This is a genomic window from Nostoc cycadae WK-1 (assembly GCF_002897135.1).
GTDB lineage: Bacteria > Cyanobacteriota > Cyanobacteriia > Cyanobacteriales > Nostocaceae > Nostoc_B.
The window spans coordinates 1-54,857 of record NZ_DF978447.1 but is presented as its reverse complement, the minus strand read 5'-3'; the positions used below and the strand labels follow the sequence as shown (position 1 = coordinate 54,857).

General features: G+C 41.2%; 53 protein-coding genes, 1 tRNA gene and 3 pseudogenes. 37 read left to right on the top strand and 20 right to left on the bottom strand.

Annotated elements, in window-relative coordinates; translation table 11 throughout:
- Positions 1 to 25 precede the first annotated feature (25 nt).
- The 4 genes and pseudogenes from NCWK1_RS26945 to NCWK1_RS26930 form a co-directional block, all read right to left on the bottom strand.
- Positions 26 to 592 (bottom strand): annotated as a pseudogene (locus NCWK1_RS26945) (MFS transporter); the annotation flags it as partial.
- A 149-nt stretch (positions 593 to 741) separates the two neighbouring features.
- On the bottom strand, positions 742 to 1,311 hold the full coding sequence (locus NCWK1_RS26940) for a Uma2 family endonuclease (RefSeq protein WP_103126816.1): 570 nt from the start codon (positions 1,309 to 1,311) through the stop codon (positions 742 to 744).
- A 55-nt stretch (positions 1,312 to 1,366) separates the two neighbouring features.
- Entirely contained in the window at positions 1,367 to 2,386 is a 1,020-nt protein-coding gene (locus NCWK1_RS26935) for a glycosyltransferase family 2 protein (protein WP_096579264.1), read from the bottom strand.
- 14 nt (positions 2,387 to 2,400) lie between these two features.
- Positions 2,401 to 3,105: a C40 family peptidase gene (locus tag NCWK1_RS26930; RefSeq protein WP_103126815.1), complete on the bottom strand. Its 705-nt coding sequence runs from the start codon at positions 3,103 to 3,105 to the stop codon at positions 2,401 to 2,403.
- 6 nt (positions 3,106 to 3,111) lie between these two features.
- Between NCWK1_RS26930 and NCWK1_RS26925 the strand changes: the two genes are divergently transcribed.
- Positions 3,112 to 4,050: a serine hydrolase gene (locus tag NCWK1_RS26925; protein ID WP_096579268.1), complete on the top strand. Its 939-nt coding sequence runs from the start codon at positions 3,112 to 3,114 to the stop codon at positions 4,048 to 4,050.
- A 156-nt stretch (positions 4,051 to 4,206) separates the two neighbouring features.
- On the opposite strand, the gene NCWK1_RS26920 is transcribed toward NCWK1_RS26925, so the two are convergent.
- From NCWK1_RS26920 to pds, 4 genes are all read right to left on the bottom strand, one after another.
- Complete coding sequence (locus tag NCWK1_RS26920; protein ID WP_103126814.1) at positions 4,207 to 5,520, bottom strand: ABC transporter substrate-binding protein; 1,314 nt, start codon at positions 5,518 to 5,520, stop codon at positions 4,207 to 4,209.
- Positions 5,521 to 5,715: 195 nt separating this feature from the next.
- A tRNA-Ser gene (locus tag NCWK1_RS26915) sits at positions 5,716 to 5,807 on the bottom strand.
- Positions 5,808 to 5,918: 111 nt separating this feature from the next.
- A complete protein-coding gene (crtB, locus tag NCWK1_RS26910) occupies positions 5,919 to 6,851 on the bottom strand; it encodes a 15-cis-phytoene synthase CrtB (RefSeq protein ID WP_096579272.1) in 933 nt (310 codons plus the stop codon).
- Complete coding sequence (gene pds, locus NCWK1_RS26905; RefSeq protein WP_103126813.1) at positions 6,835 to 8,274, bottom strand: 15-cis-phytoene desaturase; 1,440 nt, start codon at positions 8,272 to 8,274, stop codon at positions 6,835 to 6,837. Before pds ends, crtB begins: the two co-directional genes overlap by 17 nt.
- 272 nt (positions 8,275 to 8,546) lie before the next feature.
- On the opposite strand from pds, the gene NCWK1_RS26900 reads away from it, so the two are divergent.
- The 7 genes from NCWK1_RS26900 to NCWK1_RS26870 all read left to right on the top strand — a co-directional run bounded on the left by NCWK1_RS26900 (position 8,547) and on the right by NCWK1_RS26870 (position 13,906).
- Positions 8,547 to 9,635 (top strand): glycoside hydrolase family 3 N-terminal domain-containing protein, encoded by a 1,089-nt coding sequence (locus NCWK1_RS26900; RefSeq protein ID WP_103126812.1) that lies wholly within the window; start codon positions 8,547 to 8,549, stop codon positions 9,633 to 9,635.
- A 234-nt stretch (positions 9,636 to 9,869) separates the two neighbouring features.
- On the top strand, positions 9,870 to 11,516 hold the full coding sequence (locus NCWK1_RS26895; protein WP_103126811.1) for a B12-binding domain-containing radical SAM protein: 1,647 nt from the start codon (positions 9,870 to 9,872) through the stop codon (positions 11,514 to 11,516).
- Positions 11,517 to 11,527: 11 nt separating this feature from the next.
- On the top strand, positions 11,528 to 11,719 hold the full coding sequence (locus NCWK1_RS26890) for a CPXCG motif-containing cysteine-rich protein (protein ID WP_015114897.1): 192 nt from the start codon (positions 11,528 to 11,530) through the stop codon (positions 11,717 to 11,719).
- 102 nt (positions 11,720 to 11,821) lie between these two features.
- The gene (locus NCWK1_RS26885) at positions 11,822 to 12,286 is read left to right on the top strand and encodes an SRPBCC family protein (protein WP_096579280.1); all 465 of its coding nucleotides are present in this window, start codon (positions 11,822 to 11,824) and stop codon (positions 12,284 to 12,286) included.
- A gap of 168 nt (positions 12,287 to 12,454) precedes the next feature.
- On the top strand, positions 12,455 to 12,862 hold the full coding sequence (locus NCWK1_RS26880; RefSeq protein WP_096579282.1) for a phage holin family protein: 408 nt from the start codon (positions 12,455 to 12,457) through the stop codon (positions 12,860 to 12,862).
- 120 nt (positions 12,863 to 12,982) lie between these two features.
- A complete protein-coding gene (locus NCWK1_RS26875; RefSeq protein WP_096579284.1) occupies positions 12,983 to 13,168 on the top strand; it encodes a YqaE/Pmp3 family membrane protein in 186 nt (61 codons plus the stop codon).
- 201 nt (positions 13,169 to 13,369) lie between these two features.
- A complete protein-coding gene (locus tag NCWK1_RS26870; RefSeq protein WP_103126810.1) occupies positions 13,370 to 13,906 on the top strand; it encodes a Uma2 family endonuclease in 537 nt (178 codons plus the stop codon).
- An 87-nt stretch (positions 13,907 to 13,993) separates the two neighbouring features.
- Here the strand turns inward: NCWK1_RS26870 and NCWK1_RS26865 are convergent, their stop codons facing one another.
- Positions 13,994 to 14,776: a coiled-coil domain-containing protein gene (locus NCWK1_RS26865; protein WP_096579288.1), complete on the bottom strand. Its 783-nt coding sequence runs from the start codon at positions 14,774 to 14,776 to the stop codon at positions 13,994 to 13,996.
- 274 nt (positions 14,777 to 15,050) lie between these two features.
- Between NCWK1_RS26865 and petJ the strand changes: the two genes are divergently transcribed.
- The gene (petJ, locus tag NCWK1_RS26860) at positions 15,051 to 15,386 is read left to right on the top strand and encodes a cytochrome c6 PetJ (RefSeq protein ID WP_103126828.1); all 336 of its coding nucleotides are present in this window, start codon (positions 15,051 to 15,053) and stop codon (positions 15,384 to 15,386) included.
- Between the two features lie 24 nt (positions 15,387 to 15,410).
- Positions 15,411 to 16,430, top strand: coding sequence for an aldo/keto reductase (locus tag NCWK1_RS26855; RefSeq protein ID WP_103126809.1), 1,020 nt, complete (start codon positions 15,411 to 15,413; stop codon positions 16,428 to 16,430).
- A 14-nt stretch (positions 16,431 to 16,444) separates the two neighbouring features.
- Here NCWK1_RS26855 and NCWK1_RS26850 read toward each other — a convergent pair whose 3' ends face one another.
- Positions 16,445 to 16,918 (bottom strand): DUF4385 domain-containing protein, encoded by a 474-nt coding sequence (locus NCWK1_RS26850; protein WP_096579292.1) that lies wholly within the window; start codon positions 16,916 to 16,918, stop codon positions 16,445 to 16,447.
- A gap of 83 nt (positions 16,919 to 17,001) precedes the next feature.
- On the opposite strand from NCWK1_RS26850, the gene NCWK1_RS26845 reads away from it, so the two are divergent.
- Positions 17,002 to 17,505 (top strand): VOC family protein, encoded by a 504-nt coding sequence (locus NCWK1_RS26845; protein WP_096579294.1) that lies wholly within the window; start codon positions 17,002 to 17,004, stop codon positions 17,503 to 17,505.
- A gap of 2 nt (positions 17,506 to 17,507) precedes the next feature.
- Entirely contained in the window at positions 17,508 to 17,786 is a 279-nt protein-coding gene (locus tag NCWK1_RS26840) for a hypothetical protein (protein ID WP_096579296.1), read from the top strand.
- Positions 17,787 to 17,814: 28 nt separating this feature from the next.
- Here the strand turns inward: NCWK1_RS26840 and NCWK1_RS26835 are convergent, their stop codons facing one another.
- Positions 17,815 to 19,077, bottom strand: a complete 1,263-nt coding sequence (locus NCWK1_RS26835; protein WP_103126808.1) for a tRNA nucleotidyltransferase/poly(A) polymerase-related protein — start codon at positions 19,075 to 19,077, stop codon at positions 17,815 to 17,817.
- A gap of 86 nt (positions 19,078 to 19,163) precedes the next feature.
- On the opposite strand from NCWK1_RS26835, the gene NCWK1_RS26830 reads away from it, so the two are divergent.
- The 3 genes from NCWK1_RS26830 to NCWK1_RS26820 all read left to right on the top strand — a co-directional run bounded on the left by NCWK1_RS26830 (position 19,164) and on the right by NCWK1_RS26820 (position 21,236).
- On the top strand, positions 19,164 to 19,412 hold the full coding sequence (locus NCWK1_RS26830) for a Ycf34 family protein (protein ID WP_015114906.1): 249 nt from the start codon (positions 19,164 to 19,166) through the stop codon (positions 19,410 to 19,412).
- A gap of 122 nt (positions 19,413 to 19,534) precedes the next feature.
- Positions 19,535 to 20,185, top strand: coding sequence for a tRNA (adenosine(37)-N6)-threonylcarbamoyltransferase complex dimerization subunit type 1 TsaB (tsaB, locus tag NCWK1_RS26825; protein WP_103126807.1), 651 nt, complete (start codon positions 19,535 to 19,537; stop codon positions 20,183 to 20,185).
- Positions 20,186 to 20,309: 124 nt separating this feature from the next.
- Entirely contained in the window at positions 20,310 to 21,236 is a 927-nt protein-coding gene (locus NCWK1_RS26820) for a polysaccharide deacetylase family protein (protein ID WP_103126806.1), read from the top strand.
- 103 nt (positions 21,237 to 21,339) lie between these two features.
- On the opposite strand, the gene NCWK1_RS26815 is transcribed toward NCWK1_RS26820, so the two are convergent.
- Complete coding sequence (locus NCWK1_RS26815; RefSeq protein ID WP_103126805.1) at positions 21,340 to 22,524, bottom strand: class I SAM-dependent methyltransferase; 1,185 nt, start codon at positions 22,522 to 22,524, stop codon at positions 21,340 to 21,342.
- A gap of 134 nt (positions 22,525 to 22,658) precedes the next feature.
- Positions 22,659 to 23,045, bottom strand: coding sequence for a DUF6335 family protein (locus NCWK1_RS26810; protein ID WP_103126804.1), 387 nt, complete (start codon positions 23,043 to 23,045; stop codon positions 22,659 to 22,661).
- A gap of 338 nt (positions 23,046 to 23,383) precedes the next feature.
- Between NCWK1_RS26810 and NCWK1_RS26805 the strand changes: the two genes are divergently transcribed.
- The 7 genes from NCWK1_RS26805 (at position 23,384) to NCWK1_RS26775 (ending at position 29,266) form a co-directional block, all read left to right on the top strand.
- On the top strand, positions 23,384 to 23,785 hold the full coding sequence (locus NCWK1_RS26805; RefSeq protein WP_103126803.1) for a DUF2267 domain-containing protein: 402 nt from the start codon (positions 23,384 to 23,386) through the stop codon (positions 23,783 to 23,785).
- A 54-nt stretch (positions 23,786 to 23,839) separates the two neighbouring features.
- Positions 23,840 to 24,937: a DJ-1/PfpI/YhbO family deglycase/protease gene (locus tag NCWK1_RS26800; RefSeq protein WP_103126802.1), complete on the top strand. Its 1,098-nt coding sequence runs from the start codon at positions 23,840 to 23,842 to the stop codon at positions 24,935 to 24,937.
- A 276-nt stretch (positions 24,938 to 25,213) separates the two neighbouring features.
- Positions 25,214 to 25,909: an SRPBCC family protein gene (locus NCWK1_RS26795; protein WP_103126801.1), complete on the top strand. Its 696-nt coding sequence runs from the start codon at positions 25,214 to 25,216 to the stop codon at positions 25,907 to 25,909.
- 67 nt (positions 25,910 to 25,976) lie between these two features.
- Entirely contained in the window at positions 25,977 to 27,146 is a 1,170-nt protein-coding gene (locus NCWK1_RS26790) for a zinc-dependent alcohol dehydrogenase (protein ID WP_103126800.1), read from the top strand.
- 57 nt (positions 27,147 to 27,203) lie between these two features.
- Positions 27,204 to 27,581: a hypothetical protein gene (locus NCWK1_RS26785; RefSeq protein WP_103126799.1), complete on the top strand. Its 378-nt coding sequence runs from the start codon at positions 27,204 to 27,206 to the stop codon at positions 27,579 to 27,581.
- A gap of 158 nt (positions 27,582 to 27,739) precedes the next feature.
- Positions 27,740 to 28,909 carry a zinc-dependent alcohol dehydrogenase gene (locus NCWK1_RS26780; protein WP_103126798.1) on the top strand — a complete coding sequence of 390 codons (1,170 nt, stop codon included), beginning with the start codon at positions 27,740 to 27,742 and terminating at the stop codon, positions 28,907 to 28,909.
- Positions 28,910 to 28,924: 15 nt separating this feature from the next.
- The gene (locus NCWK1_RS26775) at positions 28,925 to 29,266 is read left to right on the top strand and encodes a cupin domain-containing protein (protein ID WP_103126797.1); all 342 of its coding nucleotides are present in this window, start codon (positions 28,925 to 28,927) and stop codon (positions 29,264 to 29,266) included.
- A 209-nt stretch (positions 29,267 to 29,475) separates the two neighbouring features.
- On the opposite strand, the gene NCWK1_RS26770 is transcribed toward NCWK1_RS26775, so the two are convergent.
- The gene (locus tag NCWK1_RS26770) at positions 29,476 to 31,845 is read right to left on the bottom strand and encodes a CHAT domain-containing protein (RefSeq protein WP_245895000.1); all 2,370 of its coding nucleotides are present in this window, start codon (positions 31,843 to 31,845) and stop codon (positions 29,476 to 29,478) included.
- Between the two features lie 41 nt (positions 31,846 to 31,886).
- On the opposite strand from NCWK1_RS26770, the pseudogene NCWK1_RS26760 reads away from it, so the two are divergent.
- Positions 31,887 to 33,271: pseudogene (locus NCWK1_RS26760) on the top strand (IS4 family transposase).
- 9 nt (positions 33,272 to 33,280) lie between these two features.
- On the opposite strand, the gene NCWK1_RS26755 reads toward NCWK1_RS26760, so the two are convergent.
- Positions 33,281 to 34,525: a tetratricopeptide repeat protein gene (locus tag NCWK1_RS26755; protein WP_103126795.1), complete on the bottom strand. Its 1,245-nt coding sequence runs from the start codon at positions 34,523 to 34,525 to the stop codon at positions 33,281 to 33,283.
- Between the two features lie 645 nt (positions 34,526 to 35,170).
- Between NCWK1_RS26755 and NCWK1_RS26750 the strand changes: the two are divergent.
- Positions 35,171 to 35,593: pseudogene (locus tag NCWK1_RS26750) on the top strand (manganese catalase family protein); the annotation flags it as partial.
- Positions 35,594 to 35,642: 49 nt separating this feature from the next.
- Here NCWK1_RS26750 and glmM read toward each other — a convergent pair.
- Positions 35,643 to 37,115, bottom strand: a complete 1,473-nt coding sequence (gene glmM, locus NCWK1_RS26745; RefSeq protein WP_103126794.1) for a phosphoglucosamine mutase — start codon at positions 37,113 to 37,115, stop codon at positions 35,643 to 35,645.
- A gap of 440 nt (positions 37,116 to 37,555) precedes the next feature.
- Between glmM and NCWK1_RS26740 the strand changes: the two genes are divergently transcribed.
- From NCWK1_RS26740 to NCWK1_RS26730, 3 genes are all read left to right on the top strand, one after another.
- Positions 37,556 to 38,272: a biliverdin-producing heme oxygenase gene (locus NCWK1_RS26740; RefSeq protein ID WP_103126793.1), complete on the top strand. Its 717-nt coding sequence runs from the start codon at positions 37,556 to 37,558 to the stop codon at positions 38,270 to 38,272.
- 237 nt (positions 38,273 to 38,509) lie between these two features.
- Entirely contained in the window at positions 38,510 to 39,550 is a 1,041-nt protein-coding gene (gene cobW / locus NCWK1_RS26735; RefSeq protein ID WP_096579326.1) for a cobalamin biosynthesis protein CobW, read from the top strand.
- Between the two features lie 112 nt (positions 39,551 to 39,662).
- On the top strand, positions 39,663 to 40,136 hold the full coding sequence (locus tag NCWK1_RS26730; RefSeq protein ID WP_103126792.1) for an ABA4-like family protein: 474 nt from the start codon (positions 39,663 to 39,665) through the stop codon (positions 40,134 to 40,136).
- 215 nt (positions 40,137 to 40,351) lie between these two features.
- Here NCWK1_RS26730 and NCWK1_RS26725 read toward each other — a convergent pair whose 3' ends face one another.
- Positions 40,352 to 41,263 (bottom strand): class I SAM-dependent methyltransferase, encoded by a 912-nt coding sequence (locus NCWK1_RS26725; RefSeq protein ID WP_245894999.1) that lies wholly within the window; start codon positions 41,261 to 41,263, stop codon positions 40,352 to 40,354.
- Between the two features lie 344 nt (positions 41,264 to 41,607).
- Between NCWK1_RS26725 and NCWK1_RS26720 the strand changes: the two genes are divergently transcribed.
- The 4 genes from NCWK1_RS26720 to NCWK1_RS26705 all read left to right on the top strand — a co-directional run bounded on the left by NCWK1_RS26720 (position 41,608) and on the right by NCWK1_RS26705 (position 45,134).
- Positions 41,608 to 42,165: a single-stranded DNA-binding protein gene (locus tag NCWK1_RS26720; protein ID WP_103126790.1), complete on the top strand. Its 558-nt coding sequence runs from the start codon at positions 41,608 to 41,610 to the stop codon at positions 42,163 to 42,165.
- A gap of 246 nt (positions 42,166 to 42,411) precedes the next feature.
- Complete coding sequence (locus tag NCWK1_RS26715; RefSeq protein WP_103126789.1) at positions 42,412 to 44,298, top strand: ABC transporter ATP-binding protein; 1,887 nt, start codon at positions 42,412 to 42,414, stop codon at positions 44,296 to 44,298.
- Between the two features lie 110 nt (positions 44,299 to 44,408).
- A complete protein-coding gene (locus NCWK1_RS26710; RefSeq protein WP_096579336.1) occupies positions 44,409 to 44,786 on the top strand; it encodes a type II toxin-antitoxin system RelE/ParE family toxin in 378 nt (125 codons plus the stop codon).
- Positions 44,787 to 44,789: 3 nt separating this feature from the next.
- Complete coding sequence (locus tag NCWK1_RS26705) at positions 44,790 to 45,134, top strand: helix-turn-helix domain-containing protein (RefSeq protein WP_103126788.1); 345 nt, start codon at positions 44,790 to 44,792, stop codon at positions 45,132 to 45,134.
- A gap of 278 nt (positions 45,135 to 45,412) precedes the next feature.
- Here the strand turns inward: NCWK1_RS26705 and NCWK1_RS26700 are convergent, their stop codons facing one another.
- Positions 45,413 to 45,943, bottom strand: a complete 531-nt coding sequence (locus tag NCWK1_RS26700; protein WP_103126787.1) for a DUF411 domain-containing protein — start codon at positions 45,941 to 45,943, stop codon at positions 45,413 to 45,415.
- 455 nt (positions 45,944 to 46,398) lie between these two features.
- Between NCWK1_RS26700 and NCWK1_RS26695 the strand changes: the two genes are divergently transcribed.
- Positions 46,399 to 47,601: an AAA family ATPase gene (locus tag NCWK1_RS26695; protein ID WP_103126786.1), complete on the top strand. Its 1,203-nt coding sequence runs from the start codon at positions 46,399 to 46,401 to the stop codon at positions 47,599 to 47,601.
- A 2-nt stretch (positions 47,602 to 47,603) separates the two neighbouring features.
- On the opposite strand, the gene NCWK1_RS26690 is transcribed toward NCWK1_RS26695, so the two are convergent.
- On the bottom strand, positions 47,604 to 47,942 hold the full coding sequence (locus NCWK1_RS26690) for a hypothetical protein (protein ID WP_146034048.1): 339 nt from the start codon (positions 47,940 to 47,942) through the stop codon (positions 47,604 to 47,606).
- A gap of 205 nt (positions 47,943 to 48,147) precedes the next feature.
- Here NCWK1_RS26690 and NCWK1_RS26685 point away from each other — a divergent pair, with 205 nt between their 5' ends.
- The 5 genes from NCWK1_RS26685 to NCWK1_RS26665 all read left to right on the top strand — a co-directional run bounded on the left by NCWK1_RS26685 (position 48,148) and on the right by NCWK1_RS26665 (position 53,997).
- Complete coding sequence (locus tag NCWK1_RS26685) at positions 48,148 to 49,122, top strand: threo-3-hydroxy-L-aspartate ammonia-lyase (protein WP_103126785.1); 975 nt, start codon at positions 48,148 to 48,150, stop codon at positions 49,120 to 49,122.
- A gap of 77 nt (positions 49,123 to 49,199) precedes the next feature.
- Positions 49,200 to 50,690, top strand: coding sequence for a DUF1800 domain-containing protein (locus NCWK1_RS26680; protein ID WP_103126784.1), 1,491 nt, complete (start codon positions 49,200 to 49,202; stop codon positions 50,688 to 50,690).
- A gap of 111 nt (positions 50,691 to 50,801) precedes the next feature.
- On the top strand, positions 50,802 to 52,028 hold the full coding sequence (locus NCWK1_RS26675) for a DUF1501 domain-containing protein (protein ID WP_103126783.1): 1,227 nt from the start codon (positions 50,802 to 50,804) through the stop codon (positions 52,026 to 52,028).
- A gap of 137 nt (positions 52,029 to 52,165) precedes the next feature.
- A complete protein-coding gene (locus tag NCWK1_RS26670; protein ID WP_187308258.1) occupies positions 52,166 to 53,455 on the top strand; it encodes an amino acid permease in 1,290 nt (429 codons plus the stop codon).
- The gene (locus NCWK1_RS26665; RefSeq protein ID WP_103126782.1) at positions 53,452 to 53,997 is read left to right on the top strand and encodes an RNA 2'-phosphotransferase; all 546 of its coding nucleotides are present in this window, start codon (positions 53,452 to 53,454) and stop codon (positions 53,995 to 53,997) included. Before NCWK1_RS26670 ends, NCWK1_RS26665 begins: the two co-directional genes overlap by 4 nt.
- A 2-nt stretch (positions 53,998 to 53,999) precedes the next feature.
- Here the strand turns inward: NCWK1_RS26665 and NCWK1_RS26660 are convergent, their stop codons facing one another.
- Positions 54,000 to 54,428: a hypothetical protein gene (locus NCWK1_RS26660; protein ID WP_096579354.1), complete on the bottom strand. Its 429-nt coding sequence runs from the start codon at positions 54,426 to 54,428 to the stop codon at positions 54,000 to 54,002.
- Positions 54,429 to 54,857 lie beyond the last annotated feature (429 nt).

The following is a 54,857-nucleotide window of genomic DNA, read 5'->3' as shown; positions in this document are numbered from 1 at the left end:
CTCTTCACTTACCTGCGGAATGTCGGTTAATAACTTGTGATGCACACAATAGTCCAATGAAAGCGATTGTGGCGGTAAACAAAAATAAACGTGAGTAGCCAGAAGTTTCTTGTAAATATCCACCAATTGCTGGCCCCACAGCTAAACCAATGGGAGCCGTTAAACTCATATAACTAATAATTTCTCCACGAATGGACACAGGCGCTAAATCAGCTACCAAAGCAGTGTAACCAGTAGTAAAAGCTGCAATGCTAATTCCGTGAAAAATCCGCAGCCAGAATAATAAGGGGATGGATGTAAAGACTAAATAGCCAAAAGGTGCGATCGCAGCTACTGCTGTCCCAATTAATAAAACAAGTTTACGTCCCCGTTTATCTGCTAGTTTGCCCAGCATCGGACGAAATAGCAATAACCCAATGGCAAAGCCACCCATAACTATGCCAATTTCTTGCTTACTACCACCCACATCTTGAATGTATAGCGGTAGCGTCGGTAAAAAAGCAGCCGTGCTTGACCAGAATAACAAACCTGCCGCAAATAAAATCAGCAGGTTTCGCCGCAGGTCAGTATCAAATGTATTAAAAGCTTTCAAGGGAGATGCAAAGAACACTAACTATAATTGCTCTAATATTTTTACGTTAGTTAATATTTTTTGCCACTACTACCCGTATCCAACCAGTTATTAAAGCAAATTGAAGCAAGTATGAGAGGATAAAAGCAGAGGTACAGCATTAATTTTACTTAGCGATATTCAAATACTACATCTTCGTAAAGTTCTGCCATTTTCGCCTCAAAATTAATACTATTGAGTCGAAAAGTTTTGTCTTGGGATGTGTATGTTTGTAGAACCCAAAAACCATCATCATTAAGCCGAAAACATTCAATTCGCTGGCGTTTTGTATTAATTAAAACGTATTCTTTTAAAGTTTCTATTGCTTGATAATCCGCGAATTTATCCCCTCGGTCGAAAGCTTCAGTAGAGTCAGATAAAACTTCAACAATTAAACAGGGAAATCTTTTATATACAGGTGTTTCTTGGTCTCTTGAATCGCAAGTTACCATCACATCAGGATAGTAGTATCGATTCAAAGATTCAATTCGAGCTTTCATATCAGCTATGTAAACCCGGCAACCAGAACCGCGCACATGATTTCGCAAAAGTACGGCAAGATTGAGAGCAACGGTAACATGAGGGTCACTTGCTCCAGCCATTGCGTAAATGTAGCCGTCGATATATTCATGTTTAATGGAGCTTGTTTCCTCCATTTGCAGATATTCTTCGGGTGAGATGTAGTTGGGGGAGGCTAACATAATAAGTCAAAAGGCAAAAAGAAAAACCTACTACTAATGTTAATTACGAATTACATCAAGTTGGGTTATTTTTATTTTCAACTACTTCCCGCACTCGATAGATAGGTCGTCCTTGAGATTCATGGTAAGTACGCATCAACAACTCTGCCAACAAACCAAAGCAAAATAGTTGTACACCAGTTACTAATAATAAAACTGCCAAAATTAGCAACGGACGATTACCAATCATTTCACCCAATGCAAACTTGACGAAAGTCAAATAAATTCCTATCCCCACACCCAAAGCCATCGAAATCAAGCCCAACAACCCAAAAACGTGCATCGGGCGGGTGAGGAACTTTTTCATAAACAAAATAGTTAATAAATCCATTAACACCCGAAAAGTCCGCGAGATGCCGTATTTACTCCGACCAAATCGCCTCGCGTGGTGACGTACAGGCATTTCTGTAATTCTTGCGCCTTCAATATAAGCCAGGGCTGGCAAAAAGCGGTGCAATTCCCCATAGAGGTGCATATCTGCCACTAATTCTGAGCGATAGGCTTTGAGGGAACAGCCGTAGTCATGAATATAAACGCTAGTAGTGCGCCGAATCAGCCAGTTAGCGATTTTAGAAGGAAGTAAGCGATTCACCGCCCCATCTTGGCGTTTTTGCCGCCAACCGCTAACCAAATCGTAACCTTCATCCAACTTTGCCAATAGCATCGGGATATCAGCCGGATCATTTTGCAAGTCAGCATCTAAAGTGACAACGGCTTTACCCACCGCATAGTTAAACCCAGCAGACATAGCTGCGGTTTGTCCGTAATTGCGTCGCAGAATTACCGCCTTTAAATCACTGCGACTTTGCGCTTGTGCTTTGAGAAATTCCGCCGAACCATCTGTGGAACCATCATCCACACAGATAATTTCATAACTAATTTGACTATTAGATAAAGTAGATGCGATCGCCTCTAATAAATGTGGTAAACTTTCCACTTCGTCACGCACCGGCACTACTACCGATACTGCTGGTACATTTGCGGAAATCGCCTGATTTTCCTCACTCATTCTCTCTGGAATCAATCCACTCCTCATAACTCTCCGCGTCCTCAAATCCTCTTTGGTTCGTAACTTTTCACAACTCTGCCAGCACCGCGTAGTTGCTGATAATATGACCGACTCACCGCATCTCCCTGTTCCGAGAGAACATCAATCCCAATTCCATTCCGTCCTTGTGCCTTTCCTGAACTATGAATATAAGCACCATCACCCAAATAAAGCCCGACATGAGTCGCTTTTTCTGGTGTGCCGAAAAATACTAAATCTCCTAGTACTAATTCTGACAACTGGATTGGTTGAACAAAGGCTTCTTGTTGATAAGCATCTCTTGGTAGCCAAATCCCCACCGAGACAAACGCCGCCTGCATCAAGCCAGAACAGTCATAATTTGGCCCCACTGTCCCACCCCAAAGATACTCATTAGGTTGTTCCATAGCTTTTTGAGCAAAAGCAATCACTTTGGGAAGTAGTTTTTTAATTTCAGTTTCCGCCAATGTTGCAGCTTGATAATATACAGTAGCAGGTTGTAATAAACCTAAATCAGCAAAAGACACCCAGCCTGGATAATCATCCTCACATAAATACACCTCAACCGCTGTATCCTGATGATTTGATGTTACCTGTAAATGTCGCCCAGCAGCAGCTTGAGTTGCCAAGCCCGTACATTCTGGAGAATCGTATAAGTTGAGGTTTGCGAGACACTGGTATTCAGATGCGGTCAAATTGAAGATTTGGGATTCTGAATTAGAGAGCATTATTCGATGGTTTTCTTTAGAAAAGACGAACAACTGGAAAATTTGGGTAATGGCATTTTAGAGGCAACTTGGGCAACATTTCCGACATTAGCCCAAAATCAAATTGCTTTGACTTGGGTTGTCTACGATCCGCCAGTACTCGTAAATACTGGTGGCGCTTTAACTCCTGATGCCTTTTGGCATCACCCAGTCCGTGGTTTTACTTATCGCGGTGTGGAACGGATTTACCCCGCGAGTGTGGTTAAGTTATTTTACTTGGTTGCAGTAAATGAATGGCTAGAAAAAGGCATGATCCAAACCTCGAAGGAATTGGAGAGAGCCTTGGGCGATATGATAATTGATTCTAGTAATGATGCGACCAGTTTAGTTGTAGATATTTTGACTGGGACTACTTCAGGGCCAGAGTTATCACCAGGGCCTTTTGAAACTTGGAAGCAACAACGTCATATTATTAACCGCTACTACCAATCCTTGGGTTGGGAGGAAATGGAGACAATTAATGTTTGCCAAAAAACTTGGGGTGATGGCCCTTATGGACGGGAAAGGGCATTTTATGGGGAGATGTTTGAGAATCGCAATATGTTGACGACAAATGCGATCGCTCGTGTGGTACATAGTATCGTGGGTGGGGTCGCAGTTTCGAGTGGGCGATCGCAAGCTATGATGAATCTACTCAAGCGCAGTACCAACCCCGAAGATTTACCTAAAGATGTTGAAGAAGACCAAATTACAGGTTTTATCGGTGGTGGTTTACCGCAAAACGCGCAAATTTGGTCAAAAGCAGGTTGGACAAGTCAAGTACGTCACGATGCAGCGTATATTGAAATACCTGATAAGCCTCCTTATTTGCTAGTAGTTTTTACTGAAGGTAAAGCCAATGCTACCAACCGCGATATTCTACCTTTGGTCTCAAAACTAGTTGCAGAAGCCATTAGCAATCTGTAAAGTTTTCCCCACTCCCTCAAAATTAATTTAACGCCGTGTGCAACTTTATCTCAAACCTAACCCCCAGCCCCTTCCCTACAAGGGAAGGAGCAAGAATCAAAGCCTCTCTTCGTTGCGCAAAAGGCAAAAGAAAAAATTCTTTTGCCTTTTTCATCACTATTTAGGTGTAACTTTATCTATCACGCTAATTTTGCCGTCATCTCCTACAGTCCAAACGTCATAAACACCAAGGACATCACCGTTAGCATCAACATCTACGTTGCCACTAGCACCTTGGTAGTTAATCGTTTTACCTTCTTTGAGTAGCTTTAAGCCTTCACAAACATCAGTAACTTCTGTACCTGAGCCAGCCGCAACTTCCCGAATTTTACTGGAAATACCCACACCTGTGTTGTCTTTAGCGGCTTGTGCTGCTAAGACTAACAATGCAGCTGCATCCCAGGCTTGGGGTGCGTATTCTCCCGGTGAACCACCTTTTTTCTCTTTCCACAATTTGTTAAAAGCTTCTAAGGCTTTGCCATCGGAACCTGGTACTGTACCTAGCGCTCCAGTTAAGATAAATTTGCCATCGCTCCCTTTACCTACTTGTTCTGGGAAGGTAGGTGATTTCACGCCATCTGTCAGCAGAACTTGGACTCCCTTGGTCAAACCTTGTTGATAGGCTGCTTTTAAGAGTAGACTACCTGTCTCTGCATAAAGTACAGCGACTACTGCATCTGGCTTACCAGCAAACGCCGCCGCCGCTTCGGTGTCAAAGGTTTGGGCTTTGGGGTCGTAACGCACTGGGTTATTTTTATTAACCACTGTGCCACCTAATTTTTCAAAAGTTTCGACAAATGCCTTTTCAAAACCCACACCGTAATCGTTATTAATTACGACTGTGGAAACGCGTTTAAAACCTTTTTTGTTAGCTAATTGCGCTAATGCCAGCGCTTGGTAAGTATCCGGGGGTGCAGTCCGCGCCCAAAATCCTTTAAAGTCGCCTTTTTTCGCTTTATCTGTAAATACAGGACTGGTACTACCAGGAGACACTATCATGACTTTATTTGGTACAGCAACAGAAACCGCTGCTGTGGAAACACTACTAGCAAAGGAACCGACTACACCTGCAACTTTATCTAGAGTTGCCAGTTTTGTCATTCCAGCTGCACCGGCTTTGGGGTCGGTTTGGTCGTCTACTTGTACGAGTGTGACGTTTTTGCCATTGACTCCTCCACAAGCATTGACGGTATCCACTAGTAAAGGCACAGAACCTACCATCTGCTGACCAATGGAAGCTAAATCACCTGTTGTTGGTAGTAGCGTCCCAATTTTTAACCCATCAGTACTGCTGGTTGTACTGGTTGAGTTAGCGCTTGGGGAAGTAGTACTGGTGGTATTGCTGGTATTGGCATTATCGCAAGCTGCCATCAAAAAGCCTGTGGCTATGGTAGCTACACTCAAGGCTAGGGCAGTAGTAATTCTTGGCATAATTTACTTTCACTCCTCTGATATGCAGGAGTCTGAAAGCAAGTTTCAAACTATGTTTCAGGTTAGCTTGATCTTAACAGACTCCAAATGTTAAATAATAACATCTACCATCAGGAGTATCTGTGTTAATGCTGACATTAATATTAATATTTGTTTAATACTATGCAGTACTGAGTGCTACATACTGCCGAAAAACGGAGAGGGAGGGATTCGAACCCTCGGTACGGAGTTGCCTGCCGTACAACAGATTAGCAATCTGCCGCTTTCGACCACTCAGCCACCTCTCCAGGGTCACGAATATTAATGATAGCAGTTTTTTAGAGAAAGTCAAACAATTTTTAGTCAATGGTCAATAGTCAATAGTTATTAGATTTTGACTATGGACTATTGACTGTGGACTAAAGTACTTGCGATCGCATCCATGCCACGGGTAAAGTAGATAACTTTCGCCACTGGGGGACGTAGGCTCGCTGATTGAACACGTCATAATCGTTGCGTTCAATGACATTTAAAATGCCACTGTAGTGCATTAATGCTGCCCAAACGGGTAAACGCGCATCAGGAGATAGATAAGCAATACCTCTTTCTGCCTTGCGATAAAATTGTTCTGCCCGTGCAATTTGAAAGCGCATGAGAGAACGCCAGCGGTCATCTATGACACCTTTCAACAGGTCTTGCTCGGTGTAATTAAATCTTGCCAAGTCTTCTAACGGAAGATAAATTCGCCCCCGCCTTGCATCTTCTCCCACATCTCTTAAGATGTTGGTCAGTTGTTTAGCAATTCCTAGAGCAATTTCTTCTTGAGTGGGAATATAAGAGGGTTGTTCGCGGTTCCACGGTGCTGTAGTGCTGGTGTTATCCAACCCCATGATTGCAGTTGACATCAAGCCGACAGTACCAGCCACCCGGTAACAGTAAAGGTATAGCTCCTCAAAAGTTTCGTAGCGACTGCGGTACAAGTCCATTCTCTGTCCAGCAATCATGTCCCGAAAGGGCTGAATATCCATTGGAAAGCGTTGCACTGTATCAACCAAAGCTACATCATAATTTTCGACTGGGTGTCCAGCAAAAATTGATTCTAGCTGCTGCTCCCATTGATCTAGGGTTTCTGGTGTGGTAAGAGCAGATGCAGGGCCATCCACTAGTTCATCTGTACGGCGACACCAAGCATAAATAGCCCAAACAGCAGGGCGTTTTTCTTTACTCAAAAGCAAAGTACTCAGGTAGAAAGTTGCGGAGTACTTGGCGATAAGTTGCCGACAAAGTTTGTATGACTCGTCTACAGAGACCAGCGTTTTCATGCGCGGGGGGGAATCAGGCAGTTGCAGCATTCGTTGCAGGCGTTCGGGTTAGCGTTTGTAGGTTTGAGGCACTGGCCTCTGGCAGCGATTCACAAATCGCCTGCGCTGTTAGCTTACCAGAAAGTACGGCCCCTTCCATACTGCCTAAATAGCGTTGCATGGTGTAACTCCCGCTAAGAAAGAAATTGGCTATGGGAGTTTTTTGGGGAGGACGGTACTGTTGGCGACCAGGAGTCGCTTTGTAAACTGAACGCGGCGTTTTCACTACATGAGATTTCAACAGTTTGGCTGGATTATCTTTCCCAAAGTGTTCGGGTAAGAGTTTTTCCAACTCAGTCATAGTTGCAGCAACAATTTCCTCGTCAGATTTGCTAATCCAATCTTTAGCAGGAGCCAGAACTAATTCCAGCATTGAGCGATCTGGGTTAGCATATTCCCGACAAGTGTTGCTCATATCAGCATAAACGCTGAGGAGGGGCGATCGCGAAAAAAGTAGTTGATCAATATCTGTTAATTTTCGATCAAACCAGAGATGGAGGTTAATTACCGGCACACCTTCTAAGCCTTCTAGCTTTTGGAAGCACTCTATTTGCTGCCAAGGTTCTGGCAACATAACTTTTAAAGCATCAACTGACATGGCTGATACGTAAAAGTCTGCCGTCACAACTTCATCTGGTTCGCCATTTAACCCGCGCAACAAAAATTCTTTGACTGTCCCATCGGTGTTGAGGACAATTTGTTTGAGGGGTGCATTTAGTCGGACTTGGCCACCACCTGCGGTAATGTAATCAACGATTGGTTGACACAATCTTTCGGTGGGTGAACCATCCAAAAAGGCGATTTTGGAGCCATATCGCTCTTGTAAAAAGCGATTTAGGGCTGTTAATAAAATTGTGGATGATACTTCATCGGGGTTAATAAAGGTGAGCGCTTTAGAAGCAGCAATAAATACGTCACTGGCTACTCTTTCCCCAATACCTTGTCTTTTCAACCACTCGGCAAAGCTGTACTTGTCCATCTCTTCGACATATTTTTGACCACGCACGATGGCTGGAAGCAGGCCGATAGCGAACCTAATTTTCTGCTCCCAAGTCAACATATCGTTGTTGCGAAGAATTGAGGCAATAATGTTAAACGGAGAGGGAATATCGGGAACATCAAACCGTGAGAGTGTTCCGGGTTTTTCTGGTTGATTAAAAATTAGTGTATGCTCTTTCCACTGGAGGCGGTCTTCAATGCCTAACTCCTTGAGCAATTGCAGCATATTGGGGTATGCCCCAAAGAAGGCGTGTAACCCGGTTTCGTACCAGTCGCCGTCAGAGTCTTTCCATGCCGCTACAAGGCCACCCAATACGTCCCGACGCTCTAAGACAATGGGAGTGTGACCTGCGTCTATAAGATATTTCGCGCAGGAAAGTCCTGCTAGACCAGCGCCAGCGATCGCTACTCGCATTTACACCTACTGTTGTTCAATATTTCTTAATGGTTTTGCCGTTCTCATTATACGTTGCAAACCGTTACATTTGGCAGTGATTGTGCGATCGCTTACCTAAAAACTTCTGCGAAGAGGGATTTAGGGGCTAGAGGCTAAAGGCTAAAAACAAAAAATGTACTATTTTTTACTCATGATTTCATTAATCAACATTTTTTCTAGCTCATCATGAGAAAATCAAAACGTTTCTTCTCTAGCCTCAAAATTTAAACAACAATTATAGGTAATAAATTATGCCAGGATCACGGGAGCTAGAACTATTCGGAAATCATCTGATTCTCGGTATTTCCGGCACAAAATTGAGTGATGATGATAAACGGGCGCTCAGTGAATTAAAACCAGTCGGGGTGATATTTTTTGGAAAAAACTTTATAGATGGCGTTCCTTATCAGGTTTGGTTAGCCAGCTTTCAAGAACTTATAGACCAAATTCGTGAATATGCAGAACGCGATTCGATGTTCATGACTTTAGATCATGAAGGTGGGCGTGTAGTCCGTACACCTTTACCAATTACGAGATTTCCTTATGCGGCTTTGTTGCGATCGCAAGCTAAGGAAGTAGCAAAAGCCACAGCTAAAGAGTTGAAATCACTGGGGATTAACGTATCCTGGTCGCCTGCTGCTGATATTTACTCTAATCCGCATAACCCGGTAATTGGGCCGCGTGCATTTGGTAACACACCAGAAACCTCTGCACAAGGAGCGTTGGCATATTATTTAGGGCTGCAAGAGTCTGGTATTTTAGGCTGCGCCAAGCATTTTCCGGGACATGGAGACACTAGTACAGATTCTCATTTTGAGTTACCAGTGCTGAATTTAACTGTACAAGATTTGCGCGATCGCGAACTAATACCTTTTAAAGCTTTGATTGATGCTCAAATTCCCTTAATTATGACAACTCACATTTTATTTCCCCAAATTGACCCAGATGTCCCGGCGACTATTTCGCAACGGATTTTGAAGAATATCCTTCGAGAAGAACTAGGGTTTGAGGGTGTAGTTGTCTCCGATGACTTAGATATGAAAGCAATCTCCGATAGGTTTACCCAAAGCGGAACTGTCGCCCGCGCCTTTAACGCTGGTTGTGACTTGTTTATCCTCTCGCGCAATATCAATTCATCGTCTTTAGAACGTACTTATTACATGGCGGGAGATTTTGCTGATGCTCTCAGTAACGGTAACTTAAAGAAAGAGGTAGTTACAGCTGCTAGGCAAAGAATTGAAAATTTATTAGCACAAACACCGCAATATATTGTTCATGCTTTAGATAAAGCTACATTACTACAACATGCAGAGTTAGCGATCGCTTGTTCTTTCTCATAAAACTTTACTTAATTAGCAGGGGAAATTTCATTCAAATCTCCAACGCCTGATTCTCTATAGAGGAGATGAATTATATTTTGTTAAGTTATACTAAGAAATGGTTGAAAGTTGGTTTTTCAACGCAGAGGCTGGCGGAGGTATACCAAAGTTACGCAGAGTCTTTGTGTAATTTTTTCGCTAACTCTGAAATATAGTTTCAAAAATTACGAATTACGAATTAAAAATTATTTTCACATGACATCATCTGTATTTGCTGCTGAACGTCTTTTATTTACTCAAACTACTCCTGATACTGATGCAATACCTCTAATTTTTGCCTTTCCGAATGAATATAGTGTGGGTATTACTAGCCTCGGCTATCAGGTAGTTTGGGCAACTTTAGCAACGCGCGATGATGTGCAGGTGAGTCGTCTATTTACTGATATACATGAACAACTTCCTAGACAGCCAGAAATTGTGGGATTTTCGATTTCTTGGGAATTAGATTATGTGAATATTTTAAATTTACTTGAATCTTTAGATATTCCGATTCTGGCAAATTTGCGTAATGATTCGCACCCTATCATTTTTGGTGGTGGCCCAGTTTTGACGGCTAATCCTGAGCCTTTTGCTGATTTTTTTGATATTATATTGTTAGGAGATGGGGAAAACCTGCTGGGAGATTTTGTTGAAGCTTACAAAGAAGTTAGACATGCTCCTAGACAAATTCAGTTAAAAAGATTGGCACAAGTACCGGGGATTTATATTCCAAGTTTGTATGAGGTGGAATATCAAACACCTGATGGTGCAGTAAAATCAATTAAGCCGATTGATTCAGATATTCCGGCAGTTGTACAGAAGCAAACTTATCGCGGTAATATTCTCTCAGCTTCAACGGTAGTAACTGAAAAAGCTGCTTGGGAAAATATTTACATGGTGGAAGTGGTGCGGAGTTGTCCAGAAATGTGCCGCTTTTGTTTGGCAAGTTATCTAACACTACCATTTAGAACAGCCAGCCTCGAAGATTCATTAATGCCAGCGATTGAACGCGGGTTAAAAGTAACAAACCGCTTGGGATTATTGGGTGCTTCTGTCACACAACATCCAGAGTTTGAGGAGTTATTAAATTATATTAGTCAGCCAAAATTTGATGATGTGCGGCTGAGTATTGCGTCAGTCAGAACTAATACAGTAACGGTGCAGTTGGCTCAAACTTTAGCAAAACGAGACACGCGATCGCTTACCATTGCTGTAGAAAGTGGTTCAGATCAACTGCGGCAAATCATCAACAAAAAGCTGCAAAATGATGAAATTATCCAAGCGGCGATAAATGCCAAAGCTGGCGGACTCTCCAGCTTGAAACTCTACGGGATGGTTGGTATTCCTGGGGAAGAGGCGGAAGATTTAGACGCAACTGTAGCGATGATGCGGAGTATTAAAAAAGCTGCGCCAGGACTGCGGTTAAGCTTTGGTTGTAGCACCTTTGTACCGAAATCCCATACACCATTTCAATGGTTTGGGGTAAACCGTCAAGCAGAAAAACGGTTGCAGCTTTTACAAAAACAACTTAAACCCCAGGGGATAGATTTTCGTCCCGAAAGTTATAACTGGTCTATCATACAGGCTTTGTTATCCAGAGGCGATCGCCGCTTATCTCAACTTCTCGAACTCACCCGCGACTTTGGCGACTCCTTGGGTAGTTACAAACGCGCCTTCAAGCAACTTAAAGGACAAATCCCCGATTTAGATTTCTACGTTCATAATAATTGGTCAACAACTCAAGTCTTGCCTTGGAGCCACTTGCAAGGGCCGCTACCGCAGTCTACACTACTAAAGCACTTGGATGAGGCTACCAGTCATTTCCGTTCAGCCCCCAAAGAATTGCAACCCTTAAATTCATAGTCAAAAATTGAATGCAAACAACTGCTGAGTATTACTGTGCCTTTTGTGGCGAACCAAACTTAACCTTTATAGACTTGAGTGCTGGGGGACAACAATCTTATGTTGAAGACTGTCAAGTTTGCTGTAACCCCAATATTTTGTATGTGCGGATTGATGAAGATACTCTAGATATTGAAATAGATACCGAATACGACGAAGGCTGATACAGTTTTAGATTTAGAATCGCTTTGTGTCTCTTGGGTGTATCAATACCATCTGTCGCCATCATTTTTTTCAATTGGTATGAGTTTTAGGTTTTGCTGTTCATGCTGCACTTCAACCATTCATCTGTGATTAATGCCCCAATAGAAGTAGTTTGGCAATTTCATGAAAGGCCAGATATCCTACAAATGCTAACTCCACCTTGGCAACCAGTCAAAGTAGTTCGGCGCGAAGGAGGACTGCAAGTAGGTGCTATCACAGAGTTTCGTTTGTTTCTAGGGTTAGTACCTTTAACTTGGTTAGCCCGTCACACAGAATGTGAACAATATCGCCTATTTGTAGATGAACAGATATCCGGCCCCTTTGAAACCTGGATACATCGGCACGAATTTCAGCTAGAAGATGGCAAAACTAGATTAACCGATGCAATTTCTTTCTCCATGCCTGGAGGAGATGCCTTTGAATTTGTCAGTGGTTGGCTGATACAAACTCAACTAGAAGCAATGTTTCGCTACCGCCATTATGTAACAAAGCAACAATGTGAGGGCAGAGGCGGTAACTGGTGGTAAAAATAGAGATTAGCGCGAATTTCCTGCTAATAGGTTGCAGTTTCTCCCAAAATCAACCAATTGGTAGAAGCTGAATCTATCTTGCAAGAGAGGGTAAATCTTCCCGCATTGTTCATGATAGTAGAAAGACATTCAAACAAACTATCACTGAAATTTTAGGTAAAAAAAATGTTGGGAACATTTCTAATAACTCTAGCTACAGCACTAAGCTTACTAATTGTGGATTTAGTTGTGCCTGGTGTTAATATTGCTAATTTTCCCTCTGCTTTAATTGCTGCTGTCGCAATTGGCTTAATTAATAGTTCTGTGAAGCCAGTTCTCTCAACCCTATCTTTACCTTTAAACCTTGTAACTTTCGGCGCATTTTCTCTCGTTGTTAACGGTATCTGTTTTGCATTAGCAGCATTTTTAGTACCTGGGTTTAGCGCTCATGGCATTATCGCTTTTATTCTCGGCCCAGTGGTTCTATCTTTAGCTAACACCTTCATTGGTAACTATTTTGCTGAAAGAAACGTGGCTTTAACTGGCAATACTTCAACTCCAGGTGAATTACCTCAAGGCAATCCTCAGCAATAGTACAAGTATTATCTTTGGGAAAAGTCATACAGAATTAACATAATGCCTGCGACAGAGTTGTTAATTAAGTTAATTCTGGACAATGTGAATTAAACAAGTTGAAAAAGTAACAACAAACCTATGAAATTATTTCGTTTTCTTCTAGCCCTTGTCGTGCCTCCTTTAGGCGTTTTTCTCACAGTTGGTGTTGGCCCTACTTTGGTAATTAATATTCTGCTTACCCTGCTTGGTTGGCTTCCTGGTAGCATTCATGCACTTTGGGTAGTCGCTAAGAGAGAAGAAGCATTTAATAGCGGAACTTACTAAAAGAAGTTGCTACTTACACCAGAAACTTGGCAATAATTTGGCACAAACCTCTCTCAATAAGGACAATTAAGGAAGGGTAGATTAACATGGTCTGCCCTTTTTATTACGTATTTGATTAATGTTTATATAACCGTAGTTAATTATATTGATTGCATATAAAATATAATCAGAGTCTGTGCATAATAAAGTTTGTCAAAAGATATGCCCCAGTCAGTTGCGAGGATGTCACTGGCAGAGTTTTTGGCTCAACCTAAGATTGAGGCTTCACCTGCATGGGAATTAATTGATGGGCGAGTTGTTCAAAAAACAATGCCAACTCTGTTTCATTCCCGACTGCAACGTAATTTAGTCAATTATATTAATGATCGCACTGATAAATTTGAAGCGGTGCAGGAGCTACGTTGCATTGTACCACCTTACTCATCAGTGCCAGATATTGCTATCATTGCTGGCCATCGCCTTGGCGATGAGGATGGGCCATTTAATGGAGCGCCAGATTGGTTAATTGAAATTCGCTCACCCGACCAAAGCACTTTAGACTTACAAAACAAGATTCTCCATTGTCTCAGTAATGGAACGCAACTAGCTTGGTTAATCGATATTACTCGTCAGCAAATATGGGTTTGGCAAGGAGATAGCCTACCAATAGTTTTTGCTGGAGTAGACTTGCTACCAAGTTTAGATATTCTCCCGGAAATTACAGTTGACGCTGTTATGAAAATGACTAGCCGAAAATAGCTGTTGTATGAGTACGTTGTTAACTAAATCGCACTTACTAAGAACCCTGACTTCTTGAAGAAGTCGGGGTTCTTATGATGTTGGTATCTAGTTTTTATCTGCGGGTTCTTTGTCTTTAAACAAATCAGCGGTTGCGAGGAGTAACTCGCGTAAAGTTTGTTTGAGTTGGAGTTCTTTGCGAGCTATCGCTGTACCCGCTTCTCCTAGTTTATCTTCTAACTGCGATCGCTTTTGTGATACCTGTGTCGCTAAAACTTCCGCTTGCGGACGAGCTTGGTTATACCAAGTTTTGGCATCGTTGAGATAATTTTGAATTTCTTCTGAACGTCCGCCATAGCGCGCAGCTAAATTAGCTCGAACAATTGCTAATTGTGCTTGCAATTGTGCATAACGTTTTCTTAACAAAGACACTTCATCACTATCTTTAATAGCGCTAACAGCCGAGTCAATAATGGTTTGAGTATCAGCAGTGTTTTGCTTACCTGTTTCCTCAATCTCTGCTAATATCACATCTACATCTTGCTGAAGTTTTTCTTCTTCACTATCTAATTGAGTTTGCAACCTTTGGAGTTCTGACTGAGTTTGAATGATATTTGCATGTCTTTTATGATTAACTCCTTCTAAAGCGCCTTCAATGGAAGCTGTGACTTCTTCTTTAATTTCGCCACCCCTTTCTTGTAGGGTTTCAATAACAGCAGAAACCGCATCTCTTACAAGTCCCCGCAGTTCAATTGAACCTTCTTTAAACTCAGAAGCCACTTGAGTAACGGCTGATTTGACAATTTCCCGCACTCTTTCTGTCCGTAACTGACCAGTTTCTTTAACTTGCTTCAGGTCTGTTTGAATTTGCTCTTTGATATTTCTAACCATTTTCAACTCTGGGTATTTAGCTAATTTGGATAAATTAATTTAGTTTAAGTATGGTGTCACATCTAAATTTTGAACTATTCCATTGAGAATAGGCACTTCCTTTAGATAGAAAATGTGAAATTATCGGCATTTGTGTGCGAACATCGGCAGTTTTATTTACAGAGAAAATATCATGTATCACTATGTACATACTTATGAGAAGATGATTCTGATTTCTAGTTAAGATAAAAAAATGATTAACGCCAAAGCACAAATCAAGCTCATGAGAATTAACTTGCTAAAAATCCTGGCATTAGTATGTTTAATTCTCCTGCTATCTACCACTACATTTACCTTGCCTGCTAGTGCAAGCGACACAGCTAATGGTGCAGAAATATTTAGCGTGCATTGCGCCGGCTGTCATATCAACGGTAGTAACATTATCCGACGAGGCAAGAACTTAAAAAAGCCAGCACTGAAGAAATATAATATGGATTCTATCGAGGCAATTACAGCCATTGTCACTAATGGTAAAAGTAATATGTCTGCCTACAAAGACCGCCTCACAGAACAACAAATTCAAGATGTTGCGGCTTACGTTCTAGAACAAGCTGCAAAAGACTGGCGTTAAATCAATAATTCACAATTCAACTATATGGTGCTACCCGCAGACAGTCGTCTTCAACTTACTCCTGATTTAAACATTTGCCGGATATTAAATGGAATGTGGCAAGTGTCTGGCGCACATGGACAGATTAATCCCAAAGCGGCAATTCAAGCGATGTTCCCGTATATAGATGCAGGTTTTACCACCTGGGATTTAGCTGACCATTATGGCCCGGCTGAAGATTTTATTGGGGAATTTCGTCGTCAACTACTTGCTATTAGAGGTCAAGAAGCTTTAGCTAACTTACAAACTTTTACAAAATGGGTTCCTCGTCCTCGCAAAATGACAAAAAAAGTTGTTGAGGACAACATTAATATTGCTTTGCGGCGAATGAATGTTGCATCTTTAGACTTAATGCAATTCCATTGGTGGGAATATAGTGATAAAAATTATCTAGATGCCCTGAAGTTTATGGCAGAATTGCAAACTGAGGGCAAAATTAAGCATTTAGCTTTGACTAACTTTGACACAAAACACTTACAAATTATTATTAATGCCGGGATTAAAATTGTTTCTAACCAAGTGCAATTTTCGCTAGTTGACCGTCGTCCAGAAGTGGCAATGGTGCAATTTTGCCAGCAGCATGATATTAAACTATTTACTTACGGCACACTTTGCGGTGGTTTCTTAGCAGAAAAATATTTGGGTCAGCCGGAACCAAGAAACTTTGATTTAGCCACAGCCAGCTTACGCAAATATAAAAATATGATTGATGCTTGGGGTGGTTGGCAACTATTTCAGGAATTACTTTTGACACTCAAAGAGATTGCTGATAAATATAATGTGACTATTTCCAATGTGGCAGTGCGTTACATTTTAGATAAGCCAGCAGTGGGAGGTGTGATTGTTGGTGCCAGGCTGGGTGTATCGGAACATATTGAAAATAACGCCAAGGTATTTAGTTTTAGGTTAGCTCAAGAAGATAGCGATCGCATTGAGCAAATATCTCAAAAATCCCGCAATTTATATCAGATAATTGGTGACTGTGGCGATGAATACCGCAGATAATTTATAATTTTTATCTAGCAAGTTTCATACTTTTGTTTATGCTCGGCTAAAAGCTGGAGATATTTGGCATTTGTCTTGGCTTCAACCCATTTTGCTTTAAAAATAGCGGCTGATTCTGCTTTTACAGGGTCTACATCGAATGGTAATATTTCTTTTTGAGAACTTCCTATTTTGGAAGTTTTTTTATATTTTCTGCCGTTTTTATGATTGGCGTAACGGCGAGAACGAGTATAACCCATTTGGATAAACTTTCGCGCCATATCTGCTCCGACAAAATCTTCTTGTTCGAGATACTCTAGAAAAATTGCATAGATTTTTTCACTAGACTCTCTAGCAATCTCAGGTGTTTTGAAACGCCAATAAGGGAGAATCTCTGATTTATATGGTTCTACTAAAAGTACCCCTTGTTCGCCTTTACCAATGCGATATAATTCAGGGTGCTGGCGAAAATCAATGTTTGGGAAGTCTAAAGAATAATCAAAAGCCATAATAATTTACAGTAAACTCTGTTTAAGAGTTCAACTTCTATCCTAGTAAGGAAATTTATTCTGCCCTCTTATCTAACTGCTGTATGAAAAGTATCCTTGCTCCTGGACATTTGCGAAAAGTGCATCACATTGCTCTCAACGTTAAAGATATGCAGGCTTCGCGTCACTTTTACGGTAGTGTTTTAGGCCTGCATGAATTGACAGGTAAGCAAGTACCAGCAACTTTAGTGGAACTTGTCGCTGAGGGGAAAGTTGCCAACTTTGTGACTCCCGACGGCGTAATTTTAGACTTATTTTGGACACCTGATCTCAATCCACCCCATCCAGACCCAGAACAGAGTTTTACAAGAGCCTATCATCTAGCTTTTGATATAGATCCGCGATTTTTTGAGACAGCGCTGGCTGTTTTGGCAGAGAATAAAGTAGCGATCGCTCATGGCCCTGTTACTCGTCCTACAGGTAAAGGTGTGTACTTTTATGACCCCGATGGATTTATGATTGAAATCCGTTGCGATCCTCAACCTGAAAATAAAGTGCTGAGTAGTTCTCTAAACCTAATTTCTCCTTTCCCTTTCTTTTCTCTATAGCAATGCAGATATTTGAAGTTATCGAAGCCGCACTTACTAAACCACCCATTCCCCACGAACCATACAAACAATCACTCAAAGCTTGGGCTATGTATTGCTTGCGTGACCGAGGTTTCAAAGTTGTTTATGCTCAAAATGCTGATTTTGCCATTGAACCCAAAGGAGCAGAAAAAATCTATTTTAAAGTTACCAATAATGCAGGTGATGTGGATAGTTCCTGCGCCTGGATAGTTTGGGATAGTGTCACCAAAATTACCAGTTTGATTCCACCATCATCTTGATAATTTGATACATCTGATTCCGCAAGGTCTAATTTTCTAATATCTGCCGTGCAAACTCAATAGCAGCTTCGGCTGTAGCAATTTTACCCTCAGCTTGAGCGATCGCAATCTCTGTCAGTAGCTCACCGACAACTGGCGACGCTGGAATCTTTAATGTTACCATGAGATCCTTACCACTTACTAGTTGAGTGGGATGAGCGACCAGATCATCAGGGTTAAGGTAGCGGCTGACCAAAGGTGAGTAAACCAACAAAGATTTGTCGCCGGAAATCGCCTCTACCAAAGTATCTTGTGCTACAGCTAATAAGACAATAGTAGGAAATACATTACCTGCTTCTAGGAACAAAAGATATTGTTCTCGGATGGATTTGTTACTAGATTTTAACTGCGGGAATAATTTCAGCGCAGTCATAACGGCGCGAATTTCCGCCCGGCTATAGGTGAGTTCTTGTAGTTCTATTTCTGCAACTTCGGGATGAGGATGTACAAGACAAGCGAGTTTAGCAATACCTAACCAAGTTGTTTTGACAGTATCGCGCACATATTGTTGTAGTTCTGTACCAAATTGCGGTGCAAGGATGGCTGCGGCTGTATCAACGGCGGCGAGTTTTTCAAAGCTTTCGCCTGTCGCATTTTTAAATAAATCTGTCAGTAAACCATCTTTTCCGGCGTTGGCTAACCAAGGTGTACCTTGGGGACTAGCTAGAAGATAGCCAATTTCTGTCCGGACTCGTTCTGCGGCGACTGTGGTAATGCTGGATGCTAAAGCGCAAATTGTCGCTTGAGTAGTTGGTTCAATCTTAAAACTCAGTTGGGCAGCTTGGCGATAGGCTCGCATTAACCGCAAAGGGTCATCTTTGAGGTTGGCTGGTGATATCATACGCAACAGACCTTGCTGTAAGTCAGCACAACCTTGTAATGGGTCGATGATTTCTTGGGTATGGGGATTATAGGCGATCGCATTAATTGTAAAATCCCGTCTATGCAAGTCAGTCTCTATACTATTGCCTTCTTGTTGGGCAAAGTCAGCCGTAGCTTGAGGAAATACCACACGGGCAATTTTGCGTTCTGCGTCCAGTAAGACAAAACCAGCTTGATAATGTTTAGCGATCGCTCTTGCTACCTTCACCGCATCCGATGGTATCACAAAGTCAAGATCCCAATATTCACGAGTTCTGCCCAAGATAGCATCACGCACCGCACCACCCACCATATAAGCTGGTTGTGGCAACCATTCCAAGCTAAAAGGCCAATTTGACGGCGCGAGAATAGCAGAAACAGAATTGTGCATTGTAATAAAAATCAACCCCGCAACTAGTGAACAAAACCTTTGCTTACGTTAGATTAGCAATAAAGCTTCCTGGAGGTGGTTATATTATGTGTATTTGCGTAAACTGCCACTACGTAGACCGTTGTGTAACCTATCATGCCGTAGAAACCCAACACCAACAGCCTCATTTAACAGAGAACCCAACTTTTGACCCCAATGAACCTTCTATCAATGTCAACATCCGCACCAAAGAAGATTTCATTGAAATGGAATGGGACGTTGTTGGTTGTCTTAGCTTTAAGCAAGAAACAGGAAAATGGTCGAAATTGCGTCCAGGTGAACTAGTACCGACGTGATGGCTATGATAGGTAAATTTCCAGCGGCTACTGCTATCTATTGCAGTAGTCGTATATTTTTATGATTTTATGCTTGAATAAATATCACGCCAACTCTAGAAAAATTTATATAATTACTCACTTTGACAACGGAATTAACAACTCTACCCGCCCAAAAATATGCTTTATCACTGCACACCACTACGCCAGAATTAGGCTTGGCTATTAGTAACTTTGCTGATGAAACGCGCGCAAATGTTTGGAATTTAGGGCGTGATTTATCCAGTTATGTGCATCAATATTTAATTGATTTTCTCCAACCCCAAACTTGGTCAGATTTGGCATTTATTTCCGTTGCAAAAGGTCCAGGTGGTTTTACAGGAACTCGTATTGGTGTAGTCCTCGCCCGCACTTTAGGACAACAATTAAATATCCCTGTGTTTGCTATTTCTACTTTAGCGGCAGTAGCTTGGTCACACAAAAATGATTACGAAAAATTAATTGCTACAGAAATGCCAGCACAAAGAGGTAAAGTGTTTGGTGCTATTTATCAAGTTAATGCAGCTACTTCTGAAATCACAGCTTTATTTCCTGATACATTGCTCACACCAGAAGCTTGGCAAGAAACTTTAGCTAATTGTCATACTGAGTATCAGCTAATTCAAGCACAATCTGGGTTAGCCGCAACTGTAACCAGTATTTTGGAACTTTCTTCTCTAGAATGGCGACAAGGAAAACGACCCGATTGGTCAGAAGCTGTACCTTATTATGGACAACATCCAGTAGAAATGTAAAACTTAGCAGCATTTCTCCACATTATAGTTATACTGCTGTCATCACCATGCAAAATTTGTAAGATATAACTAAAACATTATAAATAGAAATGCACTTAATCAATATTAATTGAGGAGTATTAATGTGTTTAGCAAGAAAGCATTCCAATTTTTAACAGCAGCAACAATTACACTAGTTGCTACTGCTGGTAGCTTAAGTTTGGCAGGATTTCTGAACAAGGACTATCTTAACAATCCTTTATTATTTTCACAATTAATAGGTAAGAAATCATCCAATGGCTTGAATGGGTCAACATCAGTAAAAGCCCAAGATATTGCTTTAAATACAAAGAAAGAAGCTATACCAAAAGAATTTCAAGGACAAACTATTTATGAAGCAAAACTACCAATAAAAGATAAAGTTATTGCGCTGACATTCGATGACGGCCCCGGCCCAAAAAATACAACACAAGTACTAGAAATTTTAAAGAAAAATCATATCAAAGCTACGTTTTTCCTAGTGGGGGAAATGGTTAGCTTTCATCCGCAAATTGTCAAACAAATTGCAGATGAAGGTCATGTGTTGGGAAACCACACATGGCATCATTGGTATCGGCGGATGGATGTAGCTACAGCTGCTAGTGAAATTAATCGTACAGCAGATATCATCTATAAACTTACAGGGGTAAAAACTACACTATTTCGTCCCCCCGGAGGCTTTTTACACAATGGTTTAGTTGATTACGCCAAAAGTCAAAAGTATGCGATCATGATGTGGTCAGATGAATCAGGAGATTCCCAACGTCGGGGAGTGGCTACAACCCTAATTAAAAATGTCGAAAAAAGTGTCAAACCTGGTGGAATTGTATTGATGCACGATGGCGGCGGTAATCGTTCTCGAACTGTTAAAGCATTACCGCAAATTATTGCAGATTTAACAGCCAGAGGGTATAAGTTTGTCACCATACCCGAATTACTGGCAATGCAAACTCAAGCTAAAGATGTGGTGACGGCAGAATCATCTATAGTTACTAAAGATGAACATCCCAATCATCAATTACATAATCAATGAGGTGGGGGTTAAACGCAAAGGAATATGGAGGATAACGCAGAGGTACGCAAAGAATACTCGGCGATACTCTGTGTTTAATTTAAGGCGATGTCTAGAATGATGATCAAAAATTAGGTGTCAACATCACTAACTGTTGTTTAATCAAGTTTCTCACCCCATCTAGCCCAAACTCCACATTTGCCAAAATTTCTCCTACTGTCGCCTGTCCATCACAAGCTTGCATAAATTCAAATTCTGCTATTGACAAATTGACTATTTGGTAGTCGTAATTAAAAATACATTGACTCGGAAAGCCATCAATACAAGGGTTTAATTCGGGAATTGCGGCTAAAAGAGTGTCATCATTTGACCAGTCAGTTTTGATGATAGGGGGACGACCAAGAAAAAATTCGTAATGGGTAACTTCTGGATCGAGTAATTCTATTAAACGATATAACTGACGCTGATTGAGATTTTCTGCTCGTTCTATTAATTCTGGTGCTTTACCCAAAAGTCTATCTAACTGCCAAAAACCAGGATTTGAGAAGCCAATAAATTCTAAACCAGACGCATCAATTAATTCAAATAATGTCTCGACGTTGTAATCAACTTCTTGGGGATGAACATACATATCCGCGAAGCATTCATCTCGCTGATTTTCCATTGCCCAGCGTTGTTTTTCGTATTTGACAATTCTATTGTTTTCTGGTAAAGAGGAAAATATTTTGCGTCCGACTTGCACACCATCACGGTAGTCACCGCGTTGTTCACCTTGGAGAAGGGCGATCGCTTTTTGCATGAGTTGAATTTCCCAACGTCCCAACTCACCATACACAAATATGTGCATGAAACCACCTGGGGCTAATTTTTTGGCTAAAGCTTGAATACCCCGAATTGGGTCGGGGAGGTGATGCAATACCCCAACGCAATTAATAAAATCAAATTCACCTGGTAACTGTTCCACATCGTAGATGCTGAGGTGATGAAACTCAACGCGGTTTGCACCAGAACGCTGACAACGTTCTTGCGCCACAGCCAAAGCACCCGCACTCAAATCAATACCAACCACAGAAGCTTGGGGGTTGAGGTGAACCAAGTATTCTGTACCTACACCAGTACCGCAGCCAGCATCTAAAATGCGAATATTTTGCTTTTGGGGTCTTTGACCTGTGCAGAAGTTATAAGCTGCTAACCAATTCCAGCGCCAGTTATAGCCTGGGGGTGGTTCATCTAGCAGGGGTTCTGGAGGAAAGGGATAAGTATTGTAGAGTTTGGCAACAGCAGCACTAACGCTTTGGGAATCTGACATGATCAACAACATCGCAGCATTTCTGAGTTTATCGAAATGCTGGACATTTGTGGTAAGAGTTTTTGAACGCAGAGGGGCGCGGAGGTAAACGCATTTGCCGTAAGGCGTTCCCGCAGGGTAGAGGCGCGGAGTTATTATTCCCGTTCTTGGTAGTCTTCAGAGGATTTTGGATCTAGTTCCCAGCGGCGATCATCGCGTTGTTCGAGAATGTCGTTTGTACGAAGGAAAGCGCGATCGTCCATTTCTAAGCCGACTGCTGCTTCTATTTCTTCGGTGACATCTTGTTCAGGGATAGCGACGGTACCACCAACAGCTTCGTCACCTACGGTATCTTGCCAATAGGTATAACTGTCATTAGTTGTCACTTCAGGACTATCGGGATACTCTGGGCTATTTGGATCTAGCGATCGCTCACCAATATTGTATCCTGGCAAGTCTTTCACTCCAGTGCCGTAAGATTCAGTAATTTCTTGCGGTAAATCTTCAGAATTAATTTCAGGATGATGATTTTTTTCTGCCATAATATTTTCCTTTTCTGCATTTTTACAATAACGTTTTTGTTGGCAAAATTTGTCTCACTTCAGATGTACAACTTTAGAAATAAAAAAATCTATCCCCTTAGAACGAAGTTAAGGTAGTTTTTACAGCCTAATCTTGTAAGTGTAAATTCAAGGTCAAGCCACTTGTAGTTGAATCTGTTAGTTATGAGTTAGAAGTTATCAACTCACACAACAAAATCCCCCAATTCTTACTTTTTAACTCATAACTTTTTTTGGGTAAGAAATCATTATTTATATTTTTATTACTGAAACTTCTCATACCCATACAAGTATTGAGTTTTCTTCAGCGGAGGTCGAAAGTGGAATATCAAGAGTTTATTACCCATGTCCAAAGCCTATCTCAATCCACTTCTCTTGAGGAGGCGGAAGTTGCAACTCGTGCGACATTAGCAACTATCAAAGAACGTATTGCAGACAGTGACATTCAAGATTTAGCTGCACAACTTCCACAAGAATTAAGTCATTATTTACAAGACCAAACACCAGCTAACAGCCAAACCTTTAATCTCCAAGAGTTTATTCACCGTGTTAGTCAAAAAGAAAATATAGCTCCCACCACTACAGCAATTCATGTCCGAGCAGTTTTTGCTGTGTTGCAAAATGCCATGAAACCAGAAACTTTTTCTAGGTTTCAAGCCCATTTTACTCACGATTACGAAGAACTTTTTGCTGCACCACCAACTAGCGAAGTAACTGCTTAATTCAGCGTTGTTAATTGTAAAAAATCCACCACATTAATCACAATAGGTAAATCCATGTCATATCAAAACAATCATTCTGGGAAGAAAAAAGTTGCAATTCTGATTGAAAATGATGTCGAAGATGCAGAATTTACTATTCCTTGTAATGGGTTGAAACAAGCGGGGATGGATGTAGTTGTCCTCGGTTCACGGATGAATGAAAAATACAAAGGTAAACGCGGTAGAGTTTCCGTTCAACCTGATGGTACAACCACAGAAGCGATCGCTTCAGAATTTGATGCAGTTGTGATTCCGGGGGGTATGGCTCCTGATAAAATGCGGCGCAACCCCAATACAGTGAGCTTTGTGCAAGAAGCTATGCAGCAAGGAAAACTCGTCGCCGCAGTTTGTCACGGGCCACAATTATTAATTGAAGGTGATTTGCTCAGGGACAGGCGCGCCACTGGTTTTGTGGCTATCCGCCGCGACATGATCAATGCAGGTGCAAATTATCAAGATGAAGCACTTGTAGTTGATGGTAATTTAATTACTTCCCGCGAACCTGGAGACTTAGCTATTTTTACCACAGCTATTCTCAGTGGTTTGGGTTATGGCGGTAAAGATGTAGCACTTCCAGAAGAGACAGACACTAATGCTGAATGGTGGAAAATTGCTGATGCTTGGGGTGGTTCCACAAAAGGTGAAATTGCTAAAGGGTTGAATACTGCTTTGAGTGGTGAACGTTACTCTCTAGAAGCTTTAGAAAAGTATTACGAAAAAGAGTCTAATACTCAAGCAAAAGTTATTTTTCAAGAAATGATGGCCAAGAAACAACGCCACATTGAACTATTAGAAACTTACCTCAACAGATTAGGTGAAAAACCTTCTTTAGCAGCGAATATTGCTAATCAATATGCAAAGGTCAAAACTGCCATGTCTGGTAGTGATGATATTTATCAAATGCGTTGCGCTTTAGGCGATTTGCAAACAGGTATCGGTGACATTGGTAACTTGTCCGCCATGTTTACTGACCCAGTAGCAACGGCGATTTTTAAAGAAATTTACCGCGATTTGGTGAAGGACGAACAACGCTTAGTAGAGCTATATCGGACGCTGCAAAGTGCGGGAGTGCAATCTCCTAAACCCACGACAGGTGCGGCTGCTTCTATGTAATTCGTAGTGACGCTCCTGCGTCGCTACCGCTTCGCTAACGTAATTCGTAATTAATAAATGTAGAGAATCTAATTACGAATTACGAATCCAAAATCCGTCTTGAAAAGTTTGCTCAACGGGGGGAACCCGCGCACGCAAGTTCTCTCCGCACGCAACGCCAGTTGCTACAAGTCGGCAAAGCCGACGACAGTCGCCTCAAGTCGGGAAACCCGCCCACGGCGCTGTCTCCCCAACGCACTGGCTCAACTTTCCGCAAAATCTAAAGTATAAAATTGTATGACTTCTACAGGCGATCGCACAACTAAAAATCCCACAGAAGCTAATGAGATGGAACGCTGGGCTTCTCTCATTGGTGGTGGGGCTATGGTACTCACAGGTTTAAGCCAACGCTCTTTAAAAGGTGTGTTAACTGCACTGGCTGGCGGTGGTTTAGTTTACCAAGGTTTAACTAAGCAAAGCACAATTCAGCAAGCACAGGATGCTATTGGCATTAATAAACCAATCAAAGTTGAAAAGACGGTAACTATTAATAAACCAGCCGATGAACTTTACCGTTTTTGGCACAACTTTGAGCAGTTACCCACTTTTATGAAGCATCTGCAATCAGTGAAGGTGTACGATGCAAAACGTTCTCATTGGATTGCGAGTGCGCCCTTGGGTAACAACGTCGCATGGGATGCAGAGATTCTGGAAGATAGAGAAAACGAGTTTATTTCTTGGGCTTCGGTAGAAGGCGCAGAGATAGAGAATTCTGGCTTTGTCAGATTTAAAAAAGCCCCAGGCGATCGCGGTACAGAAGTCAAAGTAGTTTTAGAATACAACATCCCCGGCGGCGGATTAAGTGCGGCTCTCGCCAAACTTTTCGGCGAAGAACCAGAACAACAAATTGGTGACGACTTGCGCCGCTTCAAAATGCTCATGGAAGCCGGAGAAATCGCCACTACAGAAGGACAGCCAACAGGAAGTAGGTAGAAGAGGCAGGAGGGCAGAGGGAGAGAGCTACCAATGACTATTGACTAATGACTATGGACTAATATTTATGAAAGCAGTCTGTTGGCAAGGTGCTAATGAAGTTCGGGTGGAATCAGTACCAGACCCGACGATTCTTAATCCCCGTGATGCGATTATTAAAATTACATCTACAGCTATCTGTGGTTCGGATTTACATATATATGGCGGCTATATCCCGACAGTCCAAAAAGGTGACATTATTGGTCACGAATTTATGGGGGAAGTAGTTGAAGTTGGTAGGGGAGTTAATAATTTAAAAATAGGCGATCGCGTCGTTGTTCCCTCGACAATTGGTTGTGGTAACTGTGCTTATTGCCAGCGTGATATGTGGTCGCTGTGCGATAACTCCAACCCTAACAGTTGGTTAGAAGAAAAATTATTTGGCAATGTCACCTCAGCAATTTATGGCTACTCTCACCTCTTAGGTGGCTATGCAGGCGCACAAGCTGAATATATCCGCGTACCATTTGCTGATGTGGGTGTTGTCAAGGTTCCTTCAGATATACCTGACGAAAAACTATTATTTATTTCCGACGCTATTCCTACTGGTTATATGGGTGCAGAACTCTGTGATATTCAGCCAGGGGATACGGTAGCAGTTTGGGGAAGTGGTGCAGTGGGAATGTTCGCCATGATTAGCGCCTATATGATGGGTGCAGAAAAAGTAATTGCGATCGACCGCTTCCCGGAACGCTTAGAAATGGCAAAAAAATATGCCAAAGCGGAAGTAATTAACTACGAAGAAGTTAATACTGGTGAAGCATTAAAAGAAATGACTGGCGGACGCGGCCCTGATGCTTGTATTGATGCAGTCGGTTTAGAAGCGCACGGTGTTGGTTTAGAAGACTTCTACGACCAGACAAAACAAAAGCTCAGATTAGAAACTGACCGTCCCCACGTATTAAGAGAAATGATGGTGGCCTGTCGTAAAGGCGGCACTCTGGCAATTATGGGTGTTTATGGTGGATTTGTAGACAAAATACCCTTGGGTGCAGCTTTTAACAAAGGTTTAACCTTCAGAATGGGACAAATGCACGGACAAAAATATATGCACTTGTTACTCCAGCAAATCTTGGACGGTAAACTCGATCCTTCTTTTGTGGTAACTCATCAACTACCACTAACAGAAGCGGCTCGCGGTTATCACATTTTTCAACAGAAAAAAGATAACTGTGTCAAAGTCGTCCTCAAACCATGAATTGGCTGATAGCCGTTCAGTTGTACACACAAATAAATAAAGCAAATGAGGTTATTTATGAAGCAAGTTATTTCTAGCTTACGCAAAATTATGGTTGTTTTCTTAGTAGGATTTATGTTCTTACTAGGACAAGCTTTTAGCCTTGTGAACGTAGCACAAGCTGATGTGACAACTCCCGAAGGTATTTATTACAAAGGCGCACCCGAAGGTCAATACAATCAAAACAACGGCATTCAAAACGATAGACAAGTAAAAAATTCTCAATCTAAACTGAAGGGTACTGCTGATAATATCCGCGAAAAACTCAACTTAGATGAAGATACTCCTAGAGCTACAAAAGAGTTTTTTAACGATACGAAAAATAGAGTTGACGAATCAGCTGATTTTACAAAAAAAACCAAAGAAGGCTATTACAGAACTCCTTCTAGTAGATAAACTGGAGAGTCTAGCCTTGTAGAGTGTGTTAGGTGCTGGATATAATCTATCACCAAAAAGATAACCAAAGCGCCTAACGCACTATTTTATGTATTACTAGCTATTTTGTTATTTGTATATACAAATAACAAAGGACAAATGACAAAGGACTAAAAATTATGAAAGCAGTTTGCTGGCACGGAGCAAACGAAGTGCGGGTAGAAACAGTTCCTGATCCCAAAATTATTAACCCGCGTGATGCCATTATTAAAATTACTTCTACAGCAATTTGCGGCTCAGATCTGCATATTTATAATGGCTTCATTCCCACCATGCAAAAAGGTGATATCCTGGGGCATGAATTCATGGGGGAAGTTGTAGAATTAGGCAGTGAAGTTAAGAATGTAAAAATAGGCGATCGCGTCGTAGTTCCCTTCACAATATCCTGTGGTAACTGTTTTTTCTGTCAGCGCGATTTATGGTCACTTTGTGATAACTCCAACCCAAATGCTTGGATGGTAGAACTGCAAATGGGTCACTCACCAGCAGGCTTATTTGGCTACTCTCATTTATTTGGTGGTTACGCTGGCGGACAAGCTGAGTATGCACGCGTACCTTTTGCTGATGTTGGCTTATTCAAAATTCCCGACCATCTGACAGACGAGCAAGTTCTATTTTTAACTGACATCTTTCCAACTGGTTACATGGCAGCAGAAAACTGCAACATCAAACCCGGTGATGTCGTGGCTATTTGGGGTTGCGGCCCAGTGGGACAATTTGCCATTAAAAGTGCTTTTCTCCTTGGTGCAGAAAGAGTCATTGCCATAGACCGCATTCCCGAACGCCTGCAAATGGCCAAAGAACAAGGCAAAGCCGAAATCCTCAACTATGAAGAGGTAGATGTCGGAGAAGCACTCAAAGAAATGACAGGCGGTCGTGGCCCCGATGCTTGTATTGATGCTGTCGGCATGGAAGCACACGGTACAGATGCAATGGCTATCTACGACAAAGTAAAACAAGCAGTTCGTCTAGAAACAGACCGTCCAACAGCATTACGCCAAGTAATTCTCTCGGCGGGAAAAGGCGGTCATGTCTCAATTGCCGGAGTATATGGTGGCTTCCTCGATAAAATTCCGATGGGTTCGGCAATGAACAAAGGTCTCACCTTCAAAATGGGACAAACCCACGTTCATAGATACTTAAAACCCTTACTCAATCATATTGAAAACGGTGATCTTGACCCTTCATTTGTCATCACTCACAAACTACCTTTAAACCAAGCACCCCACGGCTACCAAATTTTTAAAGAGAAAAAAGATAACTGTATCAAAGTCGTTCTCAAACCGTAAGGTAGGTAATTAAATATGACTGACACAAGCGTTAAAAAAGTAGATGCTAGGCATTCACCCAAAGGTCAAGATGGTCAAAAATATCTGGCTTCTGGCAAATCTTTATCGATGCGCCTTTGGGAAAATGAACAACAAGGAAAAGATAAACAACCAACTGCACGAGACTATGAAACGGTTGGTTATGTAATTAATGGTCGTGCAGAATTGCATATCGAAGGGCAAATGGTTTTGTTAGAACCTGGTAGTTCTTGGGTTGTCCCCAAAGGTTCACACCACACCTACAAAATCCTCGAACCATTCACCGCTGTAGAAGCAACCAGTCCACCTGCACAAGTTCACGGACGCGATGAAAATTAAGCTTTCATAGTTCACCTAACTTCGATGCCCATAGTTTATAAAGTGCGTTAGTGAAAACTAAACGCACTTTTTTATCTCCTAATACCTTTGCGTGCATTACTTCTACCATTTCACGAAAAAAATGATACAAATTCATCGGTTTTCCATTCTTTCCTCCTGCTCCCTCCACCTCTGCGGTCTATTTGTATCAAAATTAAAGTGAAACGGTATTAGCGCCATTCGCCTTGCAGAGTAAAAGCCGCCCAATACAAAGGTTTACGCCAATTAGGATTTTGCCACAAACTTAATTGCGCGGCGCGGAGGGCAGCAACAGGTGATTTCCCTTCCTGCCACATTTGGCGATAAAATTGGGTCATCAATTCCTTCGTTCCCTCGTCATCTACATTCCATAAAGACACGACAATTCGCGGTGAGCCTGCATACATCAATCCTCTTGTCAAGCCTACCAGCCCTTCTCCCTGAATTTCTTTTCCCTGTCCGGTTTCACAAGCACTCAACACAATTAAATCAGCCGGAAAATTCAGGTTGAAGATATCATTTAACCGCAAATATCCTCTTTCGGGTTTACCTTGCTTGTCTACTAAAGAAAGTACAATGCCTGATAACTCTGGGTTAGCGTCATCAGCAAAACCGTGAGTTGCCAGGTGAATTACACGATATTGGCTTAGTTGGGGGTTTTTTACCCAGTTATAGTTTGCATCAAAATCAAATGCGGCTAGGCTATCTTTTGCTGAACCAAGTTTGAGTATTGCTTGAGCTTCTTCACGAGTTCCTGTTAATCTATCCCAACCGTTGCGGTTGAGATTTCGGGCTGATCGGGAGAGTGCAGAACGCTGAAGATCTAAATCAGGAGTGATGGAATTGTTCTCTGGTTTCCCTGTCACCCGTGAATCATCTGCACTAAATACGGGATCTGCGAGAATGGCAATAGCTTTTGGTGCTTTTGGACGTTGTTGCGTTTCTTGTCTGAGGATGGCGATAGTTGAGGCGGAAGGAAGATTGACGATTTCGTGGTTGATTAGCAGTGGTTGATATGATTCTTGAGCAGTTGGTTCAGTTAACGCTGCAAATGGAATATTTTGTAAAGTACCATCGGCGACAATTACCAAACGTTTGTTTGCTAATTTGCTTGCGACTGGAGCAAGGATAATTTGACTCAGTTGTTTTGCTGCGGTAGCTTGTTGTTTAGAGGAAGCTGTTACTCTGACTAAACTTTGACGAAAATCGTTGGCGGCTTTTTCTATTTGTGCTTGTGGCGGTAATTCATAGCTATCAAGAGAATTTGGTGTTATTGCCCAAAGATAGCTGTGTTCTTTACCCAAGGAATATTGCAACATTACAGTATTTGAATCAAGTTGTTGCTGAATTTGCGACAAGGTGAGAGGTTGCGGATAATTCAATGCAGCGTATTCTGGGTTAGTTGCACGAATTTTAGCTGTTAGTTCTTGCTGTTGTTTGATTATGTCTTCAATTTCTTGTTTAGTGGCGGCGATAAGTTCTGCTGAAGGTTGGGATTGACTTGCTATTTCTGATAACCTTTTTTCTCTGGCTTCCCGTAGCCATTGCAAACGTCGTTCTTCATCTGCTAACTCAGGGCTAATATTTTTGCGGATGTTAATGTTGGCTTGGGTTAATAGTTCTACTAAAACCCTAGCGCGAGAGCTTTCGCTGGTTTGCAAGGCTTGTCCGTCGTATCCTTTTGATGGGTCTTGTTTATGCAATTCCATCAAAATATTGATTTTAAGTTGATAATAATCTTGTACAGTGGCAAAAAAGGATGTTCGTAAATCTTCACTATCGACTTCTTTGCGGATATTTTCGATAATTTTTATAGCTTTATCTATTTCGGTAAGGGCTGCTGAGAGTTGTTTGTTTTGGCGTTGCAGTTTGGCGATATTGTAGAGACTTTGGGCTTGTTCGGCAATTAAGCCCATTTGAGTATATAGAGTAAGTTGTTTTTGATAAACTTGTATAGATTTTTGGGTTTGTTTGAGACCGTTATAAGCTTCAGCAGTTGAAGTATAAGCTCTCGCTTCTATTTCCTTATAGCCAGATTTTTGTGCCAAATTTTTAGCTTTTTGAGAGTCTTTTAGAGCCTGAGAATAATTCTTCTGTTTAAGCTCAACTTGAGCAAGAAGATCAGATGTTCCTGCTTCTATTGCTAACTTAAACTCAACAACTTCTAAATTATGAGATAAAGCTATAGCTTGATGTCCAGAATTGATTGCTTGTTGATAATTTCCTGAATTGAGGTAAGTGCTACTAATTTCTTTTAATATTAAAGCTTCATTGTAACAGTCTCCTGTTGTTTGGGATATAGACAAGGCTTGCTGATAATAATTCAGAGCCTGTGGATAATGTTGCAACTTGCGCTCAATATTTCCAATATTCTTGAGAGTATCAGCTTCTTTTGTGCGATCGCCACTTTCTCTCCGGAGAGATAATGCTTGTTCATAAGCTTTTAAACTTTCAGGATATGCCCCTAAAGACGAGTAAACATCACCGAGAGTTAATCTGACTTTTCCCGTTAAGTCTTGAAAGGCTTGCTGGTAAAGGGCTTGAAGAACAGCACAGCATATACGGTAAATTAATTGTCATCGGGTACTAAAGGTAACAAGCAATGCTGGACTGGTGGGAGAAGAATTTTGCAACCATATCTCTGGGAGATCGCCGATTGAATGAGCGCGCAATGTCAATTGGGTATGCTCTAAGCCTTGGATTTGGGAAAGCACTGTCAGAAATCTTCAGCAATGGAACGGTACTCAAGAGAGCCTATGAGTTTTTGCCAACCCAAAAGTGCAATTTTCCAGCGTGATTGAGCCGCACTGTCAGATGACGGCAGAAAATGTTGCAGAACGCGACATAGTGCTGTGTGTTGGAGACACAACTTTTCTAGATTATGGCAGTATTGAGGTGAAAAAAGAAGGTTACGGCCCAATTGGTAAAGGGGGTAATGGTTTAATATTACACAGTGCCTTAGCGATAGAGCCTCAGAAAGGTCAATCCATAGGTCTGTTATGGCAAAAACTTTGGAATCGTGAGCCGAAACACAAGCCACCGAAAGATGAAACACCGACACAGAAGAAAAAAAGGCAAGCAGCAGCACGTAAAGAAGCCCGAAACCGCCCTTTTGAACAGAAAGAATCTTATAAGTGGGTAGAAGCTCTAACCACTGTAGAAAAGCTTGTAAGCCAGCACACACAAGTGATTCATGTTTTCGACCGCGAAGGTGATATTACAAAAGTTTTTGATCAACTTCGCCAACTCCAACACACTGGAATCATAGTTCGTGCGGCTCATAACCGTAGTTTAGATTCCGAAAGCGAACGTCTGTGGTCGAAGTTAGAAGCTCAACCTATTAGTTTTGAACAGAAAATTGAATTACCATCCACGAGCCAGCGTACTGCTCGTCAAACCAAACTAGCTATACGATTTTGTCCGGTCAATCTACGTACTCCTTATCGTTTTGATAACCGTAACCCGCTATCTGTGTATGCTGTTTATGCCACAGAAATTGATTGTCCCGAAAGCGAAACACCTGTGGAATGGATGTTGTTAACAACAGAAGTTATTGCAGATATTCAGATGGCTTCTACAATTTTACGTTGGTATACGTATCGTTGGCGTGTGGAAGAATACCATAAAATTTTCAAGTCTGGATGTCAGGTAGAAAAATACAGACTTGCTGCTGATGGGATGAAAGTTCTCATTGGTTTCTTGAGCGTGATTGCGGTAGAACTGTTGCAACTAACTTATCTACACCGCACTCAACCTGACTCTCCTGCCATTGAGATTCTTAACCCCCTTGAACTTAAGATTTTAAAAGCTAAGTCCCCCAAACTTCCCAAAGTATTAACAGTTAGCTGGGCTGTTGAAGTCATTGCCCGTCTTGGCGGCTACTTAGAACATCGAAGTAAAACACCCATTGGTATTCAGGTGCTGTGGCGAGGTTGGTTAAAATTACACGACCTTTGTGAAGGTTGGCAGCTTGCAAAAGAGACTTAACGGGAAAAGTCAGAGAGTTAATAAAGTATCTGCTTGGGCTGGACGAGTTTTAATTTGGCGTTGAATGTTTAATGCTTGATTGAGATGATCAATTGCTTCTTGCTTTTTACCTTGTTTATTTAAAATCTGAGCAACCTCGGTAAGTGTTTTTGCTTGTGCGGGTTTACCACCCATTATTTGCCTGAGATTTAGTGCTTTTTGATAAACGTCCAAGGCTTTTGCATATTCCCCAATTTGTCTATAGCCCAAACCTCCAATGAGTTCTAAAAAATCTGCTTCTCCACCAAGAATTTCTAGGGTGTGCCACTGTTCTACATTTTTGTTCCAGCCTTCAATTTGATTTTTGACAACTGCGTCACGATTAGAATTTGCTGATGGATTCGACGCAGTTTTTGGTTGCTTAACTTCAGGAGGTTTTTTCAATGTAGCTAATTTATCTGTACAAATGGAGTTTGCTACCAGAAGGTAAACTAAATTAGAAACCATTCTATCTCTTTTAAATTCCGGGTCAAGACTATTAGCTTGATTAAGTATTTCAAAGCTTTTATTGATTTCACCTAAACTGGCATAAAGAAATGCAATTTGTTCAAGTGTTGCAGCTTGATTGACTACATCACCTTGTTTTTTCCAAAAATCAAAAGCTTGTTCGTAAGCATCAATAGCTTTCTGTTTTTCGCCTAATTTATCGTAAATTTGGGCAATGTTATTTAAAGTAGTAGGTCGTAAGTTTGGAGTTTCAGAATAAAATAATGGAACTTGCTCATAAAAAGCGATCGCCTTTTGATATTCACCTAATCTATCGTATATGAGGCTAAGTGAAGTAGCTACTGCTCCTTGACATTTGCGATCGCCTAAAACTTGACAAATAGGTAGTGCTTTTTGAGCATATTCCAAGGCCTTACGATATTCACCACGAAACCAGTATAATTTAGCAATTCGATCAAGAATTGCAGATTCTTTTTTGCGATCGCTTGCTAAACGCCAATATTTTAAGGCTTCTTCCCATTTAGCAATGACTTGAGTAATGGGTGTAGTTTTTAAGTTTAACTTTTTGGCTTCGGCTTCTGCTTTTTCAGCCGCAGCACGGTTGGTATCTGGGGTGTTGGATTGCTTTTGCGGTTGAGTAGGTACGTTTAACTGGCTAGGTATCGGTTTGGGAGCAGCTTTGAGCGTTTTTGAGGATAAAGATAAGAGTAATATGACTAATCCTAAAGGATACGATAGCAAAATGTAGCTTTTGTTTAGCTTGTGCATAAATTTTCTTGTTTTTTCTAATTTTTACTATTTCATATCCTGATACATTTATTGTGTAATTTCAGTGACAGCAATATTTACACGGCAAGTCATACCGTGCTTGATATCAAACGCAATCGAGATTAAATACGCAAATAAATAAACTATCCAGGGCTAATTTTGTCCAAAATTAGCTTATATTAGAGCTATTAAGGAAATTTATTCTTATTTTAAGATTTATCTAATTGAAGAGCTTACGGGGTTCATTTGTTGATGCGATCGTATGCCTGTAAGTACCAAATTAAGTTGGACAGGGTTGAAAACTTGTTGATGTATCCTAACCGCAGCTAGTCACTTTTCTAATAACCTCTAACTACGGCATTACGGCAACATCACTATCAATCAATCAGAAAGTAGATATGATTGCTGATAAATTTTATCTTTTCAGCATTACATAATTCAGTCATTTTATTAGTTAATTACTGAAATAATTGTGCTAATAGTGGTGTTTATTAGTAATTGTTGTTGAGCTTGCTTGACTTTAAATATTAAATTTATTAGCTATTTTTTTGGATAATATATATATCGTCATTTGTGTTCATCTGTAGTCTTAAATTATCGGTAATTTCTCTGTTTTTTTCTCAAACTACAGGCTGATGTAGATAAGCAGTACGAATGTACGAGATGTCAAACGACCCTGGTGTAAGAGATACCTTGAGTTTTATGATTGCTCGTGACACTATGCACCAAAATTTGTGGTTAGCAGCAATTGAAGATTTAGAATCTTCAGGACTCGAAACAACTCCAGTACCTAGTTCCTTCCCATTGGAATTAGAGAAACGCGAGTTTGCTTATCAATTCTGGAATCATTCTGAAGGTACGGAAAGTTCTGAAGGTCGTTGGGCAAAAGGTAAGTCAATAGATGGTAAGGGAGAATTCCAATATGTTGCTAACCCTCAACCTCTAGGCCCTGAACCACAACCACCACAACCAGACCCAACATTGCACGGTACGCCCAAAACTCAAGCCATACAAGGTAATGGTGCTAGTGGCGGTTCTGTTGTTGATAAGACAGTGATTAAAAGTTAGGAAAAATTTTGTAGGTTGGGTTTTGCGTTGACCCAACCTCTATGACTTGTTAAGCCAAGTGTTGTTGGACTTTGGCGACTAATTCATTTGTCCAATGTTGGGCGAGTTCGGCATCAGCGGCTTCAACCATGACTCTAATTACTGGTTCTGTACCAGAGGCGCGGACTAAGATTCTACCACTATCACCCATTGCGGCTTCGGCTAGGGCGATCGCATCTTGAACAGGTTGACAATCTTTCCACCCTAAACGGCGATCGCGATCTACAACTCTGACATTCTTTAATAATTGAGGATAAGTCTGGAAACTTTGGTCTACTAATTCGCTTAAAGAAACACCAGATTGTTTGACTAAGTTGGCAATATGCAACGCTGTTAATAACCCATCACCAGTAAAGCCATAATGTCTACACAAAATATGACCAGATTGTTCGCCGCCTAGCATTCCCCCTGTTCGCAGCATTTCTGCTTGCACATATTGATCACCAACGGCGGTACGAATCAATTTACCACCTTGTTGTTGCCAAGCGCGTTCAAACCCTAAGTTGGCCATGACGGTGGAAACTATCAAGTTATCTGGTAGCTGTTGCTGTTGTTGCAGATAACGACCCCACAGGTAAAGGATATAGTCGCCATTTATTTGTCTACCAGTATTATCGACTGCTAAAACGCGATCAGCATCGCCATCAAAAGCAAAGCCTATATCAGCATGATGTTCTTTAACTGCGGCTTGCAGAATATCCAGGTGGGTAGAACCACACTCAACATTAATGCGATCGCCATCTGCGGCATTATGTAAGCAGATGACTTCTGCACCCATTTCCATCAATACTTGGGGTGCTAACCCAACAGCTGCACCCCAAGCTAAATCTAAAACTATTTTCATCCCTTGCAGATTTCCACCATTTTGCAAGGGCTGTTTCAATGCTTGGCTGTATTCATTCACTAACTGCGGACGGGAATAATGTCTGCCGCAATTATTCATCCCACCTGCAACTGCTAACTTACCGCGTAATCCGGCTTCAATTTCTGCCTGTAATGCTTGTGGTAACTTCGCGCCATCGGCACCAAAAACTTTAATACCGTTGTCTTCTGGTGGGTTGTGACTGGCAGAAATCATCACGCCGCCGATCGCATCACTCATACTGGTAAGATAAGCAACGCAAGGAGTAGGACATAAGCCTAAATACCATACTTCAATCCCGGCTGCTGTTAACCCAGCACTCAACGCCATTGCTAACATATCGCTAGAATTACGCGAATCTTGCCCCAGAATTACTGGACGTGTTTCACCTGCATGGTTCCGTAAAACTACACCTGTCCAAAAACCTATTTGTAAAGCTAAAGGCGCATTCAGTAATTCTCCTACTTTCCCGCGAATCCCATCTGTCCCAAATAAAGGAGTTGCTGGTAGTGATATCAAACTAAATGCCAAATTCTCTTCCAGTCCTGTTTCACAACTATGAGATTCTGTGACAGAAAGACCTCGAATATTGCCTTGAGTTCTAGTTATTGATGAAACCATAATATTAAACACCCCACACCATAACACCAGAAAATATTACTTTACTCTTTAATTCAAACAATTCAAGTAGCTTTGATAAACTGCAAGTCTTTTGACTCAGCACTTTTATCTGTAATATATACTCGTTTTTCTTTTAAAGAATCTATTACCAATAGACTGAATTAAGTGAATCTCTCTAAAATTGTTCTGAGGTTTGTAAAGTTTTTATACAGAAACTCTACTAATCATCACCTTAGCCATAAATTTTACCCTTGGCGATGAGTGAATTAGTTAGTTTCTCGGAGTCCAATACAGATTTACAAAAGTATACACTCTGACTGCTTAAAAAATTTTAATATAAATTCTCATCAAATAGTTCTAATGTAACTTTTTAATGACCTTTCTTAGCCGTTCGTAAATCGGAACCTCGGTATATCCTTTTAAAGGTGAGAAATTTTAGTATGAGCAGCAATTTAGCCAGCAAATTGCGTGTCGGCACAAAAAAAGCCCACACGATGGCAGAAAATGTAGGTTTTGTCAAGTGCTTTTTAAAAGGAGTTGTAGAGAAGACTTCCTACCGTAAGCTAGTGGCTAACTTTTACTTCGTCTACTCGGCAATGGAAGAGGAGATGGAAAAGCACCGCCAGCACCCAATTGTTTCCCAAATTAATTTTCCCCAACTGCACCGCAAGCGTACCCTAGAACAAGACCTCAGCTTTTATTATGGTACTAACTGGCGTGAGCAAATCAAACTATCGCCAGCGGGTGAAGCTTATGTGCAACGCATCCGCGAAATTTCTGCGACAGAACCAGAATTATTAATTGCTCATTCTTACACCCGTTATTTAGGTGATTTATCCGGGGGACAAATTCTCAAGAACATTGCTGTAACAGCGATGAATTTGAATGAAGGTCAAGGAACAGCCTTCTATGAATTTGCCGACATTCCTGATGAAAAGGCATTTAAAGCCAATTATCGTCAAACAGTAGACGAACTACCCATTGATGATGCTACAGGCGATCGCATCGTTGAAGAAGCTAACGCAGCCTTTGGCATGAACATGAAGATGTTCCAAGAATTAGAAGGCAACTTAATTAAAGCGATCGGTATGATGTTATACAACAGCCTCACCCGTCGCCGGACACGCGGTAGTACCGAACTAGCTACAGCCGAGTAAATTTTTGTAAACTAAATTTAGTTACTTCTAGGGGCAATTTCCCTGGGGTCATCTTACTTAAGAGTAAGGCGATCGCAAGGAAGTTGCCCCACTTAAGTATCAAGGGTGAAGTATAAAATTATTGCAGTAAACAGTTTGGGGAAACTCTAACCTCTAGCCCCTAACCTCTCACCTCAACAAGACCACTGGAACAAAAAACACTATATACTTCATACTTCAGACTTCACACTTCTTAAAATGGCTACAAAAATTCCAGTCACTGTCATTACAGGCTTCTTAGGTAGCGGTAAAACCAGCCTAATTCGCCATCTGTTACAAAATAACCAAGGTCGTCGCATCGCCGTATTAGTCAACGAATTTGGCGAATTGGGTATTGATGGCGAATTATTGAAGTCTTGTCAAATTTGCCCTGAAGATGAAGAGAACGAGAATAATATTTTTGAGTTAACCAACGGCTGTTTGTGCTGCACTGTGCAGGAAGAATTTTATCCCACAATGCAAGAGTTAATTAAACGGCGCGACAGCATCGACTGTATTGTGATTGAAACATCTGGGTTAGCTTTGCCTAAACCCCTAGTTAAAGCCTTTCGTTGGCAAGAAATTCGCAACGCAGCCACTGTAGATGCCGTAATTACAGTAGTAGATTGTGCAGCTGTCGCCGCAGGCACATTTGCCAGCGATTTAGAAGCGATCGCTGCCCAACGCCAAGCAGATGATAGCCTAGAACATGAGACACCCTTGCAGGAATTATTTGAAGACCAACTCGCCTGTGCAGACTTGGTAGTTTTAAGTAAAACCGATTTGGTAGATGCAGCGACTAAAACCCAAGTAGAGGAATTAGTCAAACAAGAATTGCCCAGAGTAGTAAAAATGGTAGAGAGCGATCGCGGTCAAATCGATCCATCTGTATTATTAGGATTGCAAGCTGCCGTCGAAGATAATTTAGATAGTCGTCCCAGTCATCACGACAGCGAAGAAGACCACGACCACGACGACGAAATCACCTCAACACACGTCATTTTAGACCGCGCCTTTGACCCAGAAAAACTCCAACAACAGTTGCAAAATTTAGTCAACCAACAAGAAATCTACCGCATTAAAGGTTTTGTCGCCGTTCCTAATAAACCCATGCGCCTAGTTATGCAAGGCGTAGGAAACCGCTTTGATAAATTTTATGACCGTCCTTGGCAAACAACAGAAGCCAGACAAACCCGCTTAGTGTTTATCGGTCGTGATTTGAACTCCACAGAAATAGAATCCCAACTTGTAGCTTTGTAGGTTATTCTACTTTTGCTATTGATAGTAAACCAAGGTTTTTAGGACATCGGTAAATTATCAAACCTATAACCTGTAACCTGTAACCTATAACCTATAAACTGCTATACCTTTTATGACAATCTCGCAATTATTTGATATTGCCAATCTATTCGTTTTACCTTTTTGGGCGTTGATTATTCTCCTCCCCAACTGGAAAGTCACACGGCGAATTATGGAATCATACATTCCATTTTTGCCCTTAGCTGGAGCATATTTGTATTTATTTATTACCAGCATTACTCCAGAAAATGCCCAAGCTTTATCTAATCCCCAACTAGTGGATATTGCTCGATTTTTTGCCGATGAAACAGCCGCCGCAACAGGTTGGATTCATTTTTTAGTAATGGATTTATTTGTTGGCAGATTTATCTATTGGGAAGGTCAAAAAACCGGAGTTTGGACAATTCATTCTCTAATTCTTTGTTTGTTTGCTGGGCCAATGGGAGTGCTTTCTCACATCCTAACTTACTGGATTACCAAAGCAATTTCTCCCAACTTTCCAGCTAGTGAAGCAGCTACATCACCAGAACAAGCTGTATCAAGATAATTCGTAATTACAATTAATGGTGAATCTGATTCCACCATTAATTGATCATGGCAATCAAATAGGATTGCTATATTATGCAACGTATATAATTATTAGCTTCAAAATTAAATTATTATGGATATTTAAAACTACGTTTATAAGTTCCATATTTTCTCACGCATGATTCAGGATTGCTATATAGTTAACCTGATATTACTCTTGTTGACTTTGTTGTACTAGTTGGAGTCAGAAGTTCTACTCTTTACGGCAATTTTGGGCTTAATAAACTTCAAGGTCATGCGATCGCTCTCGCCAATAGCCAAGAAACGTTCCCTATCGTTTTGGCCTTGTCTCAAGGTTGGAGGTAACGTCCAAACGCCAGAAGGATAGTCTTTGGTATCTTTAGGATTGGCATTAATTTCTGATTTGCTTACCAATTTGAAGCCAGCTTTCTCCACAGCAGCAATTACGCCATCTTCAGACATATAACCTGTTTTAATACTTTCTTCTAAAGAAGTACCCGGCTTGGCGCGGTGTTCTTCCACTCCCAAAATTCCCCCTGGCTTGAGTGCTTTGTAAGCTACTGCATAAACCTGATCAGCATAGCCAGCACTCACCCAGTTATGAATATTGCGGAAAGTCACAACCATATCTACAGAGTTATCTGGGGCTAAAGTTAGTTCTTTTGGGGGATGAATCTGGGCAACTTTCACCTTACCAAAAACTTCTGGATTAGCTTCTAGCTTTTGTTGAAAAGCCAAAGCTAACTTCTGTTGGAAAATCACCGAGGGTTGTTTACTGTCGTTCGGCGCGAAGTTAGTAACTATGAGTTGTCCTTTGTCTGCCAGAAATGGGGCTAATATCTCGGTATACCAACCATTCCCCGGCCATAATTCAACTACGGTCATGTTGGGACGTAAACCAAAAAATTCCAAAGTTTCTGCTGGGTGACGATACTTGTCTCGTTCCCGATTGGCTAGGGAACGATGACCGTTAGCAATTATGCTTTGGAGTGTTGTTGTGCTATCCAAAGTTGTGGATGTTTTGCTCTGGTTAGCCAGAACACTCGGAGTTATCACAGATGCTAATACCAACAAAGCTAAAGCTAGGGCTTTGAGCAACCCAAGACAGCGCACAAGATTTTTCATAAATGTTTTTTGTCTTTTCTGCTTTAGCATAAAGTAATTTTCTTACGGAAAACTACTTAACTGGGAAATACAGATTAAACACTTAATTTACAGCCTTCGTGTTCATTTTTTCACCGCACACGATATCAGGCACTTGACTATAGTATTTTTTCTAGGTTTAGTGGTATAATTGTACTACTCATGCAGAATTAAATGCTCGTTCCAGTCAGGCGAAGGTAGCTAGTAGTTTTACGATTACTGGGCAACTCCATCGCTTGGCTTTTATGCTAGAAATAACGCACAATAAACAGTCTATACATGAATTCATAATTACGAATTACGAATTATTAGATTAGGAGGATGCAATGAACAGCTGCGTTTTAATGGCAGATATTATTCAAGAGCCGCAATTACGCTACACAGCAGATAATCTAGCAGTTACAGAAATGCTAGTACAGTTTGCCAATTCCCAAAGACCAGAAGATCCGCCAGCAACCTTGAAAGTGGTGAGTTGGGGAAATTTAGCTACAGATGTGCAGCAAAATTATCATCAAGGCGATCGCGTCATTATTGAAGGGCGCTTAGGTATGGTAACATTCGAGCGCCGGAACGAAGGTTTTAAAGAAAAACGTGCCGAACTCACAATTCAACGCATTCATCCTGTAGGTACAGGTTTTTACACTTCATCAGTCCCAGATACTTACTCGCAACCAGCACCTTCAGCGACAACGGCTCCCCCAGGTTATCCCCAAGCGGATGTTTCTAGTTATGAACCGTCACGCCCAACCGCCGCACCCGCTACGAGTAATGTTGGCGTTGCGCCGCCTGTTAAAAACACTGAACCAGCATATCAACCCAGCAATTTTGAGCGCACCTATACGCCAGCGACAGAAGAACCTGATCCTGATGATATTCCGTTTTAAACTGGACTTAGTAAAAATATCGTCTTTGAGAATGGGTGTAAGGGTTTTACTCACTTACACCCTTAATTTTTTGTACTGCGGCGTAAGTCACAAATCTATGAATACGGGGAACGCGTATTTATATTAAGTCTGAAAAGTTATTTGTGACATCAAGCTAAAATTAGCAAAAACTTCAGATTGCCAGCATAGTATCTAAACAACTGCTAAAATCCAAATAATTTTCTGTGAAATCCATACGCAACTCCTATGAGAGAAACAGTCCTAGAGGTTCGCAATCTCCAAGTTGAATTTTCCGGTGATGACAACAGTCTCAAAGCTGTAGATGGAATTTCGTTTGAACTACATCGGGGAGAAACTCTAGGAATTGTAGGAGAATCGGGAAGCGGGAAATCTGTAACCTCACTTGCAATCATGGGGTTGTTACAAACTCCCGGTAGGGTGAGTGGTGGAGAAATTTGGTTTCGTCAGCAGCCAGAAGCCAAGCCAATTAATTTAGTCGAGTTACCGCCAGAACAAATGCAGCTACACCGTGGCGGCGACTTGGCGATGATTTTCCAAGAACCGATGAGTTCGCTGAATCCAGTTTATACGATTGGCTTTCAGCTAACGGAAGCGATTATGCGCCATCAAAATGTTTCGATCACTGAAGCTAGGCAAATTGCGATCGCTGGTTTGCAAGAAGTCAAACTTTTGCCTAGCGATGAACTCATCAAACAACAATATCTCGAAACTTGGCCGCAAACTAACCCCCATTCACCCACACCAGATGATTACAAACTGGCACAGTTGGTAAAACAGCACAAAGAAGCCATCTTAGACCGTTATCCTCACCAACTTTCCGGCGGACAGTTGCAACGGGTGATGATTGCAATGGCAATTTCTTGTAACCCCTTGCTGTTAATTGCAGATGAACCAACCACAGCCTTAGATGTGACGGTGCAAGCCACAATTATTGATTTGTTGCGAGAATTGCAACAAACCCGCGAGATGGCGTTGATTTTTATCACCCACGACTTGGGATTAATCTCGGAAATTGCCGATAAAGTTGGGGTGATGTATAAGGGTAAAATTGTTGAATATGGTGCCGCAGCAGATATTTTTAGTCATCCGCAACATCCATATACTAAGGGCTTAGTCGCTTGTCGCCCCACACTCAACCATCGTCCCCATAAACTACTAACGGTGGCAGATTATATGAGTGTGGAGGAAACAGTTAACGGAGAGTTGTTAATTCAGGCGAAAGAACCGCCACAACCATCAGAAATTTCTCCAGAAGAAATTAGCACGCGATTGGCGAATCTGGAAGAAAAGCCAGCTTTATTGCAAATTCGTAATCTGAAAGTAGGTTTCCCGGTGCGGGGCGTGTTTGGTGGAACAAAACGCTACAATATGGCAGTGAATGATGTTTCCTTTGATGTTAAGCCAGGGGAAACTTTGGGTTTAGTGGGTGAGTCTGGTTGCGGTAAAACTACTCTCGGTCGGACTTTATTGCGATTAATTGAACCGATAAGTGGTGAGATTATTTTTGATGGGCAGAATATCACCAAGTTGAAGGGTGAAGCTTTGCAGAAACTCCGGCGGGAAATGCAAATTGTCTTTCAAAACCCCTTTAGCGCCCTTGACCCCCGGATCAAAGTTGGTGACGCAATTATGGAACCGTTGTTAATTCACTCTGTAGGTAAGACAGTTAAACAACGACGAGATAGAGTTGCGGAACTTTTAGAACGGGTGGGTTTGAGTCCAGATGCAATGAATCGTTATCCCCATCAGTTTTCCGGCGGTCAACGTCAACGGATTTGTATAGCCCGTTCTTTAGCTTTAAATCCGAGATTTATCATTTGTGATGAATCGGTTTCAGCGTTAGATGTATCGGTACAGGCGCAAGTATTGAATTTGCTGAAAGAATTACAAGATGAATTTCAACTAACTTATATCTTTATTTCCCATGATTTGAGTGTAGTGAAATTTATGAGCGATCGCATTTTAGTCATGAATCGCGGTCAAATTGTCGAACAAGGTACAGCTGAAAGCATCTATCGTGAACCAAAACAAGCATATACACAAAAGTTAATTGCGTCCATTCCTACAGGTAGCCCAGAAAGAATACGCGATCGGCATTTGCGAACAATATAAAACTACCAAGCAGCTTTATGTTTGTTCAATGCTGTGAGGTTTTAGCTGGCTGAATACCAAAATCGAATTTGCCATTGACAATGGTATGCCAAAACTAGCATATTGAGGATATGAGTACATTGCTAAAGCCAGTTGAATGGGTTGGAAGTTCTCTTGAGGATTTGAAAGAATTCCCAAAGGACGTTCAGGAAGTTATCGGGTACGCTTTGTACATAGCACAGTGTGGAGAAAAGCATCCTTCAGTTAAGCCACTCAAAGGATTTAAAGGTGCTGGGGTACTTGAAGTTGTAGAAGATTTTGATGGAGACACTTATCGAGCCGTTTATACGGTAAAACTAGCTGGGGTGGTCTATGTCTTACATTCTTTTCAGAAAAAATCAAAGCAAGGTATTGCTACCCCTAAACAAGATATTGAATTAATTGAAGCAAGGTTTAAACGAGCCAAAGAACATTACACAGAGAATTACAGCCAGCAAGAGGGAGATTAAAATATGACTCAAGAAATTAACGTGCAAGCAAGTAGTGGCAATGTGTTTGCAGATATGGGTTTAGAGAACTCTGATGAATTGCTGGTCAAAGCCGAACTTGCCCATAAGATCAGCGACATTATTACTAAACAGGAAATGACTCAAGCTGAAGCAGCAGAACTTTTAGGTATTGACCAACCTAAAGTCTCAGCATTAATCAATGGAAAGTTATCGGGCTTTTCGACTGTGAGACTTTTTCGTTTCTTAAATGCTTTAGGGCGAGATGTGGAAATTGTGGTGAAAGCTCAATCAAAAGCTCATTCGCATGGTCAAACGCGGGTTATTACTCCATCTGCTTCGGGAAATTGATTCTTGACTTCTTGAAGGTTCATGACTACAGTACCACCTAATACCATTTCACTTTAAGTTTGATACAAATAGGCCGCAGGGGAGCAGGGGGAAAGAATTAAAAACCAATGAATTTGCATCAAGATTTTCGTGAAATGGTATAACTATTTATTCTTAGAAAGTGCGATCGCTCGGTGAATGAACTTTGTCCGATATTTAGTGAATTTGAAAAACCTGTAGAGATGCAAATTTTTACATCTCTACAAACCAGCTATATGAATAATGAACTTTAAATAAGCTTAATAAGACTCATAGCTGTTAAATACTTGCAATTCGCCTTTTTTATTAAATGCAATCACAGAAAAAGGCTGTTTTGTATTTCCTATTTCCATTCCTGGTGTGCCTACAGGCATTGCGGGAACCGCTAAACCTGCAAGTTGGGGCTTTTGCTTTAGTAACCGCTTGATGTCATCAGCAGGAACATGACCTTCCATCACATAACCGTCAATAATTGCGGTGTGACAAGATGCTAACTCTGAAGGTAAATTATATTTTTGCTTAATTGCCTCCATTTCGTCAGTTTTGACATCTTGTTTAATTTTAAAACCATGTTTTTTTACATGGTCTAACCAATCTCCACAGCAGCTACAGCTAGGGCTACGATAAACAATCATTTCCTGCTTGCCGGAATAAGATTCAGTTTCATTGTCCCAACTACTCGCAGCGATCGCCGATGCAGAATTACTAGTTATACTCACTACAGTAATAATCATTATGCCTAGTACGACACGCCAGAATTTACTCATTCCCGAAGCTAAAAGTTTGTTCATTTTCCATACCTCTTTTATATAAAGAATTGTTAACTTCAATATATTCTGCTCCTAACCTCTAAACACCAGCAAAATTTGGCCTGTCGGTGGCTTCGGTTTACTCTGTCCATAATATAGTTAACACTCCAACCTGAAACGAGAAACTGAACATAGCTTGACTTTTGCTCGTATTACAATGTAGCATAAAGGTATTGATTAATTACCAGCTTGCTAGAAAAATCAGACTATACTTGTAGCATGTAGTTAAAATCTCTGGAAATTTCGCCCCAAATCAAATTTTGTAACACTTTGATGAAAAAAATTAAGTAAAGTAACCTTTATTAACCTTGATAGATATAGCAGTCCTCAATGAATCGTCAACACCTCGATTTTCTATGTATCTCTCCATAAGTAGTTGAGAAATCAAAGAAGATTGCTATAGTTGAGCAAACATTTTTACGCAAGTAAGTAAAAATATGGGATTTGATTATTTTAGTGGCAACGAAAGCACATCCAATAATAATAAACAGCAAAATTTATTGACTAGTGGGTGGCGGCCATTACAACGAGATTTAGATTGGGAATTTTTATGGCAACTTGCACAAAATGATACCAAGGAATTTGCCCAAAAAAGCTTTAATTTAGCTAGTACATTTAGTGAAGTTTTAGGGAGAAATAATTTTACTTGGTGGGCAAACTTATTAGGCGTAGCATCTGAAAATACCCGCTATGAATTAGAGAGGTTTTGGAATTATATTACACCCGACCCGCAATCGCCAGACCATCGTTATAAAGAAGTTTTGAGTACAGAAACACCGATATTACAATTTGTCAGTCGCAACAGCATACCCATTGATTATGTTTTGAACCGTCTACAAGAAATTACTGTTTTACGGGTTTTACAAATTTTAGGTAGACCTAATGTAATTACCCAGTATTACTCCGAGAGAGATTTTTATTTTCCTGTGGAAAAATTTATCAACTGGGAACGTTTAGATGTTGTCAATACTGTGAATGCGTATTGGTCAATGTATGACATTTGGCTGCAAATTGAACCTTACGATCGCGGTAGGCGACAATATACTTTAATGGCTAAAGATTTAGCGCCATTAGTTAACAAAGCTACTTACGATTTAGCGGTGATGTTAAGTGGCTATCAAAGTCGTGTGGGTAAGGTTCACAGTCAATTCCCCATTCGCACATTTCCCGCAGAGATTCAAAGTTTTACCGACACATTACAGCAAGCGGTTCTCAATCAAAATCAGTTAGCAGTTGTAGTACATGGCGAACCAGGAACAGGTAAAACCGCCTGGACACAAGCCGTAGCTAAAGAGATTCTTATGCCTTTAGGGTTTGTCATCTTTATTTTGGATCATGATGCGATCACTAATTTTGTCCCACCAACTTATTTAGAACGCATTTGTATTATTATTAACGAAGCTGACAACTTAGCGCAAAATCGCGCTTCGGAAATAGCCCAATCTAATAATAAAACCGAACATATTTTGAGTTTGTTGGATGGCACTTTATACCAAAGCGTCATTGATGAATCTGGGATTCAGATGAAACAGCGGTTAGTTGTGTTGATGACTTGCAATACCACCGAAAGATTAGATCCCGCAATGTTACGTAAAGGACGGGTAGATTTAATCGCTGAATTTACACAGCGATTTGTGTAAATTTAGGAAAAAGTTTGCTCAATTTTCAATTGGCGATCGCAATTGTGGATGATTCTCATCACACTCCTATACAAGCTAATCATAGAAATTCCTAGGGGGCTACGTTGCCCATATTTGACTTCCAGACCCTCAAACCAAGTTTGAAATTGTTGGTCTGACCAAGCTTGGGCTTCGTCTTCCAAACAACCCTTGAGCATTTCTAACCCACACTCACCAGGGAATTCAGCTGCTATAGCTGCAAGTCGGCACTCTTCCATAGCTTCAAAAACGGCAATCATGACAGTTATCCGATTTTTTTTGGTAAGTTTGCTGTATTGATTGTCAGTAAATGATGTGTGCATAATAATTACGATTTTATTAAAAAATCGTTAATATTTGAGTACCAACCGCTTTACGCTTATTTACATTTATTCAGCTAAACTGCCAGATTTCCTTGTTCCTGAAGAAGCATTTATCTTTCTGCTTCACGGTAGATGAAGTGATGCTACGTTAAATCCTGTGGTGTTCTATTACCCACTAGGCAGACTACTCAATTTTATTTTGCTCATGTCACAGCATCACTCCGTTACTGTAGACGATGTAAAAGCAGCACAAGCGCGGCTTGCAGGAATTGCTCATCTTACACCAGTACTAACTTCCAGAATTGTCAACGATCGCACCCATAGCGAAGTATTTTTTAAATGCGAAAACTTTCAACGCACAGGCGCATTTAAATTTCGGGGTGCGTACAATGCCTTAGTGCAGTTATCCCAAATTCAAAAGCAACAGGGCGTAATTACATTTTCCTCTGGAAATCATGCCCAAGCGATCGCTCTCGCGGGAAAGTTACTGCATATTCCTACAACTATTGTGATGCCTGATGATGCGCCAGAAGTAAAGCAACAAGCCACCCGCAGTTATGGCGCAGAAGTGATTTTATACAATCGCCAAGAAACTGACCGAGAAGAATTAGCCAAAACCCTAGCCAGCGATCGCCAGCTTACCTTGATTCCGCCTTACGATCATCCCCACGTCATCGCTGGACAAGGAACCACAGCCTTAGAACTGATTCAAGAAGTTGGTCAACTAGACTATTTATTAATTTGTTGTGGCGGTGGCGGATTAATATCAGGATGTGCGATCGCCACCAAAGCAATGTTACCTAAGTGTAAAGTTATTGGTGTCGAACCAGAACTGGCGGATGATGCAACTCGTTCCTTTCACAGCAAAACTCTGCAAACCGTCACTAACCCGCCAACAATTGCTGATGGTGTGCGGACTCCCAGCTTGGGTAAATTAACCTTTCCTCTAGTACTAAATTACGTCGATGATATGGTGACAGTCTCGGAAACTGCAATTATTAATAGTCTGTTTTTCCTGTGGGAACGGCTAAAAATTGTCGTTGAACCCACTGGTGCATTAGCCGCAGCAGCATTACTTAGCGGTGTAGTGTCAGTACCAAATGCAAAGGTTGGTGTAATTATCAGTGGTGGTAATGTAGATTTAGCAAAGGTTGCTAAATTATATTCAGGAAATTACTGAGGAGATTTTGAACTTTTTTTCTCGTTCGCCAGTCAAATAACGATGTGTTCGCCAACTGAGAAAGGATAACTCAAGTTATGACAGTAAAACCCAGATATTTGGTATTGTTGCTGTTCATCTTGTTGGTAGGAAGTAACCCCATCTATGCAGCTACTAAGCCTGTTGACCCAAAAATATTACACTTAATTAATCGTCTGAGTTTTGGGGCTAAACCGGGAGACATTCAAAAAGTCCAGTCTTTAGGTGTAGAGGGCTATATTAAACAACAACTTTCACCCAATTCCATATCCGAACCGCCCAGCCTCACCCGCCAGCTTTCACAGCTAGAAACACTCCGGTTAAATACAGTCGAAGTTAGAGAATATCTCAAGAATTCGCCACAACCAAATACACCCGAAAACAGATACCAGCCACAGAGAAAAGACAAAATTATCCAAGAAGCAGTCAAAGCCAGGTTATTACGAGCTACTAACAGTAACCGCCAACTTCAAGAAGTGATGGTGGACTTTTGGTATAACCACTTCAATGTCTATGGAGGTAAAGGAAATGCTCGCCTTTGGACGAGTGCATACGAACAAGAAGCCATCAGACCTTATGTTTTTGGGCGATTTCGTGATTTATTAGGTGCAACAGCCCATCATCCAGCAATGCTATTTTATTTAGACAATTGGCTAAATAAAGGTAGTGGTCATCGTGGTGTCACTCCCAAGGTAAACGAAAACTACGCGCGGGAATTGATGGAACTGCATACTCTAGGTGCAGATGGTGGCTATACCCAACAAGATGTGATTGCTTTAGCGAGAATTTTTACTGGTTGGGGAATAGCTCGTCCTAATCAACAGACAAATGGCAAATCGCTATTTTATTTTGAACCCAAGTTTCATGATCCGAGTGATAAAGTTTTTTTAGGACACACCATTAAAAGCAGTGGTCAAGCTGAAGGCGAAGCAGCTTTAGATATTTTGGCACGGAGTCCAGCGACGGCTCATCATATTAGTTACCAGTTGGCTCAGTATTTTGTCAGCGATCGCCCACCTACATCTTTAGTTAATCGTCTCACACAACGCTTTCTCAAAACCGATGGCAATATTCGCGCTGTTTTAGAAACTTTGTTCCAAAGCCCAGAATTCTGGGATAAAAAATATTTCAACGCCAAATTTAAAACACCGTTGCAATACACTGTCTCAGCCGTCCGGGCTACAGGGCTGGAGGTGAACAATACCCTACCCCTTTCCCGCAACTTGGAACAATTAGAAATGCCTTTATATGGTTGTCGAACTCCTGATGGATTCAAAAATACAGAAGATGTCTGGTTGAATCCCGAAGCGATGAACCGTCGCCTCAGCTTTGCAACTGCATTAGGTGGTGGTCGCGTACCACTGCTAGGAAAAGTCAATAATCCACCCAAAAATAAAAGCATCAACCGCATTCAACCCCTGGATGCGACTCAGTTAATTAACACCTTGGGTAACTCTCTTTCGCCCAAAACCCAAAGTGCGATCGCCACTAGTCCCCCAGAACTCAAAGCCGCATTAGTCCTGGGTAGCCCAGAATTTATGCGCCGTTAGTTATGGACAGCTACTAGGTTCATACTCAGCACTCAGCGAGAAGTTGCGTGCGGGGATTCCCCCGTTGAGCAAACTTCGGTAACTCAGCACTCAGCACTTTAAATTACCAATATGAAAAGACGTGATTTTCTCATCCAAGCAGGACTGTTTTCTACAACTGCGATCGCCTCTGTTAGTTGTGATACTTGGGTAGTTCATTCTGCTACTAATAAAAGCGATCGCCAGCGTTTGATTGTGATTTTAATGCGTGGTGGTGCAGATGGTTTAAATATCGTAGTTCCTTACACAGAGCCAGCTTACTATCAAGCCCGTCCCAAAATCGCCCTTGCCAAACCCGGACAAGAAAAAGGCGTTTTCGATTTAGATGGACACTTCGGCTTACATCCAGCTTTAGCACCAATCATGCCTCTGTGGCAACAAGGTAATTTAGCCTTTGTTCATGCTGCGGGTTCCCCCGATCCCTCTCGTTCCCATTTTGACGCGCAGTTTTATATGGAAATTGGCATTCCTGGGAACCAAAGAATTAGCGAAGGTTGGATGAATCGTTTATTGGGTGCTATCTCTAACAAAACACCCATCCAAGCAGTCAGTTTGGGTAGCACCAAACCCCGCATTTTGAATGGTTTAATGCCAGTTGCTAACATAGGTTCTGGGAGAAATGCTGACAAACCAATTTCTTTAGATCGACCAAAAGTAGGCGCAGCATTTGATCGGTTATACAGTGGTAATGACGTTCTTAGTCAAACCTATCATCAAGGACGCGTTGCCCGTGCCGCTTTGATGGATGACTTCGCCCAAGAAATGAAAATGGCGAATAATGGCGCACCATCACCCGATGTTTTTGTCGGTGATGCTCAACGCTTAGGTAAACTGATGGCTAAAGACCCCAAAATTGAATTAGGGTTTATGTCCTTGGGTGGTTGGGATACACATATTAATCAAGGTAGCGATCGCGGTTATTTAGCCAAAAGCTTAGGAAGTTTGGGTAAAGGGTTAGCCGCTTTAGTCCAAAATCTAGGCCCAGCTTACCAAAACACAGTCATTTTAGTTATGTCTGAATTTGGTCGGACATTACGGGAAAATGGCAATGGTGGTACTGATCATGGCCACGGAAATGTGATGTGGGTTTTAGGTGGCAAAGTCCGTGGTGGTAAAGTTTATGGCGAATGGCCTGGTTTGGACACTGCTGCACTTTACGAAAAAAGAGACTTGGCTGTAACTACCGATTTTCGAGATGTAATTTCTGATGTGTTAGCACAACATTTATCTGTGAATGACACGCAACTAAGTAAAGTTTTCCCCAGTTATGTGCCGAAACAAAAAATCGCTCTGTTATAGCAGGTGATAGTATTCAAATCAAAGCATTGTCTACCAAATATAACAAGTATTATTTATCACATTTTTTAACCAAATACTGATTTCCCAAAAGTGTTTGCTAAGATGATTAGTTACATAAGTTAACATTCTCTCCAGTTATGACCACAATTAAGACGGCTTTCCAGACACATCAAGAAGAAGTCACGCGATTGTTTTCCCATCTGCAAGTTGAGGGAAACAAGCTGACTCATCAACCTGGCAGTGTACTGGGAAGTACCGCCTTAGTTGCAGGCACAACTGTTGGTGCGGGAATTTTGGCCTTACCTGCGGTGACATTACCCTCTGGTATCATCCCATCTACAGTCTTATTGATTGCTGTCTGGCTATATACTTTAGTTGCCGGGTTGTTAATTGCCGAAGTTAGCATTAATACCATGCGTCTAGCAGGTCGCCCCAGCGTAAGTTTACTAGCTATGATTGAAACTGCCTTGGGGCTTAACGGAGCGCGGATGGCTGGTGCTGCCTATCTGCTTCTGCACTACGCTTTGTTAGTAGCATATATTACCCAGGGTGGAGAGATTTTGATGTCTGCGGTTTCCCATCTTTGGGGTGTGCAGAATTCATTACCTAGCTGGATAGGAACTACAGCCTTTACACTGCTGTTTGGCAGCATTATGTATTTAGGACGGGGAAAATTTATTGAAAAATTGAATAACTTCTTGGTGGGAATTGTACTTGCGTCTTTTCTGGGACTATTGTTGCTAGGATTCACCCAAGTCAAAGGTGTACATTTATTGTTTCAAAATTGGAGTGCGTTAAGTACTGCCATCCCAGTTATGCTTGTGGCATTGTTTTACCATAACATTGTGCCAGTTGTGGTCACACAGCTAGAAGGAGATAGTCGCAAGGTTCGCCAGTCAATTATCATTGGTTCAGCAATTCCTCTGCTGATGTTTTTAGCTTGGAATGCCGTGATTTTAGGCAGTGTCAGTTCAGAGATGATTTATGGTAAAACTATTTTCGATCCTATACAAGTGCTGCGGGCGGGCGGCGGTGGAGAATTATTAGGAGTATTAGTTTCTATTTTTTCAGAATTTGCGATCGCCACATCTTTTATCGGATTTGTTTATGGCTTGCTAGATTTCTTCCAAGATATTTTCGCAACTACACAAAATAAACCTGCCAGTCGCTTACCCTTATACTCACTAGTTTTACTACCACCTATAGGTTTAGGCGCAGTCAACCCCAGCATTTTCTTCACAGCTTTAGACTTTACTGGTACTTTTAGCATTTCCATTTTAGGTGGCATCATTCCTGCATTAGCCACATGGAAACAACGTCAACAACTCCAACACTCAAATCACTTTGTCCCTGGCGGTAAGCTGACATTAATATTAATGATTGGCATTGCATTAGGCATAATCTTAAAAGAAATTTTTGCTGTATGAACACTCCACGCCTAGTCAAAATTAGTAAATTCTTGAGTAAATATCTCCGCCATCAACCAGAATCTTTAGGAATTACACTTGCGCCGGGAGGTTGGGTTGCAGTTGATGAACTTTTAGCGGCTTGTGCAGAACATAAGTTTCCTATTACACCCCAGGAATTAGCAGCCGTAGTCGCCACTAACGATAAACAACGCTTTAGTTTCGACTCTACAGGTAATTTGATTCGCGCTAACCAAGGCCACAGCGTAGAAATTGATTTACAATTACTCCCATCTGTTCCCCCTGACTTACTGTATCACGGGACAGGACACAAAGCCGTCGAGTCTATCCTGCAAACCGGACTGAGTAAAATGTCTCGACATCATGTCCATTTATCGCAGGATATTGCTACAGCCAAAACTGTCGGCGCACGACATGGTAAACCTGTTGTTTTTGCCGTAGATGCAGCGACTATGTATCAAATGGGTTACATATTCTACTGTTCTGAGAATAGTGTGTGGTTAGTAGATGCTGTACCGCCTGAATATCTGCATCAACTATAAAATTAGAATCTGCTACTAGGGAAGAATAGCAAATCGACAGCTTCACCAATAAATAAACCTGCTCCTGCCAAGAGTGTTAATATCCGAAATGAAGCTTTTTTGTCGAAACCAGCAAACCGCATTTCTAAATCTGCCAACAATGTAGTTGCTATTGGTATCAAAAACAAACTAAACAATAGCGACCAAGTGGCAACTAAAGCCACTGATGCACCTAAAGATAAAATAACAATTAAAATTTTAGAACCAACAGCCGTTAACTCCTCCAGCCAAGCATTACTTCTGCGGACAACAGCTATAGCCACAACCGCAACAAAAGCCCCGACTAACCAAACGATGTGATGCACAGCCAGATACCATCCCAGCAAGGCATAAGCCAGCCACAATAGTACAAGCGGCATCATAGGAATCCTAGTCGAAAATTCCGCGTTCATATTTTTTAATAATGATCATAATTTTAAAATTGATCACTTAAATTCTAATCAAAAATTGATGATACAAATTTCATCGAAACTGTAATTAATACTTTGTAAATATCTCACACAAAAACAAAAAATAGAAAATATTAAAATCTGCGTAATTATAGTTGCAATATTGTCATAATTATGCTTTTTACAAAATTAGGGAGACTTTTAATAAATCCTACGAATCTTTTGCAGGTTATAGGACTCATATTTGATTTGGAGAAAAAAACTCAGTAGACTTTTATTCCTTCTTACCTGTTCCCTGTTTCCTGTTCCCTTCCTACGTAAATAATTTCAGGAATCAAAGCGGATTCATATAAATGTATTTTAGCCATAAGTATGAAATACATCTAAAAACTTCAAAGACTTATATAGGAATCATATTTGATTTTTGAAAAA

Bases quoted from the DNA above. Each gene is read 5' to 3' on its own strand.
- NCWK1_RS26660 (WP_096579354.1), bottom strand. From the start codon at position 54,428: ATGAACGCGGAATTTTCGACTAGGATTCCTATGATGCCGCTTGTACTA.
- NCWK1_RS26775 (WP_103126797.1), top strand. From the start codon at position 28,925: ATGACTGACACAAGCGTTAAAAAAGTAGATGCTAGGCATTCACCCAAA.
- NCWK1_RS26740 (WP_103126793.1), top strand. From the start codon at position 37,556: ATGAGCAGCAATTTAGCCAGCAAATTGCGTGTCGGCACAAAAAAAGCC.
- NCWK1_RS26725 (WP_245894999.1), bottom strand. From the start codon at position 41,263: ATGAAAAATCTTGTGCGCTGTCTTGGGTTGCTCAAAGCCCTAGCTTTA.
- NCWK1_RS26755 (WP_103126795.1), bottom strand. From the start codon at position 34,525: ATGCACAAGCTAAACAAAAGCTACATTTTGCTATCGTATCCTTTAGGA.
- NCWK1_RS26705 (WP_103126788.1), top strand. From the start codon at position 44,790: ATGACTCAAGAAATTAACGTGCAAGCAAGTAGTGGCAATGTGTTTGCA.
- NCWK1_RS26670 (WP_187308258.1), top strand. From the start codon at position 52,166: ATGACCACAATTAAGACGGCTTTCCAGACACATCAAGAAGAAGTCACG.
- crtB (WP_096579272.1), bottom strand. From the start codon at position 6,851: ATGCTGCAACTGCCTGATTCCCCCCCGCGCATGAAAACGCTGGTCTCT.
- NCWK1_RS26815 (WP_103126805.1), bottom strand. From the start codon at position 22,524: ATGTCAGATTCCCAAAGCGTTAGTGCTGCTGTTGCCAAACTCTACAAT.
- NCWK1_RS26830 (WP_015114906.1), top strand. From the start codon at position 19,164: ATGTGTATTTGCGTAAACTGCCACTACGTAGACCGTTGTGTAACCTAT.
- NCWK1_RS26890 (WP_015114897.1), top strand. From the start codon at position 11,528: ATGCAAACAACTGCTGAGTATTACTGTGCCTTTTGTGGCGAACCAAAC.
- NCWK1_RS26700 (WP_103126787.1), bottom strand. From the start codon at position 45,943: ATGAACAAACTTTTAGCTTCGGGAATGAGTAAATTCTGGCGTGTCGTA.
- NCWK1_RS26780 (WP_103126798.1), top strand. From the start codon at position 27,740: ATGAAAGCAGTTTGCTGGCACGGAGCAAACGAAGTGCGGGTAGAAACA.
- NCWK1_RS26855 (WP_103126809.1), top strand. From the start codon at position 15,411: ATGGTGCTACCCGCAGACAGTCGTCTTCAACTTACTCCTGATTTAAAC.
- cobW (WP_096579326.1), top strand. From the start codon at position 38,510: ATGGCTACAAAAATTCCAGTCACTGTCATTACAGGCTTCTTAGGTAGC.
- NCWK1_RS26695 (WP_103126786.1), top strand. From the start codon at position 46,399: ATGGGATTTGATTATTTTAGTGGCAACGAAAGCACATCCAATAATAAT.
- NCWK1_RS26720 (WP_103126790.1), top strand. From the start codon at position 41,608: ATGAACAGCTGCGTTTTAATGGCAGATATTATTCAAGAGCCGCAATTA.
- NCWK1_RS26840 (WP_096579296.1), top strand. From the start codon at position 17,508: ATGCAGATATTTGAAGTTATCGAAGCCGCACTTACTAAACCACCCATT.
- NCWK1_RS26850 (WP_096579292.1), bottom strand. From the start codon at position 16,918: ATGGCTTTTGATTATTCTTTAGACTTCCCAAACATTGATTTTCGCCAG.
- NCWK1_RS26715 (WP_103126789.1), top strand. From the start codon at position 42,412: ATGAGAGAAACAGTCCTAGAGGTTCGCAATCTCCAAGTTGAATTTTCC.
- NCWK1_RS26925 (WP_096579268.1), top strand. From the start codon at position 3,112: ATGGTTTTCTTTAGAAAAGACGAACAACTGGAAAATTTGGGTAATGGC.
- NCWK1_RS26790 (WP_103126800.1), top strand. From the start codon at position 25,977: ATGAAAGCAGTCTGTTGGCAAGGTGCTAATGAAGTTCGGGTGGAATCA.
- NCWK1_RS26685 (WP_103126785.1), top strand. From the start codon at position 48,148: ATGTCACAGCATCACTCCGTTACTGTAGACGATGTAAAAGCAGCACAA.
- NCWK1_RS26800 (WP_103126802.1), top strand. From the start codon at position 23,840: ATGTCATATCAAAACAATCATTCTGGGAAGAAAAAAGTTGCAATTCTG.
- NCWK1_RS26930 (WP_103126815.1), bottom strand. From the start codon at position 3,105: ATGCTCTCTAATTCAGAATCCCAAATCTTCAATTTGACCGCATCTGAA.
- NCWK1_RS26880 (WP_096579282.1), top strand. From the start codon at position 12,455: ATGTTGGGAACATTTCTAATAACTCTAGCTACAGCACTAAGCTTACTA.
- NCWK1_RS26835 (WP_103126808.1), bottom strand. From the start codon at position 19,077: ATGCACAATTCTGTTTCTGCTATTCTCGCGCCGTCAAATTGGCCTTTT.
- NCWK1_RS26940 (WP_103126816.1), bottom strand. From the start codon at position 1,311: ATGTTAGCCTCCCCCAACTACATCTCACCCGAAGAATATCTGCAAATG.
- NCWK1_RS26920 (WP_103126814.1), bottom strand. From the start codon at position 5,520: ATGCCAAGAATTACTACTGCCCTAGCCTTGAGTGTAGCTACCATAGCC.
- NCWK1_RS26935 (WP_096579264.1), bottom strand. From the start codon at position 2,386: ATGAGGAGTGGATTGATTCCAGAGAGAATGAGTGAGGAAAATCAGGCG.
- NCWK1_RS26895 (WP_103126811.1), top strand. From the start codon at position 9,870: ATGACATCATCTGTATTTGCTGCTGAACGTCTTTTATTTACTCAAACT.
- NCWK1_RS26730 (WP_103126792.1), top strand. From the start codon at position 39,663: ATGACAATCTCGCAATTATTTGATATTGCCAATCTATTCGTTTTACCT.
- NCWK1_RS26680 (WP_103126784.1), top strand. From the start codon at position 49,200: ATGACAGTAAAACCCAGATATTTGGTATTGTTGCTGTTCATCTTGTTG.
- NCWK1_RS26845 (WP_096579294.1), top strand. From the start codon at position 17,002: ATGAAAAGTATCCTTGCTCCTGGACATTTGCGAAAAGTGCATCACATT.
- NCWK1_RS26710 (WP_096579336.1), top strand. From the start codon at position 44,409: ATGAGTACATTGCTAAAGCCAGTTGAATGGGTTGGAAGTTCTCTTGAG.
- NCWK1_RS26865 (WP_096579288.1), bottom strand. From the start codon at position 14,776: ATGGTTAGAAATATCAAAGAGCAAATTCAAACAGACCTGAAGCAAGTT.
- NCWK1_RS26795 (WP_103126801.1), top strand. From the start codon at position 25,214: ATGACTTCTACAGGCGATCGCACAACTAAAAATCCCACAGAAGCTAAT.
- NCWK1_RS26690 (WP_146034048.1), bottom strand. From the start codon at position 47,942: ATGCACACATCATTTACTGACAATCAATACAGCAAACTTACCAAAAAA.
- NCWK1_RS26885 (WP_096579280.1), top strand. From the start codon at position 11,822: ATGCTGCACTTCAACCATTCATCTGTGATTAATGCCCCAATAGAAGTA.
- NCWK1_RS26870 (WP_103126810.1), top strand. From the start codon at position 13,370: ATGCCCCAGTCAGTTGCGAGGATGTCACTGGCAGAGTTTTTGGCTCAA.
- glmM (WP_103126794.1), bottom strand. From the start codon at position 37,115: ATGGTTTCATCAATAACTAGAACTCAAGGCAATATTCGAGGTCTTTCT.
- NCWK1_RS26900 (WP_103126812.1), top strand. From the start codon at position 8,547: ATGCCAGGATCACGGGAGCTAGAACTATTCGGAAATCATCTGATTCTC.
- NCWK1_RS26785 (WP_103126799.1), top strand. From the start codon at position 27,204: ATGAAGCAAGTTATTTCTAGCTTACGCAAAATTATGGTTGTTTTCTTA.
- pds (WP_103126813.1), bottom strand. From the start codon at position 8,274: ATGCGAGTAGCGATCGCTGGCGCTGGTCTAGCAGGACTTTCCTGCGCG.
- NCWK1_RS26665 (WP_103126782.1), top strand. From the start codon at position 53,452: ATGAACACTCCACGCCTAGTCAAAATTAGTAAATTCTTGAGTAAATAT.
- NCWK1_RS26875 (WP_096579284.1), top strand. From the start codon at position 12,983: ATGAAATTATTTCGTTTTCTTCTAGCCCTTGTCGTGCCTCCTTTAGGC.
- NCWK1_RS26675 (WP_103126783.1), top strand. From the start codon at position 50,802: ATGAAAAGACGTGATTTTCTCATCCAAGCAGGACTGTTTTCTACAACT.
- NCWK1_RS26810 (WP_103126804.1), bottom strand. From the start codon at position 23,045: ATGGCAGAAAAAAATCATCATCCTGAAATTAATTCTGAAGATTTACCG.